This is a genomic window from Pseudomonas sp. NBRC 111140, from assembly GCF_001320885.1.
GTDB classification, from domain to species: domain Bacteria; phylum Pseudomonadota; class Gammaproteobacteria; order Pseudomonadales; family Pseudomonadaceae; genus Aquipseudomonas; species Aquipseudomonas putida_P.
In genome coordinates this window covers 1-45850 of record NZ_BCBQ01000043.1, presented here as the reverse complement: position 1 = coordinate 45850, position 45850 = coordinate 1, and the positions used below count along the sequence as shown (strand labels likewise).

Sequence of the window (45850 nt, the reverse complement as noted above, 5' to 3'; positions counted from 1 at the left end):
AACACATGAATTTATTTGTCACCGACTATAACGCGGGGTTAGGCAACTGAAAACGCAGACCGGGTATTCAGTCCCTGAATGCCCCGTCACGCCGACTCAGTCGGCATCCGGCGCCCCCCGCTCATACCGGGCATTGAACGCCTGGATAAACCCGTTGCGCAGGATCTGCAAGAACGCCTCGAAGGCGCTGATATCCTGCTTGTGCACGCTGCCACTGAGTTCCACGCGGGTGGCGAACTGGTTTTTCGGCTGGTTCTTCAGGACCGTCTCGGTCGCACCCACCAAGGCCTCCCACACCGAGCGGAAGAAGCCCTTGTCCTTTTCTTCGACGTCCTGTTGCCAGTCGAACACGTCGACATCGCGCAGCAGCGGCTTTATATAGCCATTTAGCCGGCCGTTTTCCGCCTGGGCCTCGATCACCACGTCACCATGCCCGGCATTGAAGTCGAACTTGCCATAGGCGCTGGCAAAATCATTCAGTTTGCGCAGTTCGATGCCGGTAGCGCGAAGCCTGAATTTGAAGTCATCGAAATCACTGAACGGGTCGAAGGTGGCACGGCTTTCTACCTTCGCATCGCCCGCGATGAGCGCCGTACCTTCGAAACTCGCATCGCGACGGCCTTTTTTGTCGCGAACATTGGTCAGGTTGCGGATGTTGGCGTTCAGTTGTGTGGCCTTGAGGTCGACCGGTGGTTTGGAGTTGAAGTTGCGGAAGGTCAGCACGCCGTTGTCGATTCGCACTTCGTTGAGGGTGATGGGCAGCAGTTTTTCCAGCTGCTGGCGCCAGTCGGTGCCCTGGCCCGTCTGCGATGCCTGTTTGCTGCCACCGTCGACGAAATTCAGCTCGGGGCGCACGAAGGTCACTTCGGCCACCACCGCTTTGTCGTACCACAGCGAACGCCAACTCACCGAAAGGTCGATCAGCGGCGCGTCGAGAAACGGTACCGGCACCTTGCCGCTGGTCTTGACGATTTTCAGGCCATTGATCTGGTATGCGCCGCGCCACCAGGCCAGGTCCACATCGGCTACCTGGCCGCGGTAGTCACCCATGTCGGCCAGTTTGTCGTTCAGGTAGTCGCGCACCAGGTAGGGCAGGGCCAGGTGCAGGGCAACCAGCAGCACGATCAGGCTGCCCAGGCCCAACAGCGGCCAGCGATAACGGGCTCTCATCGGAGCGTCTCCAAGGCAGGATGTGCGGTTGACCGCGACGCGCCCCGCTGAGTTCGAACAGGCTTTACGGGCCATCGGCCGGGGCTTACCCTTGAGGTCTTTCCCTGCTTTTTTTCATGCCAAGGACCCCTGCCATGAGCCGTATCTTTGCAGACAACGCCCATTCCATCGGCAACACGCCGTTGGTGCAGATCAACCGCATCGCCCCTCGCGGTGTGACCATCCTTGCCAAGATCGAAGGGCGCAACCCAGGTTATTCGGTCAAATGCCGCATCGGCGCGAACATGGTCTGGGACGCCGAGAGCAGCGGCAAGCTCAAGCCGGGCATGACCATCGTCGAGCCTACCTCGGGCAACACCGGTATCGGCCTGGCCTTCGTTGCCGCTGCCCGCGGCTACAAGCTGATGCTGACCATGCCCGCCTCGATGAGCCTGGAGCGCCGCAAGGTGCTGAAGGCGCTGGGCGCCGAACTGGTGCTGACCGACCCGGCCAAGGGCATGAAGGGCGCCATCGAGAAGGCCAACGAAATCGTCGCCTCCGACCCCGCCCAGTACTTCCTGCCGGGCCAGTTCGAAAACCCGGCCAACCCGGCCATCCACGAAAAGACCACAGGACCGGAGATCTGGAACGATACCGACGGTGCGGTTGACGTGCTGGTGGCGGGCGTGGGTACCGGTGGCACCATCACCGGTGTATCGCGCTACATCAAGCACACCCAGGGCAAGGCGATCCTCTCGGTGGCCGTGGAACCCGTTTCGTCGCCGCTGATTACCCAGACCCTGGCCGGCGAAGAACTCAAGCCCAGCCCGCACAAAATCCAGGGCATTGGCGCCGGTTTCGTGCCGAAAAACCTCGACTTGTCGATCGTCGACCAAGTGGCGACGGTGACCGACGAAGAGTCCAAGGCCATGGCCATTCGCCTGATGCAGGAAGAGGGCATCCTGTGCGGCATTTCTTGCGGTGCGGCCATGGCGGCGGCCGTGCGCCTGGCCGAAAAGCCGGAAATGCAAGGTAAGACCATCGTCGTAATCCTGCCCGATTCGGGCGAGCGTTACCTGTCGAGCATGCTGTTCAGCGACCTGTTCAGCGAGCAGGAAAACCAGCAATAATCGGCGTTGCCGCTGATCCGGCGCAAGGTTGGGCGGCCTGGTTTATTGCAAAATCTTCATCAATGCGATCCCGCCCGGGTTGTTTTTACCTCGGCGGGATCGGTTTATGATGGCAGGATGATTTTTTGGAGAGCAGGCCGCGCAGCCCTGGCTCTTCCCCAAGGAGTGAAAGCATGACCTTTTCCTTTGCAGCCAAGGCGGGTGTCTTGCTGGTGTTTTTCGGCAGCGTGCTGTTCGTGCACCTGCGCGGCAAGGCCCGCCTGCCGGTGTTGCGCCAGTTCGTCAACCATTCGGCGTTGTTCGCCCCCTACAACGCGTTGATGTACCTGTTTTCCGGCGTGCCGTCCAAACCCTACCTGGACCGCCAGCGCTTCCCAGAACTGGACGTGCTGAAAGACAACTGGCAGGAGATCCGCGAAGAGGCCATGCGCCTGTTCGACGAGGGCTATATCCGCGCCGCCGAAAAGGACAACGACGCAGGCTTTGGCTCGTTCTTCAAGAAGGGCTGGAAGCGCTTTTACCTGAAGTGGTACGACAAACCCCTGCCGTCGGCCGAAGCTTTGTGCCCGCGCACGGTCGAGCTGGTCAGCAGCATCCCCAACGTCAAAGGCGCGATGTTCGCCCTGCTGCCCGGCGGCAGCCACCTGAACCCGCACCGCGACCCGTTCGCAGGCTCGCTGCGCTACCACCTGGGCCTGTCCACGCCCAACTCCGACGCCTGCCGCATTTACGTGGATGGCCAGGAATACGCCTGGCGTGATGGCGAAGACGTGATGTTCGACGAAACGTACGTGCACTGGGTCAAGAACGAAACTGACGTTACGCGGGTGATCCTGTTCTGCGACATCGAGCGCCCACTGAGCAGCCCGCTGATGACCCGCATCAACCGCCAGGTCAGTGCCTTCCTCGGCCGTGCCACCGCGCCGCAGAACACCGACGACGAGCGCGTGGGTGGGATCAACCAGGCGTATGCCTGGAGCAAGCGCTTCAGCAACAAGATCAGCAGCCACGTGAAGCAGTTCAAGCGCGCCAACCCCAAGGCCTACCGCGTGCTGCGGCCGGTGCTGGCGGTGGTGGTGGCTTACGCACTGTACCGCTGGTTGTTCTGATTGCGGCCTGCGTAGAGCGCCAGATTGATGGGGCGCTCTACGTACAGGAACCTTCAGCCAAGCCCTTCCAGCAAGCCATCAGCGCGGACCAGATCGACGATTACCTGCTCATCTACCGCGTATACGCCCCGTGATGCCCTCCACACCAGATGCTTGTCCTGCAAGGCGATGAGCGCTTGCTGAACCCCCGGCACCTCGGCCTTGATTTCGCTTTCCTGCACACCCGCCCGTTCCATCGCTTTGGCGTACAGTGCCAGGGTTGGGGCCTCAAACGGTGCGTATTCATTACCCTTTACGCACATGACGCGTAGAACGGCGGATTGAATCGGAGTGAGGCTGTGGATCACCTTTTTCAGGTTCACGTTAAGGTCATTGGCTTGCGCCTGAACAAGCTCTCGGAACCGTGCCGGTACGGCTTCGGGCTCGATGCTGAAGTCGAAGCGTATTTCATCCGCTGCCGCGCCCAGTAACTCAGGGCGGTAGCCGCTTTCTTTGAACAGTTGGAACACCTCTACCGGGTCGAGTGCGCAGGGGAGATCGATGTTGGCGCAAAGCCAGTCGATGAAGCCCTGATCCAGCGTTGGGAACTGCACCATCGCAGCGCCGAAGAACGCCTGATCTTTGCTATTGCGCAGCATGGCCAGTTTGTCCCGGTTCGAGCCCGTGCAAACGATGCGCAACCCATGGTGCTTCGAGCTGTTGAGTTCGTCCCGGGCCGCTTTGAGGGCGAACAAGGCTGCTATTCCCTGGTCGGTCGTGATTGCATGTTGCGCCTCGTCGATGATCAGCACGATGATCTTGCGTGATTCGTCGGAGAGCGCGACCAGCGCACTGGTGAGATCGACATCTTGCCCCAGCCCGATCTTGTCCACGCTGAAATTCAGGCCACCTACGGTTACCTTCTCCATGCCAGTGGACTTTGCCAGCCGCGTAATGAAGCCTTCGTTACGCCCGAGCGCCTCACGCACGGTTTCCACGATGACTTGGCCTGGGTCTTTGGTCAGGTCTTTCCAGAGGTCGGCGTACAGCACGATTGCCTGCGCAGCTTCGAGAGCGGGTCGAAGGTCTTCGCGTGCAAAGGTGGATTTACCGGTACGCCTGGGGGCCGCCAGAAACACCCCCGAGCTTGCTGCACTGCCCACGGCAACTTGCATGATCAATTTCGACAGCCGCGATGCTAGCGCTGGGCGGTGATAGACGGTTTCCGGCATTACGGCCTCCCATACAGCTTTATAGTCAATTATAGAGTGATTATAGAGCTATTATAGGCCGTATGAGAGACGTGGTTTATAGGCAATTATAGGTCGACTATAGATCGATTATAGGGAGCGTAAAGGTGATGGGGCGCATAGCGCCCCTCGGTCACTCAAGCCGGCTCTAATGCCTCGACCACCTTCCCACGGCTCAGGTGCACCACCTTGTCCGCCGTATCGAAGTACCGGTCATCATGCGAGATCACGATGATGGTCTTGCCCAAACGCTTCAGGTCCGGCAACAGCTCGGTGTAGAACACCCGGCGGAAGGTTGGGTCCTGGTCCGCCGCCCACTCATCGAACACCAGTACCGGCCGCCCATCCAGCCAGGCATTGACCAGCGCCAGGCGCTTGCGCTGCCCGGTCGACAAGTCGGTGGTGGTGAAGGCGCCATCGCGTACGCTGACCTTGTGGGCAATTTCCAGCCGTTCCAGGTAACGCGTGGCATCGCTGGGCAGGCTGTGCTCGTGCTCGGGCAGGTCTTCGAACAGGTAGTAATCGGCGAACACGGTGGTGAACAGCTGGCGATAGTCGTCCAGCGCCTCCGGGCCGACGGCCTTGCCGTTCAGGCGCACTTCACCGCGTTGTGGGGCGTACAGGCCCAGTAGCAGCTTGATCAGCGAAGTCTTGCCGCAGCCGTTTTCCCCGACGATGAACAGGATTTCGCCCGGTTCGATGCTCAGGTTCACAGGCCCAACGCGAAACGGCTCGTTGCCGTCCACGGGTGGGTACGCGTATTCGACGTTGTGCAGCTCCAGGTGCGCGGTAGCCGGGGTTTCGCGCTTGACCGGCGGCTCCAGCAGCAGGTGCGGTTCGGGCGAGGAGAAGCGTTCGGACAGGTCGGCTATACGGCGGAACGCCACCTGGGCGCGGCCGAGGATCGGCAGGTTGCCGATCAGCGTTTCCAGCGGGCCTTTCATGTACAGCAGCACCAGCACGAAACCGCTCATCACCGCCGGGTCATTGCTTGGCCACAGCGATTGCAGGGCCAAGGTCAGGCCGATGACCACGAAGAACAGCATCGACCCCAGGCTCTTGGCCGCCACGAAGATGTTGATGGCGCGGATGTGAGTGTTGGCGATGAAGTCGGCGGTGCCCTGGATGTTGCGCGTCAGCATGGCATGGCGGCGACGGCGGTCGATGCGCAGCTCCTTGGCCCCTTCGGCAATGGCCGAATAGTGCTTCTGCAGGTTGTCTTCGGCATCGCGGGCGGCGTTGAAGCCAGCCACGCCTTTTTGCCGTGCCACGTACTGGATGCCGCTGCCGATGCCGATGGCTGCCAGGGTGATGAGGAAGATCGGCCACGACAGCCACGCCAGGTAGGCCATGCAACCGGTTACCGTGGTGAGCGAAATGGCCAGCGGTGCAAAGGCGAAGGCAAAGTCGCTGATGGTGTCGACGTCGCGGGTCAGCACAGGGATCAGGCGGTGGGTGCGGTAGCGCTCGATCTGCTCGATCGGTGCCGACAGCACCTTGGCGCCCAGGTCCTTGCGCAACCGGGCAATGACCTTCTGGCCGACGTAGTTGGTGCCGCTGTCGGCCGCCACGCTACTGACCAGGGCCAATACACAGAGGCCGGCAAAGGCCAGGATCACACCCTGGCTCATGCCGCCTTCAGCGTGCAGGCCCTGGTTGACGGTGGCCAGCAGCGCAGTGACGGCCAGGCCGCCGACCATGCCCAGCAGCACCGAGACGATGACCGCCGGGCGGTAAGGTTTGAGCAGGCCCAGCAGTTCGCGGATGGCCCCGGGGGAGGAGGTTTTCATGAAGCGTGATCTCGCTGGTGAAAGTGGGGGGCGGGGTCAGCTACCAAGGGTCAGGGTGCCCTTCATCAGGGTGCTGTGGAACGGGAACGAGCAGTAGAAGCTGTAGTCGGTACCGGCCTTCAGCGCCTTGGTATCGAGGGTGACGCTGTCCTTCTCGCCACCACCGATCAGGCGGGTATGAGCGATCACCCGTGTGTCGCCAGGCTTGACGTAGTCCTGCGCCTCGCCGGCCTTCAGGCCGTCATCCAGTACGCCCTGCATGTCGGCCTGGGTGCTCAATACCCAGTTGTGGCCCATCACGTTCTTGGGCATGTCGCCTGGGTGGGTGAGGGTAACGGTGAACGTGGTGCAGGTTTTGGGCACGCTGATGGCGGCCTTGTCGAAGGTCATCTGGTCGGTGCCGTGGATTTCCATGGCGCATGGCTCCGCCGACCAGGCGGCAGGGGCCGTGGCGAGCAGGGCTAGGAGCAGAAGCTGGCGAGTCATGTACGGTTCCTGGGCGATAAAAGGGTGCACATCGTTCAGACGAACCGGCACGCGCTGGCTTTACCTGTGAGTGCTGCCCTGGTGAATTTCCCGCGGGCCCGCTCGTTCACCTAGTCAGGCGCCGTGATGGCGCACAACCCGATTTCGCCGCCAACGCGGCCCTGGCTTGAGGTGACCGTACATGAGTGAACTGCTGAGCTTTGCCATCGAACCGCTGGACGCCGCGCGCGGCAACCTGCCGCTGCTGGTGCGCGCACCGGAGCCGGGGATCGACCTGCTGGAGGCTTTTACCGAATTGCAGCCGCTGGTGGATCGGCACCTGCTGCAGGCTGGCGGCATCCTGTTCCGCGGCTTCGAGGTGGGTGGCGCCGAAGCCTTCCGCCAGTTTGCCGCCTCCTTCGGTCACCCACTGCTCAACTACGAGTTCGGTTCTACCCCCCGCAGCAACGTGACCAAAGGCGTGTACACCTCGACCGAATACCCGGCGCACCAGAGCATTCCCCTGCACAACGAGCAGGCCTACACCCTGGAATGGCCGATGAAGATCTGGTTCTACAGCGTCATCCCCGCCGAGACCGGCGGCGAAACGCCAATTGCCGATAGCCGCGAGGTGTACCGACGCATGCCGGCGCGCATTCGCCAGCGCTTGGAGGAGAAAGGGCTGATGTATGTGCGCAACTATGGCAACGGCCTGGATGTGGAGTGGTCGCAGGTGTTCAACACCGAAGACCCGCGCCAGGTCGAGGCGTACTGCCGGGCGCATGCCATCGAGTGCATATGGAAGGACGACGGCGAGCTGCGCACGCGCCAGCGCTGCCAGGTGGTGGCGCGCCATCCGGTAACCGGGGATGACGTGTGGTTCAACCAGGCCCACCTGTTCCATGTGTCGAACCTGCAGCCAGAGGTGCGTGAATCGCTGATGGACATTGTCGAGGAAGAGGACCTGCCACGTAACGTGTATTACGGCGACGGTACGACCATCGAGGATTCGTTGCTCGATGAAGTGCGCGGGGTGCTGGATGAATGCACCATCAGCTTCCCCTGGCTGACAAACGATGTGCTGATGCTCGACAACATGCTCGCGGCCCACGCCCGCTCGCCGTTTACCGGTAAGCGCAAGGTGGTGGTGGCGATGGCCGAGGGGCACAGCGAGGTGTTGGGCTGATAGGTGTTTGTCGTGGGAGGTGCAGCGCCTGTGAGATCGAGCGCCGCCCGCGCGGCGCTCGATCTCACAGGCGCCAAATTCCCAACGGCGGGCCCCTGGTGGCCCTGCTTCAATCCCCCCCCTAAATCAGCCCCCCATGCCTTCGTCTGACAGTTACCGCTCGACTGCCAGGACACCGCTCGACATGAATGCTGATCAAACGCTCAAGCTCGCCCGCCGCTTCATCGAACTCAGCCCCGACAAGCGCCGCCTGTTCCTCAAGGCGCTGCAGGGCGAGGGCATGGATTTTTCCGTGCTGCCGATCGCGCACGGGGTGGAGGTGGCCGAGCGCGACCAGCTGTCGTATGCCCAGCGGCGCATGTGGTTCCTCTGGCAGCTCGACCCGCAGGGCGCAGCGTACAACCTGCCGATGGCCGTGCGCCTGCATGGTCCACTTGACCTGGCCGCTCTACAGCAGGCTTTCGATGCCCTGGTGGCGCGCCACGAAACCCTGCGCACTCGGTTTGTCGCCGACGGCGATGACGTGCGCCAGCAAGTAGACGCCGTGGCTGCTCCGTTGCAGCTGCGCCAGGACGCCTTGGCCAGCTTGGACGAAACCGCCCGCCAGGCCGCGGTCGAACGCATCGCCGAAGCCGAAGCTCTGGCCCCGTTCGACCTGGCCAGTGGCCCATTGCTGCGCGTACGCCTGCTGCAACTGGCCGCACAGGAGCATGTACTGCTGCTGACCCTGCACCACATCGTCGCCGACGGCTGGTCGATGAACGTGCTGATCGATGAATTCCTGCACCTGTACGAGGCCGCCGTAGCCGGCACCGAGGCCACACTCGACGCGCTGCCAATCCAATATCGCGACTTCGCCCTGTGGCAACGCAGCTGGCTGGAGGCTGGCGAGCAGGAGCGCCAGCTGGCCTACTGGCAGGCCCGCCTGGGCGAGGACCATTCGCCGCTGGAGCTGCCACTGGATCGTGCCCGCCAAGGCCGGCCCAGCTACCGGGGCGCGCGCCACGAATTCCCCGTCGCCGCAGACGTTGCCGAGCGCCTGCGCGGTGTGGCGCGCAAGCACAACGTCACCCTGTTCATGGTGTTGCTGGCTGCCTTCAAGCTGCTGTTGCAGCGCTACAGCGGTCAGGCCGCGATCCGCGTCGGCGTGCCCATCGCCAACCGCAACCGTGCAGAAGGCCAAGGGCTGATTGGCTGCTTCATCAACACCCAGGTGCTGCACACCGAGATCGACCCGCTGCTGGATATCGCCGGCCTGCTGCAGCGCGTGCGCGAAACCGCCGTGGGTGCACAAAGCCACCAGGACTTGCCCTTCGAGCAGTTGGTCGAAGCCCTGGACCTGCCGCGCAGCAGCGAAAGCCCGCTCTTTCGTGTGCTGTTCAACCACCAAGCGCAGGTGGCGGATGTGCAGGCCATCGAGACTCGCTCCGGCCTGAGCCTGGCGCCCATTGCCCTGGAGAAGCACAGCGCACGCTTCGATCTGGCGTTGGACACCCACGAACGCGCCGGGCAGTTGCATGCCGCGTTCACCTACGCGACGGATGTATTCGAGGCGGCCACCATCGAAGCCCTTGGCGAGCAGTGGCTGGCGCTGGTGCAGGCGCTGGCTGCCGAAACGGCTGGTGCTGTAGGCGAGCTGGCATTGCCGGGTCTGGCCGCAACCCTGGGCGCCCCCGCGCAGGCCGCCGAGTCGCCCAGTGTGCAGCAACGCTTTGCTGCAGCCGCCAGTCGTCACCCCGAGCGCATCGCGGTAGTGGCTGCGGGCGAACAGGCGAGCTTCGCCGAACTCGATGCCCGCGCCGAGGCCATTGCCAGCCGCCTGGTCAAAGCCGGGGTAGGGCCAGACACACTGGTTGGCGTACTGGCCGACCGCAGCGTCGGCATGCTCGCCAGCATTCTGGGGGTACTCAAGGCGGGGGGCGCCTACCTGCCGCTGGAGCCCGAGCAGCCGGCTGAGCGCCTCGCCTACATGCTGACCGACAGCGGCACCCGCCGGGTGCTGGCCCCCGGTAACTGGCAGGCCGAGTTACCCGCGGCCGTGCAGCACCTTGACTGGGCGCAAGCGGGCAACGGCAGCGTCGCACGCACCGCGCCGGCTGCGGCAAACCTGGCCTATGTGATCTACACCTCTGGCACCACCGGCCAGCCCAAGGGCGTGGCGATCAGCCACGGCGCCCTGGCCAACTATGTCGATGGCATGAGCGCGCGCCTGCCTGTCGAGCGAATCCGCAGCATGGCCCAGGTCTCGACCCCGGCTGCCGACCTTGGCCACACCATGCTGTTCGGCGCACTGTGCGGCGGCCACACCTTGCACCTGTTGCTGCGCGAACAGGTGCTGGATGCCGAAGGTTTCGCCGCGTACCTGGCCGAACACCAGGTGGATGCCCTGAAGATCGTGCCTTCACACCTGGAGGCCATGCTGGTGGCTGGCCGCGCGGCGCTGCCGAGCCAGTGCCTGGTATTGGGTGGCGAGGCCATCAGCCCGGGCCTGCTGGGCAAGATCCGCCAACTGGCCCCGGCGCTCAAGGTGTTCAACCACTACGGCCCGACCGAAACCACCGTCGGCGTGCTGGTTGCCGAACTGAGCGAACAAAGCAGCCTCGGCCAGCCGTTGGCCAACACCCGCGTGGCAGTGCTTGACCGCTGCCTGCAGCCACTGCCGGCCAAGGCCAAGGGCGAGCTGTACATAGGCGGTGCAGGCCTTGCCCGTGGCTACCTGAACCGCCCGTCGCTCACTGCTGAGCGCTTCGTGCCCGACCCGCACGGCAGCCACGGCCAGCGCCTGTACCGCAGCGGTGACTGGGTACGCCAGGGCAACGACCTGCAATTTGCCGGGCGTATGGATGGCCAGGTGAAGATCCGTGGCTACCGTGTCGAGCTGGCCGAAATCGAAAACCAGCTGCGCGCACTGGACGGTGTGGCCAATGCCCTGGTCCGCGTGCAGGGCCAGGCGCCGCAATTGCAACTGGCTGCCTGGCTGGTGCCCAGTGAAATGCCTGCCGACTGCCAGGCCTGGCAGGATTCGACCCGCGCCACCCTCAAAAGCCGGCTGCCCGAACATATGGTGCCGACCCACTTGATGGTGCTGGAGCACCTGCCGGTCACCGCCAACGGCAAGGTCGACGTCAAGGCGCTGCCCGAGCCGGTCGCCACCCTGCAGGCCTACCAGGCACCAGAGAGCCCGCTGCAAGTGCAGTTGGCAACGATCTGGGCCGAAGTCCTGCAAGTGCCGCAGGTTGGCCTGACCGACAACTTCTTTGCCCTCGGTGGCCATTCGCTGCTTGCAACCCAGGCCGTATCTCGCGTGCGCAAGCAGTTGGGCGTAGATATCCCGCTGCGCACCCTGTTCGACACCGTCGACCTGCTGGCCTTCGCCCAGGCGGTGGCGGAGGGCGAGAAGGGCACGGGCCTGGACATCGAAATCCTCGACCGCCAGCAGCCGCTGCCGGTGTCCCGTTCGCAGAACCGCCAGTGGTTGTTCTGGAAGCTCAACCCACAAAGCCTGGCCTACAACACGCCGATGGCCGTGCGCATGCAGGGCAACCTCGATCGTTCGGCGGTGCAGGCCGCACTGGATGCACTGGTGGCCCGCCACGAGTCACTGCGCACGGTGTTCGTCGAAGCCGACGGCTTGCCGTGGCAGCGCATCCTGCCAGCCGCCACGGTGCCGATCGGCTTCGAAGACCTCAGCGGCCAGGACCACGCGGCGCAGCTGCGCAAGCTGGAAGCCGAAGCCTTTGTCCCGTTCGACCTGGAGCATGGGCCTCTGCTGCGTGCCCGTCTGTTCAAGGTGAATGCGCAAGAGCACCTGTTGTCGCTGACCCTGCATCACATCGTCTCCGATGGCTGGTCGATGAGCCTGCTGGTGCGCGAGTTCGCTGCCGTCTACAACGCGGCGGCCACAGGCCGGCAGCAGACCATCGAACCCTTGCCGGTGCAGTACGCCGACTTCGCCGCGTGGCAGCGCAAGTGGCTGGCCGAAGGGCAGATGCAGGCGCAGATCGATTACTGGAAGGCCCGCCTGGAAGACGACTTCGAAGTGCTCGAACTGCCCGCCGACCGCATTCGCCCGCAGGTCAAGAGCTACCAGGGCAGCCGCTTCGACGTGCGCCTGCCGCTGGCCCTGACCGAGCGCCTGCGGGCCCTGGCAGTGGCGTCCAACGCCACGCTTTTCCATGTATTCCTGGCGGCCTATGCCATCGTACTGTCGCGTTACAGCCGCAAGGACACGTTGAACATCGGGGTGCCCGTCACCAACCGCAACCGCCTGGAGCTGGAGGGGCTGATCGGCTTCTTCATCAACGTGGTGGTAGCCCGCATCGGCGTCGATGGCAGCCAGCCGTTCCCGCAACTGCTGGCGGCGATCAAGGAAACCACCTTGCAGGCTCAGGCCAACAAAGATGTGCCGTTCCTTGAAGTGGCCGAGGCGCTGTACCCGGACCGCGACCAGGGTGTGAACCCGTTCTTCCAGGTGCTGTACAACCACTTGCGCGACCTGGGTGAGCAGGTATCCAGCGATGCCCTGCACGGCTTGCAGGTCAAGGAAGTGGACCTGCTGGAGCCCGGTGCGCAGTACGACATCTCGCTCAACACGCTGGAACGTTCCGATGGGGTGACGGCCTCGTTCAACTACTCCACCGACCTGTTCGACGCCGCACGCATCGAACGCATGGCCGGTCATTGGCAGGCGTTGCTGGAAGCTATCTGCGCCGAGCCGCAGCGCTGCATTGGCGAGCTGGGCTTGCTAGGCAGTGCCGAACACCAGCAACTGACCCATGGCTGGAACCCGGCGTCGCAGGCCAGTAGCGGCCTGTGCGCACACCAGTTGCTGGAGCACCAGGCAAGTCTGCGACCAGACGCTGTGGCGTTGATCTTCGACGACCAGCAAATGACCTACGCCGAGCTCGACCGCTGCAGCAACCAGCTGGCGCATCGTTTGCGGGCGCTGGGCGTGGGCCCGGACCGTCTGGTCGGCGTGGCTGTCGAGCGCGGCCTGGGCATGGCCCTGGCGCTGGTTGCCATCCACAAGGCGGGTGGCGCTTATGTGCCGCTGGACCCGGACTACCCGCAGGAGCGCCTGGCCTACATGGTCGAGGACAGCAGCATCGGTTTGTTGCTGGCCGACGTGCCTTCGCGTGAACGCCTGCAGTTGAGCACACCGCTGCCCTGCGTGGTGCTGGAGCCGGGTAACGACTGGCTGAGTGCCTGGCCTGCCGAGCCGCTGGCCAACCTGGCCGCGCCGGAGAACCTGGCCTATGTGATCTATACCTCCGGCTCCACCGGCATGCCCAAGGGCGTGGCCATCGATCACCATGCCTTGTCGGTGTTCTGCCAAGTGGCTGGTGACTATTCGCGGCTGAGCCCGAATGACCGCGTGTTGCAGTTCGCCACCTTCAGTTTCGACGGCTTCATCGAGCAGTTCTTCCCGCCGCTGGCCCAAGGCGCTTGCGTCGTGCTGCGCGATCTGCGGCTGTGGGACACCGCGACTCTGCTGGATGAAATCAACCGCCACGATGTCACCGTAGCCGACCTGCCAGCCGCCTACTGGCGTTTACTGGCACTGGAGCGCCGCGCACCGGAAGCCTATGGCCGGCTGAAGCAGATTCACGTCGGTGGCGAGGCGGTGCCAGAAGACGCCCTGCGTGCCTGGCTGGCCGATGGCCCAACCGCAGTGCGCCTGTTGAACACCTATGGCCCGACCGAAGCCACCGTGGTCGCCACCACCTATGACTGCTCGCAGATGACCCCGCAGCAGATCAGCCAGGGTGGCGTACCCATTGGCCGTGCCATACCAGGCCGCAGCCTGCATGCCCTTGACGATGGCCTGGCGCCAACCCCGGTGGGGGTGCCAGGCGAGCTGTTCATCGGCGGGGCAGGTTGCCTGGCACGCGGTTACCACCAGCGGCCATCGCTGACTGCCGAGCGCTTCATCCCTGACCCGTTCGACCCGGTTGGCGGCGGCCGCCTGTACCGCACCGGTGACCTGGGTTGCTATGACGAAAACGGCCAGCTGGCCTATCGCGGCCGGGCCGATCACCAGGTGAAAGTGCGCGGCTTTCGCATCGAACTGGGCGAGATCGAGCAGTACCTGCGCGCGCACCCGGACGTGCGCGAAGCCACTGTACTGGCCATCGACCTGCCTGCGGGCAAGCAGCTGTGCGCCTATGCCGTGCCGGTTGAAGGCCATGACGGCGACCTGCGCCTGGCCTTGAAGCACTACCTCAAGGCCAGCCTGCCGGACTACATGATTCCGTCTTATCTGGTGACCCTGCCGAGCATGCCGCTGACCCCAAGCGGCAAGCTCGACCGCAAGGCCCTGCCGCTGCCTGACCCGAGCCAGCCGCAGCATGACTACGAGGCGCCGCAGACCGAGCGGCAACAGCAGTTGGCCAATATCTGGGCGCAATTGCTGAGCGTCGCCAGGGTCGGCTTGAACGACAACTTCTTCGAGCTGGGCGGCCACTCCTTGCTGGCCGCCCAGGCAGTGTCGCGGATCAACGTCGAGCTGGGGCTGGACATCCCACTGCGGCTGATCTTCACCCACCCCGAGTTGCGCGCCTTCGCCCTGGCGCTGGATGAACAGGCCCTGTCGCTGACCGACGATGGCCTGAGCGATATCGAAAAAATGATGAACGCATTCACAGAGGCCTGACATGGAACTCACTGCAGCACAACGCATCGCCCAACGTTTCGTCGGCCTCCCCGTGGAGCAACGCCAGCAGATCCTGGACAAGATGCAGGCCAGCGGGCAGAGCTTCCGCCTGCTGCCCATCGTGCCGGCACGCCAGGGCCTGGCACGCATTCCGCTGTCGTACGCCCAGCAGCGCCTGTTGTTCCTCTGGCAACTGGAGCCCGACAGCCCGGCCTACAACGTGCCCATTGCCGTACGCCTGAAAGGCGCACTGGACCAGGCGGTGCTGCAACAGGCGCTGGACGCGCTGGTGCAGCGCCACGAATCGCTGCGCACGCGCTTCGCCTCCGTGGAGGGTGAATTCCACCAGGAAATCCTCGACCAGTGCCCGCTGCCCCTGGAGCAGGTGATGTTCGACGGCGAGCCCGACGCAGCATCGCTGAGCGTGGCCGTGGACGCGGCCCTCAAGCAGCCGTTCGACCTGCTGAGCGGGCCGCTGCTGCGGGTGACCTTGCTGCGTGTGGCGGACCAGGAGCACGTACTGGCGCTGAGCATGCATCACATCATCTCCGACGGTTGGTCCAGCGATGTGCTGGTGCAGGAGTTCATCCAGCTGTACACCGCCCTGGCCGAGGGGCGGCAGGCCGATTTGCCGGCTTTGCCGATCCAGTACGCCGACTACGCCATCTGGCAGCGCGCCTGGCTTGAAGCCGGTGAAGCACAGCGCCAGCTGGCCTACTGGCAAGCGCAGTTGGGTGACGAGCAGCCGGTGCTGAGCCTGCCACTGGACTTCGAACGCCCGGCCACGCCAAGCCAGCGCGGTGCGGTGGTGCGCGTGGATATTGCGGGCGAACGGGCCGAGGCCCTGCGCAGCCTGGCACGCAAGGGCGGCCACACGCTGTTCGTGCTGGTACTGGCGGCCATGGCGGTGGTGCTGTCGCGCTACAGCGGCCAGGCCGACATCCGTATCGGTGCACCGAATGCCGGGCGTAACCGCAAGGAACTGGAAGGCCTGATCGGCTTTTTCATCAACACCCAGGTGCTGCGCGTGCAGGTGGACGAGCGCGCCACTTTCACCGCACTGCTGGAACAGGTGAAAGAGGTGATCGGCGGCGCCCAGTCGCACCAGGAGTTGCCGTTCGAGCACCTGGTCGACGCCTTGTTGCCTGAGCGCAACCTGGCCCACAACCCGCTGTTCCAGTTCAAGATCAACCAGCATGTGGCCACCAGTAAGGCGGGGCGTCAGCGCCTGGGCGCGCTGGAGGTGGAAGGCTTTGCCCGTGACGGCGGCGATGCTCGCTTCGACCTGGCCTTCGACTTCGCCGACAAGGCCGACGGTATCGAAGGCTACTTCACCTTCGCCACCGACCTGTTCGAGCAGGCCACCATCGAGCGCATGGCGGTTTCGCTGCGACAGGTACTGGAGGCACTGGTCCGCGACCCGCAGCAGGCGATCGTCGATTGCCCGGAAGTACCAGTAGTGTTGCCAATGGCCGGACAGGCCTATCCACAGGGCGACTTCCTGGGGCTGTGGCGCCAGGCAATGGTTCAAGGCCAGGCGCGCGGCGGCGTGCGTGCTGGTGACCGGTTCATGACCCAGGCCGGGCTGGAGGCAGGGTCCAACCGCCTGGCCAATTACCTGCGCCAGCGCGGTGTTGGCGCAGGCAGCGTCGTTGCCTTGTGCCTGCCGCGCTCCATCGAATGGGTCAGCGCCTTGCTTGCGGTGCTCAAGACCGGTGCGGCCTACCTGCCACTGGACACCCAGCAACCGCAGGAGCGCCTGCAACAACTGCTTGCCGACAGTGCTGCCACAGTGCTGCTGCACGAGCCAGGTGATTCGCGTTTCGTGGGCCTGGATGGCCTGCAGGTGATTGCCTGCGACCACAGCGCCTGGGCAACCTGCAGCGACAGCCCGCTCGACGTGGCAGTCGCCCCCGAACAGCCGGCTTACCTCATCTACACCTCGGGCTCGACCGGGCAGCCGAAAGGCGTGGTGATCAGCCATGGGGCGCTGGCCAGTTATACCCAGGCGGTGCTGGAGCGCCTGCAATTGCCGGCAGAGGCAAGCATGGCAATGGTCTCCACCACGGCGGCCGACCTTGGCCATACCGTGCTGTTCGGCGCCTTGGCCTCGGGCCGCCTGCTGCACTTGCTGCCACAGGAATTGGCTTTCGACCCGGATGGTTTCGCCAGTTACATGGCGCAGCACCAGGTTGGCGTGCTGAAACTGGTGCCGAGCCACCTGCAAGGCTTGCTGCAAGCAGCCCGCGCTGCCGATGTGCTGCCTGGCGAAGCGCTGATCCTTGGCGGCGAAGCATGCAGTTGGGGCCTGTTGGAAAAGATCCGCGAGTTGCGCCCTGGTTGCCGGGTGATCAACCACTATGGCCCGACCGAAACCACGGTTGGCGTGCTCACCTTCGAGCCCGGCCAGCCCGTGCCAGGCTGCCGCACGGTGCCGGTCGGCCGCCCACTGGGCAACGCTAGCGCGCAGGTGCTGGATGGCTATCTCAACCCGCTGGCGGCGCATGTGCCCGGCGAGTTGTACCTGGGCGGGCAGGGCGTAGCCCAGGGTTATCTCGGCCAGCCTGGGCTGACGGCCGAACGCTTCGTGCCCACCGAGGACGGTACCCGCGTGTACCGCACCGGCGACCGTGCGCGGCTGACTGCCGATGGCCTGATCGAGTTCGTTGGCCGCGCCGACGACCAGGTGAAGATTCGTGGCTACCGCGTGGAGCCGGGCGAAGTGGCTCGCCTACTGGCGGGCTTGCCCGCAGTCCATGAGGCCGTGGTGCTGGCCCTGCCGCTGGACAGTGATGCCGAGCGCCTGCAACTGGTGGCTTATGTGGTCGCCGAGGCTGGCGTCACCGAGCAGCAACTGCTGGCACAGTTGCAAGCACGCTTGCCTGAGTACATGGTGCCGGCACAGATGCTGCTGCTCGAACGCCTGCCACTGACCGCCAACGGCAAGCTCGACAAACGCGCACTGCCGGCACCGGGCGCTGTCAGCCGAGGCTTCGTGGCGCCGCAAGGTGAAATCGAAGAGAAGCTGGCCGCCGTATGGGCCGATGTGCTCAAGCTGGAGCGGGTCGGCAGCAGCGACAACTTCTTCGAGCTGGGCGGCGACTCGATCCTCAGCCTGCAGATCATTGCCCGGGCCAAACGCCAGGGCATCAAGATCACCCCCAAGCAGTTGTTCGAACAACAGACCATCGCCCAACTGGCGCAGGTGGCCAAGCGTATCGAGGCCAAGCAGCCAGCGGCGGCGCTCGTGGACACGGCCCTCAGCGGCGAGGTAGCCCTGCTGCCGGCCCAGGCGCGGTTCTTCGAGATGGATGTGGCGCAACCGGCGCACTGGAACCAGTCGGTACTGCTCAAACCCGCCAGCCCGGTACAGTTGCAACAGCTGGAGGCCGCCTTGCGTGCGGTGGTCGAGCAGCATGATGCCCTGCGTCTGCGCTTCACCCGTGGCGATGGCCAGTGGCGGGCACGCTTCCAGCCGTTGGGCAGCGCACCGTTGCTGCACCAGCGCCAGTTGGCTGCGCTAGGCGAGCTGGATGCTGCCGGCAACGAGGTACAAGCCAGCCTGAACCTGGAACAGGGGCCATTGCTGCGTGCCGAACTGTTCGATTTCGCCGATGGCCAGCAGCGTTTGCTGCTGGTGGTTCACCATCTTGTGGTCGACGGCGTGTCGTGGCGGGTGCTGCTGGAAGACCTGCAAGAAGCCTACAAGCAATTGCTGAACGGCCAGGCCGTAAACCTGCCCGCCAAGACCGCTGCAGTACAAACCTGGGCCGAACGCCTGGTCGCCCACGCCGGCAGCCCTACGCTACAAGCCCAGTGCGACTACTGGTTGCAAGCGCTGGCCGACAACAATGCCGAATTGCCACGCGATAATCCGCAGGGCAGCCTGGACAATAGCCATGCCCGCACCGCCGCTACACGGTTGGATGCCGAGCGCACTGCCAAGCTGCTGAAGCAGGCTCCGGCAGCCTACCGCACGCAGATCAACGACCTGCTGCTGACCGCACTGGCGCGCACGCTGTGCCAGTGGAGCACGCAAGACAATGTGTTGGTCCAGCTCGAAGGCCATGGCCGCGAAGACCTGTTCGACGACCTCGACCTAAGCCGCACCGTGGGCTGGTTCACCAGCCTGTTCCCGGTGCGCCTCACGCCGGGCGTGGACCTTGGCCAGTCGATCAAGGCCATCAAGGAGCAACTGCGCGCCGTACCGGACAAAGGCATTGGCTACGGCCTGCTGCGCTACCTCGGCGATGCCCAAGTGCGTGGGCAACTGCAACGCGCCGCCCAGGCCCGTGTCACCTTCAACTACCTGGGCCAGTTCGATGCCAGCTTTGCAGGTGAGGCTGGCGCACTGTTCACCCCAAGCGGCGAAAGTGCGGGCCGCACTCAATGTGCAGGCGCGCAGCTAGGCAACTGGCTGAGCATCACTGGCCAGGTGTATGGCGGCGAGCTGTTCCTGGAATGGACCTACAGCGCCGACGTGCACCACCCGGAAACCATCGAAGGCTTGGCTAACGCCTATGAACTGGCCCTGGTCGAGCTGGTCGAGCACTGCTGCGATACCCGCCACCAGGGGGTGACCCCGTCGGACTTCCCGCTGGCCGCGTTGACCCAGGCGCAACTGGACAGCCTGCCGCTGGCGGCAGCGCAGATCGCCGATGTTTACCCGCTGTCGCCCATGCAGCAGGGCATGCTGTTCCACACCCTTTACGACCAGCAGGCCGGCAATTACATCAACCAACTGCGCGTGGAAGTGCAGGGGCTGGATGTGCAACGCTTTCAGCAAGCCTGGCAGGCCACGCTGGACGCCCACGACATCCTGCGCAGCGGTTTTGTCCTGCAGGGTGAGCTGGTGCAGGCCGTACAGGTGGTACGCAAAGCCGTCGACCTGCCCTTCAGCGAGCACGACTGGCGCGGCCAGCCTGCCCTGGAGCAAGCCCTGCAGACGCTGGCCGAGGGTGAGCGCCAGCGCGGCTTCGACCTGGCCGCCGCGCCGCTGCTGCGTCTGGTACTGGTGCGCACCGGCGATGCCAGCCACCACCTGATCTACACCAACCACCATATCCTCATGGACGGCTGGAGCACTTCGCGCCTGTTGGGTGAAGTGCTGCAACGCTATGCAGGTGTGGCGCCGCAAGCGCCGGCCACGCATTACCGCGACTACATTGCCTGGCTGCAAGGCCAGGACGCAGCCGTTGCCGAAGCGTTCTGGAAGGCCCAGCTTGCCACGCTGGACGAGCCGACCCGCCTGGCCCAGGCCATTGCCGGCAGTGCTGGCGCCGGTGGTAGTGGCTACGGCGACTACCGCCTGGCCTTCGACCGCGTGCAGACCGCACGCATCGAAGCCTTCGCCCGGGCCAATCGGGTCACGGTCAACACCTTGGTGCAGTCTGCGTGGCTGCTGTTGCTGCAGCGCTGCACCGGCCAGGCCAGCGTGTGTTTCGGCGCCACCGTGGCCGGGCGACCGGCAGACTTGCCAGGCGTGGAGGAGCAGATCGGCCTGTTCATCAATACCTTGCCGGTGATCGGCACACCGCGTGCAGAGCAGCGCGTGACTGAGTGGATCGGCCAGGTGCAGGCCGGCAACCTGGCCGTGCGCGAGTTCGAGCACACGCCGCTGTACGACGTGCAGCGCTGGGCGGGGCAGGGCGGCGAGGCGCTGTTCGACAGCATCCTGGTGTTCGAAAACTACCCGGTGGCTGAAGCATTGCAACAGGGCGCGCCGGGTGGCCTGCGCTTTGGCGACGTAGCGGTGCAGGAGCAGACCAACTACCCGCTGACCCTGGTGGTGGAACTGGGCGCCACCTTGTCGATGCACTACAGCCATGACCGTGCGCTGTGGAGCGACGAGACGATCGGCCGCCTGGCTGGCTACTTTGCCAACTTGCTGCAGGCGCTGGTCGAGCGTCCAGATGCCGTTATCGGCGAGCTGCCAATGCTGGGCCAAGCGGAACAACAACGAATGGTCGAAGGCTGGAACGATACCCAGGCCGCGTACCCGGATGAGCGCAGCATTCATCAGCTGATCGAGGCCCAGGTGTTCGCCACCCCGGATGCTCCGGCGCTGGTGTTTGGCGAGCAGAGCCTGAGCTATGCCGAACTGAATGGCCGTGCCAACCAGCTGGCGCACAAGCTGCGCGAACAGGGCGTTGGCCCCGATGTGCTGGTGGGCATCGCCATGCAGCGCAGCCTGGAGATGGTCATCGGCCTGCTGGGTATCGTGAAAGCCGGCGGCGCTTACGTGCCGCTGGACCCTGAGTACCCGCAGGACCGCCTGAGCTACATGTTCGACGACAGCGGCATTGCCTTGCTGCTGACCCAGTCGCACCTGCGCGAGACCCTGCCGATTCCAGCCGGCCTGCGCAGCCTGGACCTGGATACCGAGGACCTGAGCGGCTACAGCGATGGCAACCTGAACCTCGACGTGGCGCCGCTGAACCTGGCCTATGTGATCTACACCTCCGGCTCCACCGGCCGCCCGAAAGGCGCCGGCAACAGCCATCAGGCCCTGGTCAACCGCCTGTGGTGGATGCAGAAGGCCTATGGCCTGGATGCCAGCGACAGTGTGCTGCAGAAGACCCCGTTCAGCTTCGACGTGTCGGTGTGGGAGTTCTTCTGGCCGCTGATGACCGGTGCCCGCCTGGTCATCGCCCAGCCGGGTGCTCATCGCGACCCGCAATTGTTGGTGGAAACCATCAATCACCATGGCATCAGTACGCTGCACTTCGTGCCGTCGATGCTGCAGGCGTTCATGACCCACGAAGCGGTCGAGAGCTGCGTTAGCCTCAAGCGCGTGGTGTGCAGCGGCGAAGCGCTGCCGGCCGAGCTGGCGCGGCAAGCCCTGCAACGCCTACCGGCGGCCGGCCTGTACAACCTGTATGGCCCGACCGAGGCGGCCATCGACGTCACTCACTGGACCTGCCAGGCGGACGAAAGCATCAGCGTGCCGATCGGCCAGCCAATCGACAACCTGAAAACCCACATCCTGGAAGGCAGCCTGCAACCCGCCGTGCGCGGCAGTGCCGGCGAGCTGTACCTGGGCGGCGTGGGCTTGGCCCGTGGTTATCACCAGCGGCCAGCACTGACCGCCGAACGCTTCGTGCCGGACCCGTTCAGCGGCAACGGTGGCCGCCTGTACCGTACCGGCGACCTGGCGCGCTACCGCGCCGACGGCGTGATCGACTACGCCGGGCGTATCGACCATCAGGTGAAGATCCGTGGCCTGCGCATCGAGCTGGGCGAGATCGAAGCGCGCCTGCTGGAGCTGCCGAGCGTGCAGGAAGCCGTGGTGCTGGCCCAGGACGGGCCGAACGGCCAGCAACTGGTGGCCTACGTGGTGCCTGCCGACAGCACGCAAGACCAAAGCGCATTGCGCGACAGCCTGCGCGAGGCCCTCAAGGTTGGCCTGCCGGACTACATGGTGCCGGCGCACCTGCTGCTGCTCGGCAAGCTGCCGGTGACGCCGAACGGCAAGCTGGACCGCAAGGCCCTGCCGCAGCCGGATGCCAGCTTGCTGCAGCGTGAATACGTTGCTCCACAGAGCCAGCTGGAGCAGCAGATCGCGGCGATCTGGGCGGATGTGCTGAAGCTGGAAAGGGTTGGGCTGACCGATAACTTCTTCCAACTCGGCGGGCATTCGCTGTTGGCCACACAAGTGGTGGCGCGCCTGCAGATGGAACTGGGGGCCGAGACACCACTGGCCCTGATTTTCCAGACCGACAACCTACGCGATTACGCCGCCGCGGTCAGCGCTGCAAGCACTGACCGCACGGCTGACCTGGACGAGTTCCACGACTTCATGAATGAGCTTGAGGCAGTTTGAGATGAGCACCGATACCCGCAACACCGACCTGGTTCACCGCTTCATTCGGCTGCCACTCGAGCAGCGCAGGCTGTTTCTGGAAAAGCTGGCCTCCAAGGGCAGCAGCCTGGCGCAGTTGCCCATCCCGCAGGTGCGTGGGGAATTTGCGCAACTGCCGCTTTCCTTCGCCCAGCAGCGACAGTGGTTCCTGTGGAAGCTCGACCCGAACAGCGCGGTGTACAACATCTCTTCGGCCTTGCGCTTCAAGGGCGAGCTGGACCGGGCCGCTCTGCAGCGTGCCTTCGACACGTTGCTGGTCCGGCATGAAGCGCTGCGTACAACCTTCAGCCAACAGGGCGAGAAGGTGGTACAAGTGGTTCACCCGAGCCTGCCATTGACCGTGGCCTACGAGCACTTGAACGGTGCCGGCGAACATGCCCTGCGCGAGCAGGTGGAGCGTGAGGCCCGTCAAACCTTCGACCTGGAAAACGGCCCATTGCTGCGGGTGAAACTGCTGCAATTGAATGCTCAAGAGCATGTGCTGGTGCTGGTGCTGCACCACATCATTGCTGACGGCTGGTCCATGCCAGTGATGGTGGAAGAGTTGGTGCGCCTGTATGCAGCATACAACCAGGAGGGCGACGTGCAGTTGCCTACCCTGCCGATCCAGTACGCCGACTATGCTATCTGGCAACGCAGCTGGATGGAGGCCGGTGAGCAGGAGCGGCAGCTGGCTTACTGGACCGCCCAACTGGGGGGCGAGGACCCCGTGCTGGAATTGCCGACGGACCGCCCGCGACCTACGGTCAGCAGCCTTAAGGGCGAGCGGCTGGCGATCGACCTGCACGAGCAGCAAGCACATGCACTCAAACAGTTCGCCCAGCAACAGGGCGTGACGCCATTCATGGTGCTGCTGGCCAGCTTCCAGACCCTGTTGCACCGTTATTCGGGGCAATCTGATATCCGCGTCGGAGTGCCGGTGGCCAACCGCAACCGTGTGGAAACCGAGCGCCTGGTGGGGTTGTTCGTCAACACCCAGGTGCTGCGCGCCGAGTTCGATGTGCAGATGTCTTTCAGCGAGTTCCTCGGCCAGGTCAAACAGCGGGTCGTCGAGGCCCAGGCTCACCAAGACCTGCCGTTCGAACAGCTGGTAGAGGCCCTGCAGCCAGAGCGTAGCCTTAACCACAGCCCGCTGTTCCAGGTGATGTACAACCATCAGACCCAGGCCCGGGGCGAGCAGCACAGCTTGCCGGGGCTGGAAGTGCAAGCCGTGGCGTGGGACAACCATACCGCCAAGTTCGACCTGACCCTGGAAACCTACGAGCATGACAAGGGTATCGGCGCGGCGCTGATCTACGCCACCGACCTGTTCGATGCTTCGACTGCTCGCACGTTCGCCCGGCATTGGCAGAATCTGCTGACGGTCATCATTGAACAGCCTGCTCAGCGCATCGCCGACCTTGCCCTGCTGGACGATCATGAGTATCAGCAGATCGTCGAAGGCTGGAACGCGACCCTGGCCAGCTACCCTGATGACAGCTGTATTCACCAGCTGTTCGAAGCACAAGTGACGAAATCCCCAGATGCGCCAGCGCTGATTTTTGGCGAGCAGACGCTGAGCTATGGCGAACTCAATCGCCGGGCCAATCAACTGGGGCACAAGCTGCGCGAGCAGGGTGTCGGCCCGGATGTGCTGGTGGGCATTGCCATGCAGCGCAGCCTGGAGATGGTCGTGGGCTTGCTGGCTATCCTCAAGGCGGGTGGCGCCTACGTGCCGCTGGACCCGGAATACCCGCAGGACCGTCTGGAATACATGCTCGATGACAGCCAGGCGATCCTGCTTTTGTCAGAGACCAGCCTGATCACGCGCATGCCTGCGCAGTTCCAGTCGCGTACGCTGCTGCTCGATCAGTTGACGCTCGACGGCTACCCGGATACTGACCTGGCCTGTTTGACCACCGCCCGCAACCTCATCTATTGCATCTACACATCAGGCTCCACCGGCAAGCCCAAGGGGGTGCAAATCGAGCACCGCAGCGTGGCGGCCCTGATCGGCTGGTCGCTGTCGGTATACAGCCAGGCGGACCTGTGCGGTGTGCTTTTCTCCACCTCGATCTGCTTCGACCTGTCGGTATGGGAGCTGTTCGTCACCTTGTCGGCTGGTGGCTATGCGGTGTTGGCTGCCAACGCCCTTGAACTGCCTGACCTGGCGGCCAGGGACCGGGTGCGGCTGGTGAATACCGTGCCGTCGGCCATCAAGCAGCTGTGCGAAACCGGCAACATTCCGCCGTCGGTAAAAATCATCAACCTTTGCGGCGAAGCGCTAAAGCAGTCGATCGTCGACGATTTGTACCGCTTGGAGCATGTGAGCGATGTGTACGACCTTTACGGCCCGTCCGAGGACACTACCTACTCTACCTGCACGCTCAGGGCCGCTGGCGGCAAGGCCAATATCGGCCGGCCGTTGGACAACAGTGCAGCCTATGTGCTGAGCGGCGGCTTGCAACCTGTGCCGGTGGGGGCGGTAGGCGAATTGTACCTGGCCGGTGCCGGGTTGGCCCGTGGTTACCTGAAACGCCCGGGGCTCAGTGCTGAGCGGTTCTTGCCCAACCCTTTCGATGAGCAGGGCGGGCGTATCTACCGTACCGGTGACCTTGCCCGCTATCGCCCCGACGGTGTGCTGGAGTACGTCGGCCGGGTGGATCATCAGGTGAAGGTCCGCGGCTTTCGGATCGAACTGGGTGAGATCGAAACCCGCCTGCAGCAAGAGGCGGTGCGCGAAACCGTGGTCATGGCCATCGACGGGCCGGCGGGGCAACACCTGGTGGCCTATGTCGTGCCTACCGATGCCCGCGTGATGGCCGATGTGGCCGCACAGGAGACGCTGCGTGAAAACCTGCGGGCTGCGCTGCGCAAGAGCTTGCCGGAGTACATGGTGCCCTCCCACCTGGTGCTGATGGACAGACTGCCACTCACGCCCAACGGCAAGCTGGACCGCAAGGCGCTGCCGCGCCCGGACACTGCCCAGCTCTCAGAGGCCCATGTGCCGCCGCGTACGCCGCTGCAGCAGCAGGTGGCCGCTATCTGGGCCGATGTACTGAAAATCGAACGGGTTGGCCTGAACGACAATTTCTTCTTCCTTGGCGGGCACTCGCTGATCGCCACCCAGGTGACCGGTCGCGTCCAGGAGCAGGCGGGGTTGGCGGTCAGCCTGAAGGCACTGTTCGAAAACCCTGTGCTTGGCGACTACTGCACGCAGTTGGAGCAACTGGCACCGCTGGCGGACCCCGTTCAGAACGAACTGGCTAAATCCCTGGAGGCCTTGAAACGTCTATCTACGGAGGAAATTGAAAAGCTGCTTTCTTAGGAGATTTTTACTGTGCAAGAGCTGCTTGAGTCTGTAAAGCTACTGTCCACCAAAGAGCGCCAGGCCCTGGCAGCCTTGCTCAAGCAGCAGGGGGTGAACCTTTATGGCGTCACCCCGATCTTCAAGCGTGAGCCTGAAGCCTCCCTACCGCTGTCGTATGCCCAGCAGCGGCAGTGGTTTCTGTGGCAACTTGACCCTGGTGCACCGACGTACAACGTCCCGGCCGCGCTGCGTCTGCGCGGCCGCTTGGATGCCGAGGCTTTGCAGCGCAGTTTCCAAGCCTTGATCGCCCGCCACGAGACCCTGCGTACACTCTTCAGGGAAGAGGCACAGGGTACCGTCCAGGTCATTCACCCCGAAATCACCTTGGTGCTCGACATCCTGATGCTGCAGAGCGCCGCTGAGCGTGACGTGCTGGAGCAGGTGCAGGCCGAGGCGCGTCGCCCATTCGACCTGCAGCAGGGGCCGCTGCTACGGGTCAAGTTGCTGCGCCTTGCGCAGGACGAGCATGTGCTGGTGGTGACAATGCATCACATCGTCTCCGATGGCTGGTCGATGCCACTGATGATCGACGAGCTGATGCAGCTGTATGCGGGATACAGCCAAGGTGAAGACGTGCAGCTGCCAACGTTGCCAGTGCAATATGCCGACTATGCGATCTGGCAGCGTCAGTGGATGGAAGCGGGTGAGCAAGAGCGCCAACTGGCGTACTGGAAGGCGCAGCTTGGCGATGACCAGCCGGTGCTTGAGTTGCCGACCGACCGCCCACGTGCTGCCGCCAATAGCCACCGTGGCGCCCGGCACGAGGTTCGGCTGCCGGACGCGTTGGTGCATTCACTCAAGCAGCTTGCCCAACAGCAGGGTGCGACCTTGTTCATGCTGCTGCTGGCCAGCTTCCAGACATTGTTGCACCGCTATAGCGGGCAGCCGGACATTCGCGTCGGGGTGCCGGTTGCCAACCGTAATCGGGTAGAAACCGAGCGGCTGATTGGTTTTTTCGTCAACACCCAAGTGTTGCGCGCTGAGTTCGATCTGCAGATGACCTTCAGCGAGTTGCTGGAGCAGGTCAAGCAGCGAGCGTTGGGGGCGCAAAGCCATCAGGACTTGCCCTTCGAGCAACTGGTCGAGGTTTTGCAACCAGAGCGTAGCCTGAGCCACAGCCCGCTGTTCCAGGTGATGTACAACCACCAGATGCAGGCCAAGGGCAAGCAACGCAGCGTGCAAGGGTTGCACGTGGAGGGGCTGAGCTGGGATCACGACACGGCCAAGTTCGACCTGACCCTGGATACCTTCGAATACGAACACAGCCTTGGCGCCGCGTTGAGCTACGCGGTCGACCTGTTCGATGCTGCCACCATCGAGCAGATGGCACGGCACTGGGTGAACCTGCTGGAGGCCATCGTTCGCCAGCCTGGGCAGCGGATCGTCGAGCTGCCGTTGATCGGCCAGCAGGAGCAGCAGCAGATCGAGCGCGCCTGGAACCCGGCGCTGGCCCACTACCCGGCAGAGCGGCCACTTCACCAACTGATCGAAGCCCAGGTCGAGGCCGCCCCAGATGCCGTGGCGCTGGTGTTCGGTGAGCGTTCCCTGAGTTACGCCGAGCTCAACCGCCGCGCCAATCAACTGGCACACAAACTACTGGAACTGGGCGCCGGGCCGGATGTGCTGGTTGGCCTGGCTGTGGAGCGCAGCCTGGAAATGGTCATCGGCCTGCTGGGCATACTCAAGGCTGGCGCTGCCTATGTGCCGTTGGACCCAGAGTATCCACAGGACCGTCTCAGCTACATGTTCCAGGACAGCGGCATTCATCTGTTGCTGACCCAGCAGCATTTGCGTGATGCGCTGCCAGTACCGGCAGGGGTGAAAACCCTTGTGCTGGATGGCCACGCCGGCCTCGCGGGCTACAGCGACGCCAACCCCGTGTGCCGAGTGACCCCAGATAACCTGGCCTATGTGATCTATACCTCCGGCTCAACCGGCAAGCCCAAAGGCACGCTGTTGCCACACCGCAATGTGGTACGCCTGTTTGCGGCCACCCAGCACTGGTTCAACTTCGATGCCAGCGATGTGTGGACGGTGTTCCATTCCTACGCCTTCGACTTCTCGGTGTGGGAGTTGTACGGCGCGTTGCTGTATGGCGGTAAGGCAATCATCGTACCCAAGGATGTGGCGCGCTCCAGTGAAGACTTCCACGCATTGCTGGTTCGCGAGCAGGTCACCGTACTCAACCAGACACCTTCTGCGTTCAAGCCGCTGATCCCGGTGGCCTGCGAGGCGATGAAAGCGGGGCAGGGCCTGGCCCTGCGGCACGTGGTGTTCGGTGGCGAAGCCCTGGAAGTGAGCAGCCTGAAGCCTTGGTTCGAGGTATTCGGCGACCGTCGGCCGCGCATGATCAACATGTATGGCATCACCGAAACCACCGTGCACGTGACGTATCGGCCGGTCACTTTCGAAGACTTGCACAAAGGTGCCAGCAGCCCGATTGGCGAGGTGATTCCCGACCTGTCGTGGTACTTGCTCGATGCAGCATTGAACCCGATTCTGCCGGGTTGCACGGGGGAAATGTTGATTGGCCAGGCGGGCCTGGCGCGTGGCTATCATGGCCGCCCCGGGCTGACAGCCGAGCGCTTCGTACCGAACCCGTTCGATGGCAATGGCGGGCGCCTGTACCGCTCGGGCGACCTGGCGCGTTACCGCAGCGATGGCGTCATCGAGTACATCGGGCGAATCGATCATCAAGTGAAGATTCGCGGTTTCCGTATCGAGCTAGGCGAGATCGAAGCACGCCTGATCGAACAACCAGCGGTACGGCAAGTGGCGGTGCTGGCGGTGGATGCCGCCAGTGGCAAGCAACTGGTGGGTTACGTGGTGCCAGTTGAGTCTGAGGTGCTGCAGGACACCGAGCAGCAGGCCAGGCTACGTGACAGCCTGCGAAGCGAACTGAAGGCAAGCCTGCCCGAGCATATGGTGCCCGCGCATTTGCTGTTCCTGGAGCAGCTGCCGCTGACCGGCAACGGCAAGCTCGACCGCAAGGCCTTGCCTGCGCCTGATGCGAGCTTGTTGCAGGGCGAGTACGTGGCACCGCAAACCGAGCTGGAACGAGAGATCGCGGCCATCTGGGCCGACGTGCTCAAGCTGGAAAGAGTGGGCCTTGCCGACAACTTCTTCGAGCTGGGCGGCGATTCGATCATGTCGCTGCAGGTGGTCAGCCGTGCTCGCCAGGTGGACATACAGTTCACGCCCAAAGACCTGTTCCAGCACCAGACCGTGCAAGGTTTGGCTGCGGTTGCTCGGCGTGAGGTGAGTACGTTGATCGACCAGGGACGGGTAGTGGGGAGCATGCCGCTGACGCCGATCCAGCACTGGTTCTTCGAGTCAGATATCGTCGAGCGCCACCACTGGAACCAATCGGTGATGCTGCAAACCAGCGAGGTGTTGGACGAACATCACCTACAAGCGGCCGTGCAGGCGTTGGTGGCGCACCATGATGCCTTGCGCTTGCAGTTTACCCAGGCGCATGGCCGCTGGCAGGCCGAGTTCGGCGATGCAGAGCACGCCCTGTTATGGCGTCGTACGGTGGTAGATTCCGAGGCGTTGACGCAGCTGGCTGACGAGGCGCAACGCAGCTTGAGTCTGACGCATGGGCCGCTGCTGCGCGCCGTTCTGGCCGATTTGCCAGGCGGCGGCCAGCGCTTGCTGCTGGTCATCCATCATCTGGTGGTGGACGGTGTGTCGTGGCGTGTGCTGCTGGAAGATCTGCAGCAGGCTTATGAGGCGCTGCGCGATGAGCAGCCGTTGAAACTGCAGCCCAAGACCACCTCGTTCAAGGCCTGGGCCGAGCAGCTGCAGGACTATGCAGCCAGCGCGCAGCTGCAAGCGGAACTGGGGTATTGGCAGGCGCAACTGCAAGGCGCCAGTGATGCCTTGCCGTGCGACCGCCCGCAAGGCAGCAACCTCGAACGCCATGCCGCCTCGGTCAGCACCCAGCTGGACCGCGAACTGACCCGACAACTGCTGCAGGAAGCGCCGGCCGCCTACCGAACGCAGATCAATGACTTGTTGCTGACAGCCCTGGCGCGAGTGATCAGCCGCTGGACCGGTCGTGCCGAGGTACTGGTACGCCTGGAAGGCCATGGCCGTGAAGACCTGTTCGAGGGCGGCGACCTGAGCCGCAGTGTGGGCTGGTTCACCAGCATGTACCCGGTCAGGCTCAGCCCACAGGCCGGGCTGGTCAACTCGCTCAAGACCATCAAGGAGCAGTTGCGCGCGGTACCCAACAAAGGCCTTGGCCATGGCCTGCTGCGCTACTTGGGTAGCCCTGAAGCGCAAGCGACCCTGGCGGCATTGCCACGGGGTGAGGTCGTGTTCAACTACCTCGGCCAGTTCGACGCCAGCTTCGACCAGCAGGCAGGGTTGTTCGTGCCGGCCAAGGAGTACGGCGGTGCCACCCAAGATGAAAGTGCCCCGTTGGGCAGCCTCTTGGCACTGAACGGGCAGGTGTACGGTGGGGAGCTGAAACTGGGTTGGCGCTTCAGCCGGGACATTTTCGATACAGCCACCATCCAGCACCTGGCCGACGATTATGCGCAAGAGCTGGCGCTACTGATCGATCATTGCCGCCAACCGCAGCACCGTGGCGTGACGCCTTCGGACTTCCCGTTGGCTGACCTTACCCAGGCGCAACTGGACAACCTGCCGATAGAGGCCGAACAGATAGCCGATGTGTACCCGCTGTCGCCGATGCAGCAGGGCATGTTGTTCCATACGCTTTACGAACAGCAGTCCGGCGACTACATCAACCAGTTGCGCGTGGATGTTCAGGGGCTGGACGTGGAACGCTTCCGCCAGGCCTGGCAGGCGGCGGTGGATAAGCACGCGATCCTGCGCAGTGGCTTTATCTGGCAGGGAGAGCTCGACCAGGCTGTGCAAGTGGTACACAAGCAGGTCGTGCAGGCCTTGGCCGAGCACGATTGGCGTGGTCAGCCAGCGTCGGAGCAGCTGCAACGTCTGGCCGAGAGCGACCGACAAACCGGCTTCGCGCTGGACCAGGTTCCGTTGCAGCGGCTGACCCTGGTGCGCACGGCAGATGACAGCCACCACCTGATCTATACCAACCATCACATCCTGATGGATGGCTGGAGCACTTCGCGCCTGCTGGGCGAGGTGTTGCAGCATTACGCCGGGCAGCAAGCAACGGCGCCGGCCGCACCTTATCGTGACTATATCGCCTGGCTCCAACGCCAGGACGCGGCAGCAGCCGAAGCGTTCTGGAAGGACCAACTGGCACCGCTGGAGGAGTCGACCCGGCTGGCTCAGGTAGTACGCCGAAGCACTGCGCCGCAGTCAGGCCAGGGTGAGCACTATCAGTTGTTCGACCACTCGACGACCCAGCGCATCGAAAATTTTGCACGTGCCAACCGGGTCACCGTCAATACCTTGGTGCAATCAGCCTGGTTGCTGCTGCTGCAACGCTATACCGGTCAATCTGCCGTTTGCTTTGGCGCCACTGTGGCTGGGCGTCCGGCGGATCTGCCAGGGGTGGAAGAACACATTGGCCTGTTCATCAATACCCTCCCAGTCGTCGGTGCGCCGCGCAGCGAACAGACCGTTGCCGAATGGGTTGCCCAGGTGCAAGCCTGCAACCTGGCCTTGCGTGACTTCGAGCATACCCCGTTGAATGAGGTACAACGCTGGGCCGGCTTGGGTGGCGAAGCGCTGTTCGACAGCTTGATGGTGTTCGAGAACTACCCGGTTTCCCAGGCCTTGCAGGAAGGTGCACCCGATGGCTTGCGCTTTGGTCCGGTGGCCAACCTGGAGCAGACCAACTACCCGCTGACCCTGGCGGCCACCTTGGGTGACACCTTGGCCATTCAGTACAGTCACAACCGCGGCAGTTGGGACGACGAGGCTATCCAGCGTCTGGCCGAGCACTTCGGCAACCTGCTGCGGGCGCTGGTAAATGATGCCTCGGTGGCGATCGGCGAGCTGCCGATGCTGGGAGATGCAGAGCGCCAACTTTTGCTGCATGACTGGAACCAAAGCGAGGCAGTTAGCCCGTCGGGCCTGTGCGCTCACCAGTTGTTCCAGTTGCAGGCCCGAGAGCGCCCCGGTGCGACAGCGCTGGTGTTCGGCGAGCAACAGCTGACTTACCGAGAGTTGGACCTGCGCACCAATCGTCTGGCGCATCTGCTGACTGCGCACGGTGTTACCGCCAACAGCCTGGTTGGGGTTGCCGCCGAGCGTGGGTTGGCGCTGGCCGTGGCCTTGATTGCCATCCACAAAGCCGGGGCGGCATACGTCCCGCTGGATCCGGATTACCCGCAGGACCGCCTGACCTACCTGATCGAGGACAGTGGCATCGGCCTGCTGCTGGGTGACGCCGAGGCGATGGCGCGCATGCCGGTCCCTGCTGAGTTGCCATGTATCGAGCTACAGTCAGGTGAGGACTGGCTGCAAGACTGCAGTGAGCAGCCGCTGTCATGTGAGGTCTCGCTCGACAGCCTGGCCTATGTCATCTACACCTCCGGCTCCACGGGCATGCCGAAAGGGGTGGCCATTGCTCACCAGGCACTGTCAGTCTTCTGTGAAGTTGCCAGTGGTTATTCGCGACTGACGCCGGATGACCGGGTGCTACAGTTCGCCACGTTCAGTTTTGACGGGTTCATCGAGCAGTTCTTCCCGCCATTGTCACGGGGCGCCTGCGTGGTGATGCGCGATCAGCAGCTGTGGGACACAGACACATTCAGCACGCAGGTCATCCGCCACGGCATTACGGTGGCTGACTTGCCGGCAGCCTACTGGCGCTTGTTGGCGCTGGACCGTCGCGCTGCAGCTGCCTATGGCCAGCTGAAGCAGATTCATGTGGGGGGTGAGGCGGTGGCCTTGGACGGGTTGCAGGCCTGGCTGGAGGATGGGCCGGCGCAGGTGCGTCTGCTCAACACCTACGGCCCTACCGAGGCCACCGTGGTGGCGACCACGTACGATTGCTCAAGGCTTGCGCAGGTGCCTGCGGCACATAGCGGTGTACCGATTGGCCGCGCGTTGGCCGGGCGTACCCTGCGTGCCTTGGACGACGGCCTGTTGCCTACACCGATTGGCGTGCCGGGTGAGTTGTACATCGGTGGTGACGGCTGCCTGGCACGCTGTTATCACCAGCGCCCGTCGTTGACGGCGGAGCGCTTCATCCCTGACCCGCTGGCCGAAACAGCGGGGGCTCGCTTGTACCGCACCGGCGATTTGGGTTACTTCGATGAGCAGGGTGAACTTGCCTACCGTGGTCGGGCCGACCATCAGGTGAAAGTTCGCGGTTTCCGCATCGAGCTGGGGGAAATCGAGCAGCACTTGCAGGCGCACCCACAGGTTCGCCAGGCTGCAGTGATCGTTGTCGACCACGCCGGCCTCAAGCAGCTGTGCGGCTATGTGGTCGCGGTTGACCAGGGCGCGGATCAGGCGGAGCTGCGGGCAACGCTGAAGCAGTCTCTGAAGGCCGGCTTGCCGGATTACATGGTGCCGACCTACCTGATGCTGCTCGAGCACATGCCCATGACGCCAAGTGGCAAGCTCGACCGCAAACGCCTCCCGGATATCGATCAGACGCAGTCGCAGGGCGAGCATGTGGCTCCGCGCAACGCGCTCGAGCGGCAGTTGGCGGATATCTGGGGTGCCGTATTGAAAGTGGCGCAAGTCGGGGTAACGGACAACTTCTTCGAGCTCGGTGGTGACTCGATCATTTCGATACAAGTGGTGAGTCGCGCGCGCCAGGCGGGTATCCGCTTCACACCCAAGCAATTGTTCCAGTATCAGACCGTTGAGCAATTGGCCGCTGTAGCCGAGGTGGGTGAGCAGGTTGCCGATGACCCGGTGACAAGTAGCCAACAACCTTCGCTGGCCGGCCTGACCCAGACGCAGTTGCAGCACTTGCCGGTGCCGGTGGCGCAGGTTGACGCTATCTACCCTCTGTCGCCGATGCAGCAAGGCATGTTGTTCTACAGCGACCAGGGAGGGGACGCTGCGCTCTATCTCAACCAGACATCGGTTGCGGTCGACGGCCTGGATATCGAACGCTTCACCCAGGCATGGAAGCAGGTGGTGGCGCGTCATGACATTCTGCGCACCAGCTTCTGGTCAGACGCGCAACTGACACAGCCACTGCAAATCGTCCATCGCCATGTCGAGCTGCCGATCCGTGTGCTGGACTGGCGTGCGCGTGATGACCAGGCCGACGCTTTGCAGGCACTGGTCGATGCTGATGCCGAGCAGGCCTTCGACCTGTCGCAGGCACCGTTGATGCGGGTAACGCTGGTGCGCCTGGATGAACAGCGCATGCAACTGATCTGGACCCGCCATCACATCCTGATGGATGGCTGGAGCAACTCGCGGCTGTTGGGTGAAGTGTTCCAGGCTTATCACGGGCAAGCGCTGGATACCCAGGTACCGCGCTTCGGAGACTATATCCGCTGGCTCGAGGCGCAGCCCCAGGATGAGCTGGAGGCGTTCTGGACGCGCAAGCTTGGCAGCCTTGAAAGCTCGACCCTGCTGGAGCAGACGTTGCTGCCACGACCGGATGCCAACTTGCCTGGGCATGCCGCGCTGTACCTGTATTGGGATGCCAGGCGAACCGAGCGCCTGCGCGCCCAGGCTCAACGCTTGCGGGTAACGCCCAATACGCTGGTACAGGCTGCCTGGTTGCTGCTGCTGCAGCGCTATAGCGGGCAGCAGGCTGTCTGTTTTGGCGCCACCGTGGCTGGCCGGCCGGCGAATTTGCCGGGGGTGGACAACATGCTCGGTTTGTTCATCAACACACTGCCTGTCGTCCAGGCGCCTGCTGCACATTGGCGTGTCAACGACTGGTTGCAGCAACTGCAAGCCTACAACCTTGAGCTGCGTGACCATGAACATGCCACGCTGTCGAATGTTCAGCGCTGGGCGGGGCGCCCGGGGCAACCGTTGTTCGATAGCATTATCGTGTTCGAGAACTACCCGCTGGACGAACGCCTGAACGACAGTGGCGACAGTGCGTTGCAGTTTGGTGCAGTGAGCGAGCGCGGCGTCACCAACTATGCGATGGACCTGGCCGTGCACTTGAGCGAGACGCTTTCGGTAGAGTTCATGTACCTGCGTGGCAGCTTCAGCGAGGCCGCAGTGGCTGTTATCCGCGGCAGCTTCGAGCGGCTGCTCGAGGGCATGCTGGATAACCCGGATGCCACGCTGGGCAGCCTCGACATGCTGACACTGGAGCAGAGCCAGCAGGCCCGTCAGCGCAACACGCTGGCGGCAGCTACGACGCATGTTGCGCATCTGGCCCGGAGCATTGCCGAGCACGCTCGGTTGCGGCCTGACGCCCTGGCCGTCGTATGTGGTGATCAGCAGTTGAGCTATGCGCAACTCGACCAGCGCGCCAACCGCCTGGCGCACCATCTGATCGCCTTGGGCACCAAGCCGGAGAGTACGGTCGGTATTGCCCTGGAGCGTTCGGTCGAGGTGATCGTTGCCTTCCTTGCCGTGATGAAGACCGGTGCTGCCTATGTACCGCTGGACATTGATTATCCGCAGGACCGTTTGCAATGGATTGTCGAAGACTCGGCCATGCACCTGCTGCTGACCAACAGTGCCTTGAGCCAGCGTTTCGACACGGTTGGGCGAATCGTAGAGCTCGACCGCCTGGCGCTGGCGGGCCTGCCTGACGGTGTGCCACGCGCGCGGGTGGAAGATGACAACCTGGCGTACCTGATCTACACCTCGGGTTCGACTGGCAAGCCCAAGGGGGTGGCCGTCAGCCATGGGCAGATCCGCATGCACTGCCAAGCCATTGCCGAACTTTATGAGATGGACGAAAGCACCCGTGAGCTGCTGTTCATGTCATTCGCTTTCGACGGCGCGCAAGAGCGCTGGCTGTCGACGCTGTCGTCGGGTGGCTGCCTGGTGATCCGTGGCAATCGCCTGTGGACGGCAGAGGAAACCTGGCAGGTGCTGCATGAGCAACGCATCGATATCGCCTGCTTCCCTCCGGCGTATCTGCAGCAGTTGGCCGAGTTCGGCGAGAGCCAGCAACAGGTTGCACCGCCAGTGCGTATCTACTGCTTTGGTGGCGATGCGGTGCCCGATGCGTTGTTCGAACTGGTCAAGCGCACGCTAAGGCCACAGTACCTGACCAACGGGTACGGGCCTACCGAGACGGTGGTGACACCCCTGCTGTGGAAGGTATCGGCCGATCAGTCCTGTCAGGCGGTGTATGCGCCGATTGGCGATCGTGTGGGCCTGCGTACCTTGCAGGTACTCGACCAGGACCTCAACCCGTTGCCTGATGGCGTGGCGGGTGAGCTCTATATCGGCGGTGAAGGGCTGGCGCGGGGGTATCACCAGCGTGCAGCGCTTACCGCCGAGCGTTTTGTCGCGGACCCGTTCGCGGAAGGCGCGCGTCTTTATCGCACTGGTGACCGCGTACGCCGCCGTGCCGATGGCACCTTGGACTTCATCGGCAGGCTGGACAACCAGTTGAAAATCCGCGGGTTCCGTATCGAGCCGGGCGAGATCGAGGCGCGCTTGCGCAACTTGGCCGATGTCCGTGATGCGGTTGTGGTGGCGCGTGAAGGCGCCACCGGCAAGCAGTTGGTGGGTTATGTGGTCAGTGGCAGCGAGAAAACGAACCCGGCACAACTGCGTGAAGCCCTGCGTACCGAGCTGCCGGACTACATGGTCCCGGCGCAACTGGTGGTGCTGGAGGCGATGCCGTTGACGCCCAATGGCAAGGTCGACCGCAAGGCGCTGCCGGCGCCTGATTTTGCCGCGCATCGGCAGCACCGGGCACCGCGCAATGAAGCCGAGTTGGCCTTGGCGCACATCTGGCAAGACGTGCTGGGTGTTGAGTCGATTGGAGTCGACGACAACTTCTTCGAGCTGGGGGGGGATTCGCTTCGGGTGCTGAAAATGCTCTCCAAAGTGCGTGCGCACAGCGATTTGGCGCTGGATATGAAGTTGCGTGACGTGATGGCCAAACCGACCATTGGTGAGCTGTCAGGTTATTCGGCGGATGAAGCCTGCCTGGATCCTGTGTTGTTGCTCAACACCCGCGTGGCCCATGCCACACCGTTGTTCTGCCTGCATGCAGGTTTCGGCACGGTATTCGATTATGAGCCGCTGGCGCGTCGCCTGGAGGGGCATTGCAGTGTTTATGGCGTGCAGTGCCGAATGCTGCTCGACCGCACGTGGCAAGATGAATCGTTGCAGGCGATGGCTATCGACTATGCCCAATACATCCGCCAGAAGCAGCCGGCAGGCCCATACCGCTTGGCAGGCTGGTCGTTGGGGGGAACCCTGGCGGTGCTGGTAACCAAGGAGCTGGAGCGTCAGGGCCAGACGGTAGCATTGCTCGGCCTGGTGGACAGCTTCGTGCCCTGTGCATTGCATACCGAGGTGGCCGAGGACTGGACGGAGGATTTGCAGGGCTTCCTCAGTGTATTGCTGGGTGTGCCAAAAGACCGCCTGGCAGTCCCTGAGCTGGCCGTGGGGACGGACGTTTCGACGTTGCAGGGTGCCATCGAGGCCGTTCGTGCTGCGCAGACCGAGCCATCGCTTTATGCCGATATCGACAGTTCGGAGCTGGCCCATACCTTTGCGGTGGCGATGCGTCTGAAAGCCTTGTCATTGAACCTGACCAGCCTGCCTCCCACCCACGCCTTGGCGACATGCTGGTGGGCGGGCCGCAATGGCGACGCGGCCTGGGCTTTCGCAACGAAGGCAAGCCATGCAGTGGAGGCAGGGCACTACGACATTCTCAGGCAGCGTGAAGTTATCGACGGTCTGGCCATGCACTGGTTGAAAGAGGGCTCCATGGTCGAGTAACGGTCACTGTCAGGTTTACAGGGCACCATCACCTCTCGCCCCACGCCGACAGCACACAGGCTGTCGGCGTGGGGCGATGTCGTTTGCTCAGCGCGTAGACGTGACCTTGCTGTCCTGGGTAAACATGCGCAAGGGCAGCGCTTTAGGTGTGCGGCGGGAAGTTGAACGCAGTGACGGGGAGGTGACGCGGGGAGTGTGTGGCCAGACCCAGGACTTGCGTGGGTCTGGCCAGCGCGGCTTAGAAGTCGTAGCGCAGTGACACCGTAGCGTTGCGTGGTGCACCGTAGTGGCCATAACTGCCGGCCATGCCTGCATAGTACTTCTTGTCGAATACGTTGTTGACGTTAAGCGTGGCCGCCAGGTTCTGGTTGATGCGGTAGCGAGCCATCAGGCTGGTGACGAAGTAGTCATCCTGGGTGACGTGGCTGTTATAGCGCGCATATTGCAGTGTGGATTTGGAGTTCCAGTTCACGCCCCCACCCACAGTCAGCTTGTCCCATTCGCCTGGCAGGCGGTAGGTGTTCCAGAGGCGGAAGGTGTCCATTGGCAGTTGGGTGGTCAGCCTGTTGCCGTCAGCATCCTCGGTGCGGGAGTGGCTGTAGCCGGTGAAAACGTTCCAGCCAGGTAGCACTTCGCCCGAGAGCTCCAGATCCACGCCTTTGGTTTGCGCACCATCCACTGCTTTGTAGGCATTACCGCCGTTGGGTGCAGGTTCGGTGGTCTCTTCGGCGAAGTTATCCCTTTGTACCAGGTAGATGGCAACGTTGGCGTTCAAGCGGCCATCCAGGAATTCGCCTTTCCAGCCCATTTCGTAGTTCTTGCCGACTTCCGGGTCAAGTGGTTTGCCGCTGGCGTCGATATTGCTTTGTGGCTTGAAGATGTCGGTGTAGCTGACGTACACCGATTGCTCATGGGTCAGGTCATAGACCAACCCCGCATACGGCGTCACTACACCATGCTCTTTCATGTTGTAGGTGGTCGGCGCATCGGGGCTGTCGATGATGCCAAGGCTGTAGTCGAAGCGGTAGTCGGAAGCTCGCGCGCCCAGAATCAGATGCAGGTCATCGGTGAAGTTGAACCGCCCGGCTAGGTAGTAGCCGCTTTGGCGGTTGAAAATGTCATATTTGATGCTTGGCGAAAGCTCGTCTTTACCGGGTTTTGGGGTCACGTTTTCCCACGTGAAGTAGTTGATATCCTGATCAGGCCCGGCGTATTCGCGATGTTTGTTCTCGTACTCAAGATAGTTGTAGCCAAAAATGAGTTCGTGACTTTGGCCAAACAGTTGAAACGGCCCTTGCAGGGAGGCGTCAACACCTTTTTGGTATTGATCCGCCGAGGCCACGCCAGCACTGATGGTTGTTGAGCCATCCGGTTCCAGGTATGACCTGTTGGTTCTTGTCGAAACGTAGGAAGAGAACGTATTGCGATCAACGTCCATGTACAGGGTCGAGACTTTCAACTGCCAGTCGTTGGCCAGTTGCTGTTCGAGCGTCATGGTGTAGTTGGTGGTTTCGTAGTCGTCATAACCCCAGCGAGCGTCGGAACTTTTCGAACGAGAAAAGTGGGTGGGCTGGCCGTTGGTGAAAATGAGTGGAACACCCGAGGCACCGTTGACCTTGTAAGTTTGCCGGTCAATGCCGAAGCGAACCAGGGTGGTGTCGGTCAGGTCGGCCTCCAGGGCACCGTACAGGATGCTGCGGTCCTGGGTGTACCAGTCCATGAACGTGTGGTTGTTTTGCTGCGCAGCGACAAAACGCCCGCGCACGTTGCCTTCCTTGGTCAGGGGACCAGAAACGTCAGCCTCGGCACGGTAGTAGTCCCAGGAGCCGATATCGCCCTGGATGTAGGACTTGAACTCGCGCGTCGGGCGCTTGCGGATCAGGTTGACCACCGCACTGGGGTCACCGGCACCCGTCATCAGGCCCGTTGCACCACGGACGATCTCCACTCGGTCATAAAGGGCCATGTCCAGCAGGGTGCTGGGCATGTTGCGAGTCTGGTTGTCCTGAAACGTGGTAACACCATCGAACTGGTACGTGTTGATGGCACTGCCACGGGAATAGATGTTGAAGCGCTCACCACCATCCTGGGACATGGTGATGCCAGGTGTCTGCTTCAGCACATCGGTCATGCTGCTCAGGTGCTGGTCATCCATTCGCTGGCGGGTCACCACAGTGATGGTCTGTGGCGTCTCGCGGATCGACAGGTTCATTTTGGTGGCTGTATTGGTCACACCCGTGGTGTAGGAACCAGTGCCTTCGGTAGTGGCGCCAAGGCCAGTGCTATTGACGTTGGTCGCCGAAAGCTCGACCTGACCGTCCTTTCCCGCCGAACTCGCCGTCACGGTCACGGTGTTGCCATCGATCTGATAACGCAGCCCGGTCCCCTGCAGCAGGGTGCGCAGCGAGGACTGCAGGTCATGCCGGCCCTTGAGCGCCGTGGAACGCAGCCCGCTGATGTCCTCCGGGCTATACAGCAATTGCATATCGGTCTGCTTGGCCAGTGCCTGCAACGCCGAATTCATCGACTGTGCCGGAATATCCAGGGTCCACTCCTGTGCCTGCACCTGGGCAACCAGCGCCGTGGACAGCGCCAGGCCCAGACCGACGCGAGACAACGCGTGCCGGGGGCGAAGGGAGTGACGGATCAGTAACGCTTTGGCAAGCGGGTTGAGCGGGCCGGGCAAGGACTTGGACATCTATTGCGGTCTCGTTGGCAGAGGGGTTTTTTTCTATGTCTGGTATGTGACGCAGCAACCGTGAAAAACCGGAACGATTCTTATTGACTGTATTTTTCACCACTGCTGCGTTAACCGCGTCACAACTTCACAATTCGCGTGCTACACGAAAACCGAGGAAGTCGCCGCGGGTGGTCTTGAGGCGGTCGTTGCGGTTGGCTGAGCGCGAGAAGATCGGCGGCTCGCCCCAGTCGTTGCCACGCATGTGCGCGCGGATGCACGTGGGGTCCTGGATCCAGGCGCTGCCGTCGCTTGGGGCGCCTTCGTAGCTTTCGTGGTAGCAGTCGGCAACCCACTCGTAGACGTTGCCGTGCATGTCGTACATGCCGAAGGCATTGGCCGGGTAGCTGCCCACCGGCGCGGTGTAGGTGTAGCCGTCGCGGGGGCCGTAGGTGTTGGCGTGCTTGCTGATCTCATACTTGCCCGGCTCGTCGAAGGGGAAGGGGAACGGCCCGGTGGAACCACCGCGGGCGGCGTATTCGCGCTCGGCCTCGCTGACCATGCGGTAGGGTTTGCCGGTGGTCTTGGCCAGCCACTGGGCGTAGGCCTGCACTTCGTCGTAGTCGACGCACACCGCCGGCTGGCGGGGGCCTTGCTTGTAGGTCGGCTTGCTGGCCTCGCACCAGCGGCCGGGGCGGTCGTCACCGCTTTTGATGACGGTGCCGGTGGCCTTGATATAGGCATCCAGTTCGCCGGCGGTAACCTGGTAGCGGCTCATGGCGAACGGCTTGGCGAAGGTCACGGTGTGCAATGGGCCTTCGTCGGGCTGGCGGCCGACTTCGTCGTCGGGCGCGCCCATCACGTAGCTGCCGGCGGGCAGCACGACCATTTCCGGGCAGTCCCTGCAGTCTTTGAACACGTCGCCGGGCTTGGCGGCGTGGGCGTAGGCGCTGACCAGCAGCAGGCAGGTGATCTGGGCTGGCCGGTAGAGCCAGGTGGATACGTTCATCGGTGATCCTCGAAACGGGTGAATGCGTGCTGCGTTTCGCATTCAGACGAGCCGGGGCGGTGGAAAATTAACCAGCACTGGCGCCGCACCTATACCGACGAGGTTGTCAGCCGTGAGTCGCCGGGCTATAGTCCAACCCATTGTTCTCTTCCCGAAGACCTGTTCATGCCAGCCAGCCCTTCCACCCCATGCTTTGCCATCGCGCCCGTCGCGGGCATGGTCGTGCGTGGTAGCCAGCAGCCGGTCATGATCAGTCATTACCCACCACCTGTCAGTGGCGTTGTAGGCGGCGTAGCTCCGCCTCCTTGCGTGGTCGTGCTGGGCTGATCGGCTTCTGGCCGCCCCCTTTCGCACACGCAACCTACTGAACACGGTCGGCTACTTCCCTCGCTGAAGCGCACGCCGTCCGTTTGGCTTATCTGCCTATATCAGGTGGCAATACATGTCTGTCTTTAACAAAGCATCCGTGGCCTCGGCGGCCACTACCAGCCTGTTCGTCCTGCTGTGGAGCAGCGGGGCGATCGTCTCCAAGCTGGGCCTGGCGCATGCCAGCCCGTTCGCCTTTCTGCTGTTGCGCTCGGCGCTGGCCCTGGCCGGCCTGTTGATGGTCAGCCCGCTGCTGGGGCTGCGCTGGCCGCGTACACGCGGGGGCATTCTGCGCGCCCTGGGTACTGGGTGTGTGCTGCTCGGCGCTTACCAGATCTTCTACTTGCTGGCGCTCAACACCCACGTCACCCCTGGCGTCATGGCCACGGTGATGGGGGTACAACCGATTCTCACCGTGGTGCTGATGGAGCGTCAGCGCTCCTGGAGCCGCCTGTTCGGCCTGGGGTTGGGGCTGGGCGGCTTGATCATGGTGGTCTACCAGGGCATCAACCTGGGCGGGGTGTCGCTGGCGGGGATGCTGTTCGCCCTGCTGGCGCTGGTCAGCATGACCTTTGGCTCGATCCTGCAGAAGCGCATTACCGACAACCCCATGGGCACGCTGCCGCTGCAATACCTGGCGGGCTTCGCCATGTGCGCGCTGTTCGCACCGCTGCAGCCACTGCAGGTGGCGTGGACCGGCGGTTTTGTCGGTGCGCTGCTGTGGATGGGGCTGGTGGTTTCGCTGCTGGCGACCTTGCTGCTGTACCGCTTGATCGCCAAAGGCAACCTGGTCAACGTCACCAGCCTGTTCTACCTGGTGCCAGCGGTAACCGCGGTGATGGACTTCCTGATCTTCGGTAACCGCCTGGCACCGCTCAGCCTGCTGGGCATGGGGCTGATCGTGGTGGGCTTGCTGTTCGTGTTTCGCAAACCCGCCGCGCGCTTGGCAGAGGCGTAGGCCTTAGCGGAACTCTTCGGGGATGGCGTGGTGCAGTACGCCTTCCTCGAAGTCCAACAAGCCGGCCTCGCGCTGGGTGAGCAGGTAATAGAGCAGGGTGTCGAGCGAACGCTGCGGCGGGACCTCGACCGCCAGCATCTTCACTGCCTGCTCGGTTTCGCAGTTGCAGCCGAAGTCCTGCAAGGCGGCGCGCACCTGGTCGAGGGTTTCCGGTGGTTTGACGATCACCCGGAACACCGAGCTGCCGCTGCTGTGGCACAGTTCGGCGAACCAGGTCTCGCCTTGTTCTTCACGGGTAGCGATGACGTCACCCGGGGCGATGCCGTAGACATGGAAGGGAATGTTGTCGACGGCGTAGCCACCTTCCACGGCCTTGGCCCACAGGCCCTCGACCGAGGCCGGTGGGTAGCCGTTTGCGTCCTGCTCCAGGCGGAACAGGACCTTCTTGTACGCGCTGCTCATCGTATGCTCCGCCTCAACTGCGCGCCGGCCGCAGTACCAGCCACAGTGCCATGCCAATCAGCAAGCCGCCGTACAGGTGTGCCATCGACAGCGGCTCGTCCAGCAACCACGCCCCCCACAATACGCCGAATACCGGGATCAGGAAGGTCACGGTGCTGGCTTTGACCGGGCCGATTTCTTCGAGCAGGCGGAAGTACAGGATGTAGGCGAAGGCGGTGCACAGCAGGCCCAGGCCCAGCAACGACAGCCATACCTGCCAGCCGCCCCAGCTGGCGGGCGGCTGGCTGAGCGCGCTCCAGGCGAACACTGGGCTTAGCAGCAAGGTGGCGCCAAGCATGCTGCCCAGCGCCGACAGGCGGCTGTCCAGGCCGCTGACCCAGCGGCGCGCGAGGAACCCGGCAAAGCCATAGCAGGTGGTGGCCGCCAGGCAGGCGAGGGCGCCTTGCAGCAAGGCCATGTCCAGCGCTACCGGGCCGGCGCCGCTGAGGATGCCGACGCCAAACAGGCCCAAGAAGATGCCGCACAGCTTCGGCAGGGTCATGGGTTCGCGGAAGAACAGCATGCCGATCAGCACGCCCATCAGCGGCGTGGTGGCATTGAAAATCGCCGAGTAACCGGCCGGCAATACCTGAGCGGCGACGGAATAGAAGGTGGCGGGGATACCGGAGTTGATCATGCCCAACACCAGGCAGGCGCCGAGCTTGCCCTGGAAGTCCCAGCGCACGCGGGCGGCGGCAACGATGGCGACCAAGCCGAGGCAGGCGATGGACACACGGAAGAACGCCGTCGGCACCGTGCCGAGTTCGGGGGCGATGATGCGCATGAACAGGAAACTCGCCCCCCAGACGGCGGCAAGGGTCAGCAGGCGGGCTAGGGCGATGGGGCTCACGGCGGTCTCCGGGTACAGGGCAGGGGCGCGAGTGTACGTCAGGGGGCAGGGGGATTCTTGTGCTTTCTTGCGGTGCAATTCGGATCCCTCGAACAGGCCGGTGCTGGCGACACTCCCTCGAGAGTGCGGCTAAGCTGTCTATCTCACCCCGCACCGAGGTGTCCCGCATGACTCAGCACTGGCCTGCCGGCGAGATCGCCCGGATGATCCTCGATGGCTTCGACGACTATCGCGAGCACTTCCGCCGCATCACCCTCGGCGCGCGCGAGCGCTTCGAACAGGCGCGTTGGCAAGATATCCAGCGGGCCGCCGCTGCACGGATCAACCTGTACGAACAGAAGGTCGGCGAGGTCAATGGCTGGTTGCGTGATGCATTCGATGATGAGGTGCTGCTGGAGGTGGAGCAGTGGCCTCTGGTGAAAAGTGCCTACATCCGCCTGATCGACCCACGGCTGGACGATGAACTGTCGGAGACCTGGTACAACTCGTTGTTCTGCAGTTTGTTCAGCCATGACCAGATCAGCGACGGCTGCATGTTCATCCACACCACCCGGCCATCGATCCGCAGCCACCAGCGCGCTGCGCAAACCCGTACCTATTGCCTTGATGCCAGCCTCCAGAGCCTGTTGCGGGCAATCTTCGCTGACTACGCGTTCGCTTATGGCGACCTTGAAAGCGACGTGTCACGGCTTGAAGCGCAACTGCGTGAACACCTGCCGGACTGGGTATGCAAGGACTCGACGCTGACGGTTGAGCTGTTTTCGCCTGTGCTGTACCGCAACAAGGGGGCCTACCTGGTCGGCAGGCTGTACAACAGCGATGAGCAGTGGCCGCTGGTGATCCCGCTGCTGCACCGCGAAGGCCATGGGGTGGAGGCCGATGCGTTGATCACCGACGAGGCCGAGGTGTCGATCATCTTTTCCTTCACCCGCTCGTACTTCATGGTCGATGTGCCGGTGCCGGCGGAGTTCGTCAACTTTCTCAAGCGTATCCTGCCGGGCAAGCATATTGCCGAGCTGTACACGTCGATCGGTTTCTACAAGCACGGCAAGTCGGAGTTCTATCGGGCGTTGATCAACCACCTGGCCAACAGCGATGATCGCTTCATCATGGCGCCGGGGGTGCGTGGCATGGTCATGAGCGTATTCACCCTGCCGGGCTTCAATACGGTGTTCAAGATCATCAAGGACCGTTTTTCGCCGTCGAAAACAGTCGACCGGGCCACGGTGATCGACAAGTACCGGCTGGTGAAAAGCGTCGACCGAGTGGGGCGCATGGCTGATACCCAGGAGTTTGCCGATTTTCGCTTCCCACGTGACAAATTCGAGCCGGAGTGCCTGGCCGAACTGCTCGAGGTAGCACCGTCGACGGTGGTGCTGGAGGGCGACACGGTGCTGATCCGACATTGCTGGACCGAGCGGCGCATGACGCCGCTGAACCTGTACCTTGAGCATGCCAGCGAGGGCCAGGTGCTGGAGGCGCTGGAGGATTATGGCCTGGCCATCAAGCAGTTGGCGGCGGCGAACATCTTCCCCGGCGACATGTTGCTGAAGAACTTCGGCGTTACCCGCCATGGCCGGGTGGTGTTCTACGACTATGACGAAATCAGCTTTTTGACCGAGGTGAATTTCCGCCACATCCCGCCGCCGCGTTACCCGGAGGACGAAATGTCGGGCGAGCCGTGGTACTCGATCGGGCCCCATGACGTGTTCCCCGAGGAGTTTCCGCCGTTTCTGTTTGCCGATATGGGCCAGCGGCGGCTGTTCAGCC

The 45850-nt window shown here is 63.2% G+C and carries 18 protein-coding genes; 10 read left to right on the top strand and 8 right to left on the bottom strand.

Going from position 1 to position 45850, the window contains the following annotated elements:
• Positions 1-96: 96 nt before the first annotated feature.
• Positions 97-1170, bottom strand: coding sequence for a DUF748 domain-containing protein (locus tag APH42_RS15455; RefSeq protein ID WP_012273666.1), 1074 nt, complete (start codon positions 1168-1170; stop codon positions 97-99).
• A gap of 134 nt (positions 1171-1304) precedes the next feature.
• Between APH42_RS15455 and cysK the strand changes: the two genes are divergently transcribed.
• Positions 1305-2279 carry a cysteine synthase A gene (cysK, locus tag APH42_RS15450; protein ID WP_012273665.1) on the top strand — a complete coding sequence of 325 codons (975 nt, stop codon included), beginning with the start codon at positions 1305-1307 and terminating at the stop codon, positions 2277-2279.
• A 173-nt stretch (positions 2280-2452) separates the two neighbouring features.
• A complete protein-coding gene (locus APH42_RS15445) occupies positions 2453-3388 on the top strand; it encodes an aspartyl/asparaginyl beta-hydroxylase domain-containing protein (protein WP_012273664.1) in 936 nt (311 codons plus the stop codon).
• A 53-nt stretch (positions 3389-3441) separates the two neighbouring features.
• On the opposite strand, the gene APH42_RS15440 is transcribed toward APH42_RS15445, so the two are convergent.
• From APH42_RS15440 to azu, 3 genes are all read right to left on the bottom strand, one after another.
• The gene (locus APH42_RS15440; RefSeq protein ID WP_256217830.1) at positions 3442-4419 is read right to left on the bottom strand and encodes an ATP-binding protein; all 978 of its coding nucleotides are present in this window, start codon (positions 4417-4419) and stop codon (positions 3442-3444) included.
• Between the two features lie 335 nt (positions 4420-4754).
• Positions 4755-6407: a cyclic peptide export ABC transporter gene (locus APH42_RS15435; RefSeq protein ID WP_012273662.1), complete on the bottom strand. Its 1653-nt coding sequence runs from the start codon at positions 6405-6407 to the stop codon at positions 4755-4757.
• A gap of 36 nt (positions 6408-6443) precedes the next feature.
• Entirely contained in the window at positions 6444-6893 is a 450-nt protein-coding gene (gene azu / locus APH42_RS15430) for an azurin (RefSeq protein ID WP_012273661.1), read from the bottom strand.
• Positions 6894-7074: 181 nt separating this feature from the next.
• Between azu and APH42_RS15425 the strand changes: the two genes are divergently transcribed.
• The 5 genes from APH42_RS15425 (at position 7075) to APH42_RS15405 (ending at position 37719) form a co-directional block, all read left to right on the top strand.
• On the top strand, positions 7075-8058 hold the full coding sequence (locus APH42_RS15425) for a TauD/TfdA family dioxygenase (RefSeq protein ID WP_060493679.1): 984 nt from the start codon (positions 7075-7077) through the stop codon (positions 8056-8058).
• 184 nt (positions 8059-8242) lie between these two features.
• On the top strand, positions 8243-14710 hold the full coding sequence (locus APH42_RS15420) for a non-ribosomal peptide synthetase (RefSeq protein ID WP_060493678.1): 6468 nt from the start codon (positions 8243-8245) through the stop codon (positions 14708-14710).
• 1 nt (position 14711) lies between these two features.
• Complete coding sequence (locus APH42_RS15415; RefSeq protein ID WP_060493677.1) at positions 14712-22532, top strand: non-ribosomal peptide synthetase; 7821 nt, start codon at positions 14712-14714, stop codon at positions 22530-22532.
• A gap of 1 nt (position 22533) precedes the next feature.
• The gene (locus APH42_RS15410) at positions 22534-25878 is read left to right on the top strand and encodes a non-ribosomal peptide synthetase (RefSeq protein WP_060493676.1); all 3345 of its coding nucleotides are present in this window, start codon (positions 22534-22536) and stop codon (positions 25876-25878) included.
• Positions 25879-25890: 12 nt separating this feature from the next.
• Positions 25891-37719 (top strand): non-ribosomal peptide synthetase, encoded by an 11829-nt coding sequence (locus APH42_RS15405; protein ID WP_060493675.1) that lies wholly within the window; start codon positions 25891-25893, stop codon positions 37717-37719.
• 238 nt (positions 37720-37957) lie between these two features.
• Here the strand turns inward: APH42_RS15405 and APH42_RS15400 are convergent, their stop codons facing one another.
• Together APH42_RS15400 and APH42_RS15395 are read right to left on the bottom strand one after the other, a co-directional pair.
• The gene (locus tag APH42_RS15400; protein WP_012273655.1) at positions 37958-40417 is read right to left on the bottom strand and encodes a TonB-dependent siderophore receptor; all 2460 of its coding nucleotides are present in this window, start codon (positions 40415-40417) and stop codon (positions 37958-37960) included.
• 127 nt (positions 40418-40544) lie between these two features.
• Entirely contained in the window at positions 40545-41405 is an 861-nt protein-coding gene (locus APH42_RS15395; RefSeq protein WP_177336855.1) for a formylglycine-generating enzyme family protein, read from the bottom strand.
• A 165-nt stretch (positions 41406-41570) separates the two neighbouring features.
• Between APH42_RS15395 and APH42_RS30150 the strand changes: the two genes are divergently transcribed.
• Positions 41571-41732: a hypothetical protein gene (locus APH42_RS30150; protein WP_171577262.1), complete on the top strand. Its 162-nt coding sequence runs from the start codon at positions 41571-41573 to the stop codon at positions 41730-41732.
• Between the two features lie 115 nt (positions 41733-41847).
• Positions 41848-42729, top strand: a complete 882-nt coding sequence (locus APH42_RS15390) for a DMT family transporter (protein WP_012273653.1) — start codon at positions 41848-41850, stop codon at positions 42727-42729.
• A gap of 3 nt (positions 42730-42732) precedes the next feature.
• Here APH42_RS15390 and APH42_RS15385 read toward each other — a convergent pair whose 3' ends face one another.
• Both APH42_RS15385 and APH42_RS15380 read right to left on the bottom strand, forming a co-directional pair.
• Entirely contained in the window at positions 42733-43191 is a 459-nt protein-coding gene (locus APH42_RS15385) for a DUF4265 domain-containing protein (protein ID WP_012273652.1), read from the bottom strand.
• Positions 43192-43204: 13 nt separating this feature from the next.
• Positions 43205-44080 carry a DMT family transporter gene (locus APH42_RS15380; RefSeq protein WP_041166558.1) on the bottom strand — a complete coding sequence of 292 codons (876 nt, stop codon included), beginning with the start codon at positions 44078-44080 and terminating at the stop codon, positions 43205-43207.
• A 167-nt stretch (positions 44081-44247) separates the two neighbouring features.
• Between APH42_RS15380 and aceK the strand changes: the two genes are divergently transcribed.
• On the top strand, positions 44248-45850 hold a 1603-nt coding region (gene aceK / locus APH42_RS15375), incomplete at its 3' end, for a bifunctional isocitrate dehydrogenase kinase/phosphatase (RefSeq protein WP_060493674.1).

Coding starts and splice junctions, on each gene's coding strand:
- APH42_RS15385 (WP_012273652.1), bottom strand. CDS start 43,191: ATGAGCAGCGCGTACAAGAAGGTCCTGTTCCGCCTGGAGCAGGACGCA.
- APH42_RS15395 (WP_177336855.1), bottom strand. CDS start 41,405: ATGAACGTATCCACCTGGCTCTACCGGCCAGCCCAGATCACCTGCCTG.
- APH42_RS15445 (WP_012273664.1), top strand. CDS start 2,453: ATGACCTTTTCCTTTGCAGCCAAGGCGGGTGTCTTGCTGGTGTTTTTC.
- APH42_RS15455 (WP_012273666.1), bottom strand. CDS start 1,170: ATGAGAGCCCGTTATCGCTGGCCGCTGTTGGGCCTGGGCAGCCTGATC.
- APH42_RS15415 (WP_060493677.1), top strand. CDS start 14,712: ATGGAACTCACTGCAGCACAACGCATCGCCCAACGTTTCGTCGGCCTC.
- APH42_RS30150 (WP_171577262.1), top strand. CDS start 41,571: ATGCCAGCCAGCCCTTCCACCCCATGCTTTGCCATCGCGCCCGTCGCG.
- APH42_RS15400 (WP_012273655.1), bottom strand. CDS start 40,417: ATGTCCAAGTCCTTGCCCGGCCCGCTCAACCCGCTTGCCAAAGCGTTA.
- APH42_RS15435 (WP_012273662.1), bottom strand. CDS start 6,407: ATGAAAACCTCCTCCCCCGGGGCCATCCGCGAACTGCTGGGCCTGCTC.
- APH42_RS15390 (WP_012273653.1), top strand. CDS start 41,848: ATGTCTGTCTTTAACAAAGCATCCGTGGCCTCGGCGGCCACTACCAGC.
- APH42_RS15425 (WP_060493679.1), top strand. CDS start 7,075: ATGAGTGAACTGCTGAGCTTTGCCATCGAACCGCTGGACGCCGCGCGC.
- APH42_RS15410 (WP_060493676.1), top strand. CDS start 22,534: ATGAGCACCGATACCCGCAACACCGACCTGGTTCACCGCTTCATTCGG.
- azu (WP_012273661.1), bottom strand. CDS start 6,893: ATGACTCGCCAGCTTCTGCTCCTAGCCCTGCTCGCCACGGCCCCTGCC.
- cysK (WP_012273665.1), top strand. CDS start 1,305: ATGAGCCGTATCTTTGCAGACAACGCCCATTCCATCGGCAACACGCCG.
- APH42_RS15420 (WP_060493678.1), top strand. CDS start 8,243: ATGAATGCTGATCAAACGCTCAAGCTCGCCCGCCGCTTCATCGAACTC.